The organism is Nocardioides sp. 616 (assembly GCF_002930065.1).
Taxonomy (GTDB): Bacteria; Actinomycetota; Actinomycetes; order Propionibacteriales; family Nocardioidaceae; genus Nocardioides; species Nocardioides houyundeii.
The window spans coordinates 278288-334687 of the sequence record NZ_POAG01000010.1; the positions used below are offsets into that span (position 1 = coordinate 278288).

56 protein-coding genes and 1 pseudogene (1 of these 57 running past the window's edge) are annotated in these 56400 nt (G+C 72.1%); 16 read left to right on the forward strand and 41 right to left on the reverse strand.

What is annotated here, in order from left to right; genetic code table 11:
- Window positions 1-54: 54 nt before the first annotated feature.
- Window positions 55-1632: a M28 family metallopeptidase gene (locus C5H89_RS19460; protein WP_205304833.1), complete on the reverse strand. Its 1578-nt coding sequence runs from the start codon at window positions 1630-1632 to the stop codon at window positions 55-57.
- A 205-nt stretch (window positions 1633-1837) separates the two neighbouring features.
- Between C5H89_RS19460 and C5H89_RS03325 the strand changes: the two genes are divergently transcribed.
- Both C5H89_RS03325 and C5H89_RS03330 read left to right on the forward strand, forming a co-directional pair.
- Complete coding sequence (locus tag C5H89_RS03325) at window positions 1838-3259, forward strand: HNH endonuclease signature motif containing protein (protein ID WP_104105645.1); 1422 nt, start codon at window positions 1838-1840, stop codon at window positions 3257-3259.
- Window positions 3260-3408: 149 nt separating this feature from the next.
- Window positions 3409-4524, forward strand: a pseudogene (locus C5H89_RS03330) (MFS transporter); the annotation flags it as partial.
- A 231-nt stretch (window positions 4525-4755) separates the two neighbouring features.
- Here C5H89_RS03330 and C5H89_RS03335 read toward each other — a convergent pair.
- Window positions 4756-5469, reverse strand: coding sequence for an AAA family ATPase (locus C5H89_RS03335; RefSeq protein WP_240181669.1), 714 nt, complete (start codon window positions 5467-5469; stop codon window positions 4756-4758).
- Window positions 5470-5524: 55 nt separating this feature from the next.
- On the opposite strand from C5H89_RS03335, the gene C5H89_RS03340 reads away from it, so the two are divergent.
- Together C5H89_RS03340 and C5H89_RS03345 are read left to right on the forward strand one after the other, a co-directional pair.
- Window positions 5525-6355, forward strand: a complete 831-nt coding sequence (locus C5H89_RS03340; protein ID WP_104105647.1) for an acyl-CoA thioesterase domain-containing protein — start codon at window positions 5525-5527, stop codon at window positions 6353-6355.
- The gene (locus C5H89_RS03345) at window positions 6352-7236 is read left to right on the forward strand and encodes a 1,4-dihydroxy-2-naphthoate polyprenyltransferase (RefSeq protein WP_104105648.1); all 885 of its coding nucleotides are present in this window, start codon (window positions 6352-6354) and stop codon (window positions 7234-7236) included. Before C5H89_RS03340 ends, C5H89_RS03345 begins: the two co-directional genes overlap by 4 nt.
- A gap of 15 nt (window positions 7237-7251) precedes the next feature.
- Here the strand turns inward: C5H89_RS03345 and C5H89_RS03350 are convergent, their stop codons facing one another.
- Genes C5H89_RS03350 through C5H89_RS03360 form a run of 3 tightly spaced genes read right to left on the reverse strand, consistent with a single transcriptional unit; the run spans window position 7252 to window position 9160 of the window.
- On the reverse strand, window positions 7252-7551 hold the full coding sequence (locus C5H89_RS03350) for an antibiotic biosynthesis monooxygenase (RefSeq protein WP_104105649.1): 300 nt from the start codon (window positions 7549-7551) through the stop codon (window positions 7252-7254).
- Between the two features lie 31 nt (window positions 7552-7582).
- Entirely contained in the window at window positions 7583-8845 is a 1263-nt protein-coding gene (locus C5H89_RS03355; protein ID WP_104105650.1) for a GNAT family N-acetyltransferase, read from the reverse strand.
- Window positions 8846-8899: 54 nt separating this feature from the next.
- Window positions 8900-9160, reverse strand: a complete 261-nt coding sequence (locus C5H89_RS03360) for a DUF4229 domain-containing protein (RefSeq protein WP_104105651.1) — start codon at window positions 9158-9160, stop codon at window positions 8900-8902.
- Window positions 9161-9221: 61 nt separating this feature from the next.
- Between C5H89_RS03360 and C5H89_RS03365 the strand changes: the two genes are divergently transcribed.
- Entirely contained in the window at window positions 9222-9425 is a 204-nt protein-coding gene (locus C5H89_RS03365; protein WP_104105652.1) for a hypothetical protein, read from the forward strand.
- Here C5H89_RS03365 and ccsB read toward each other — a convergent pair.
- The 6 genes from ccsB to hemL are packed head-to-tail and all read right to left on the reverse strand — an operon-like array spanning window position 9398 to window position 15307.
- Window positions 9398-10378: a c-type cytochrome biogenesis protein CcsB gene (gene ccsB, locus C5H89_RS03370; protein ID WP_104105653.1), complete on the reverse strand. Its 981-nt coding sequence runs from the start codon at window positions 10376-10378 to the stop codon at window positions 9398-9400. The genes C5H89_RS03365 and ccsB overlap by 28 nt on opposite strands.
- The gene (locus tag C5H89_RS03375) at window positions 10375-11958 is read right to left on the reverse strand and encodes a cytochrome c biogenesis protein ResB (protein WP_104105654.1); all 1584 of its coding nucleotides are present in this window, start codon (window positions 11956-11958) and stop codon (window positions 10375-10377) included. Before C5H89_RS03375 ends, ccsB begins: the two co-directional genes overlap by 4 nt.
- Window positions 11958-12719 (reverse strand): cytochrome c biogenesis protein CcdA, encoded by a 762-nt coding sequence (locus C5H89_RS03380; RefSeq protein ID WP_104105655.1) that lies wholly within the window; start codon window positions 12717-12719, stop codon window positions 11958-11960. Before C5H89_RS03380 ends, C5H89_RS03375 begins: the two co-directional genes overlap by 1 nt.
- Window positions 12712-13299, reverse strand: a complete 588-nt coding sequence (locus C5H89_RS03385) for a TlpA disulfide reductase family protein (protein ID WP_240181670.1) — start codon at window positions 13297-13299, stop codon at window positions 12712-12714. Before C5H89_RS03385 ends, C5H89_RS03380 begins: the two co-directional genes overlap by 8 nt.
- 2 nt (window positions 13300-13301) lie before the next feature.
- Complete coding sequence (locus C5H89_RS03390; RefSeq protein ID WP_104105656.1) at window positions 13302-13988, reverse strand: histidine phosphatase family protein; 687 nt, start codon at window positions 13986-13988, stop codon at window positions 13302-13304.
- Window positions 13988-15307 carry a glutamate-1-semialdehyde 2,1-aminomutase gene (gene hemL, locus C5H89_RS03395; RefSeq protein WP_104105657.1) on the reverse strand — a complete coding sequence of 440 codons (1320 nt, stop codon included), beginning with the start codon at window positions 15305-15307 and terminating at the stop codon, window positions 13988-13990. Before hemL ends, C5H89_RS03390 begins: the two co-directional genes overlap by 1 nt.
- A gap of 106 nt (window positions 15308-15413) precedes the next feature.
- Between hemL and C5H89_RS03400 the strand changes: the two genes are divergently transcribed.
- Window positions 15414-16946, forward strand: coding sequence for a lytic transglycosylase domain-containing protein (locus C5H89_RS03400; RefSeq protein WP_104105658.1), 1533 nt, complete (start codon window positions 15414-15416; stop codon window positions 16944-16946).
- A 5-nt stretch (window positions 16947-16951) separates the two neighbouring features.
- Here C5H89_RS03400 and hemB read toward each other — a convergent pair whose 3' ends face one another.
- The 7 genes from hemB to C5H89_RS03435 all read right to left on the reverse strand — a co-directional run bounded on the left by hemB (window position 16952) and on the right by C5H89_RS03435 (window position 24694).
- Entirely contained in the window at window positions 16952-17929 is a 978-nt protein-coding gene (hemB, locus tag C5H89_RS03405) for a porphobilinogen synthase (protein WP_104105758.1), read from the reverse strand.
- Window positions 17930-17973: 44 nt separating this feature from the next.
- Window positions 17974-19638: a uroporphyrinogen-III synthase gene (locus C5H89_RS03410; RefSeq protein ID WP_104105659.1), complete on the reverse strand. Its 1665-nt coding sequence runs from the start codon at window positions 19636-19638 to the stop codon at window positions 17974-17976.
- The gene (gene hemC, locus C5H89_RS03415) at window positions 19635-20594 is read right to left on the reverse strand and encodes a hydroxymethylbilane synthase (protein ID WP_104105660.1); all 960 of its coding nucleotides are present in this window, start codon (window positions 20592-20594) and stop codon (window positions 19635-19637) included. Before hemC ends, C5H89_RS03410 begins: the two co-directional genes overlap by 4 nt.
- Window positions 20591-21925 (reverse strand): glutamyl-tRNA reductase, encoded by a 1335-nt coding sequence (locus tag C5H89_RS03420; protein WP_104105661.1) that lies wholly within the window; start codon window positions 21923-21925, stop codon window positions 20591-20593. The genes hemC and C5H89_RS03420 overlap by 4 nt, the downstream gene beginning before the upstream one ends.
- Entirely contained in the window at window positions 21922-22665 is a 744-nt protein-coding gene (locus tag C5H89_RS03425) for a redox-sensing transcriptional repressor Rex (protein ID WP_104105662.1), read from the reverse strand. The genes C5H89_RS03420 and C5H89_RS03425 overlap by 4 nt, the downstream gene beginning before the upstream one ends.
- A 161-nt stretch (window positions 22666-22826) precedes the next feature.
- Complete coding sequence (locus C5H89_RS03430) at window positions 22827-23078, reverse strand: glutaredoxin family protein (RefSeq protein ID WP_205304834.1); 252 nt, start codon at window positions 23076-23078, stop codon at window positions 22827-22829.
- A gap of 2 nt (window positions 23079-23080) precedes the next feature.
- Window positions 23081-24694 (reverse strand): class I adenylate-forming enzyme family protein, encoded by a 1614-nt coding sequence (locus C5H89_RS03435; RefSeq protein WP_104105664.1) that lies wholly within the window; start codon window positions 24692-24694, stop codon window positions 23081-23083.
- Between the two features lie 53 nt (window positions 24695-24747).
- On the opposite strand from C5H89_RS03435, the gene C5H89_RS03440 reads away from it, so the two are divergent.
- The 3 genes from C5H89_RS03440 (at window position 24748) to C5H89_RS03450 (ending at window position 28082) form a co-directional block, all read left to right on the forward strand.
- Window positions 24748-25644, forward strand: a complete 897-nt coding sequence (locus tag C5H89_RS03440) for an HAD-IB family hydrolase (RefSeq protein ID WP_104105665.1) — start codon at window positions 24748-24750, stop codon at window positions 25642-25644.
- A gap of 85 nt (window positions 25645-25729) precedes the next feature.
- On the forward strand, window positions 25730-26551 hold the full coding sequence (locus tag C5H89_RS03445; RefSeq protein ID WP_104105666.1) for a sigma-70 family RNA polymerase sigma factor: 822 nt from the start codon (window positions 25730-25732) through the stop codon (window positions 26549-26551).
- Window positions 26552-26654: 103 nt separating this feature from the next.
- The gene (locus C5H89_RS03450; RefSeq protein ID WP_104105667.1) at window positions 26655-28082 is read left to right on the forward strand and encodes a DUF5667 domain-containing protein; all 1428 of its coding nucleotides are present in this window, start codon (window positions 26655-26657) and stop codon (window positions 28080-28082) included.
- 51 nt (window positions 28083-28133) lie between these two features.
- Here C5H89_RS03450 and C5H89_RS03455 read toward each other — a convergent pair whose 3' ends face one another.
- The 5 genes from C5H89_RS03455 to C5H89_RS03475 form a co-directional block, all read right to left on the reverse strand.
- Window positions 28134-29267: a lysophospholipid acyltransferase family protein gene (locus C5H89_RS03455; protein ID WP_240181671.1), complete on the reverse strand. Its 1134-nt coding sequence runs from the start codon at window positions 29265-29267 to the stop codon at window positions 28134-28136.
- Window positions 29264-30253 (reverse strand): NAD-dependent epimerase/dehydratase family protein, encoded by a 990-nt coding sequence (locus tag C5H89_RS03460; protein ID WP_104105668.1) that lies wholly within the window; start codon window positions 30251-30253, stop codon window positions 29264-29266. The genes C5H89_RS03455 and C5H89_RS03460 overlap by 4 nt, the downstream gene beginning before the upstream one ends.
- An 11-nt stretch (window positions 30254-30264) precedes the next feature.
- On the reverse strand, window positions 30265-30366 hold the full coding sequence (locus tag C5H89_RS03465; protein WP_008356322.1) for an AURKAIP1/COX24 domain-containing protein: 102 nt from the start codon (window positions 30364-30366) through the stop codon (window positions 30265-30267).
- 132 nt (window positions 30367-30498) lie between these two features.
- A complete protein-coding gene (locus C5H89_RS03470) occupies window positions 30499-30699 on the reverse strand; it encodes a helix-turn-helix domain-containing protein (RefSeq protein WP_101525508.1) in 201 nt (66 codons plus the stop codon).
- 182 nt (window positions 30700-30881) lie between these two features.
- Entirely contained in the window at window positions 30882-32069 is a 1188-nt protein-coding gene (locus C5H89_RS03475; RefSeq protein ID WP_104105669.1) for an acetoin utilization protein AcuC, read from the reverse strand.
- Between the two features lie 67 nt (window positions 32070-32136).
- On the opposite strand from C5H89_RS03475, the gene C5H89_RS03480 reads away from it, so the two are divergent.
- On the forward strand, window positions 32137-32652 hold the full coding sequence (locus tag C5H89_RS03480; RefSeq protein WP_104105670.1) for a general stress protein: 516 nt from the start codon (window positions 32137-32139) through the stop codon (window positions 32650-32652).
- Window positions 32653-32673: 21 nt separating this feature from the next.
- On the opposite strand, the gene proC is transcribed toward C5H89_RS03480, so the two are convergent.
- The 6 genes from proC to C5H89_RS03510 are packed head-to-tail and all read right to left on the reverse strand — an operon-like array spanning window position 32674 to window position 37696.
- Window positions 32674-33492, reverse strand: coding sequence for a pyrroline-5-carboxylate reductase (proC, locus tag C5H89_RS03485; protein WP_101526305.1), 819 nt, complete (start codon window positions 33490-33492; stop codon window positions 32674-32676).
- Between the two features lie 28 nt (window positions 33493-33520).
- The gene (locus C5H89_RS03490; RefSeq protein ID WP_240181672.1) at window positions 33521-34456 is read right to left on the reverse strand and encodes a proline dehydrogenase family protein; all 936 of its coding nucleotides are present in this window, start codon (window positions 34454-34456) and stop codon (window positions 33521-33523) included.
- A gap of 10 nt (window positions 34457-34466) precedes the next feature.
- Window positions 34467-35204 (reverse strand): ABC transporter permease, encoded by a 738-nt coding sequence (locus C5H89_RS03495; protein WP_104105671.1) that lies wholly within the window; start codon window positions 35202-35204, stop codon window positions 34467-34469.
- Complete coding sequence (locus C5H89_RS03500) at window positions 35201-35908, reverse strand: ABC transporter ATP-binding protein (protein ID WP_104105672.1); 708 nt, start codon at window positions 35906-35908, stop codon at window positions 35201-35203. Before C5H89_RS03500 ends, C5H89_RS03495 begins: the two co-directional genes overlap by 4 nt.
- A 15-nt stretch (window positions 35909-35923) precedes the next feature.
- Window positions 35924-36733 carry a sugar phosphate isomerase/epimerase gene (locus C5H89_RS03505; RefSeq protein WP_104105761.1) on the reverse strand — a complete coding sequence of 270 codons (810 nt, stop codon included), beginning with the start codon at window positions 36731-36733 and terminating at the stop codon, window positions 35924-35926.
- A 27-nt stretch (window positions 36734-36760) separates the two neighbouring features.
- Window positions 36761-37696 carry a Ppx/GppA phosphatase family protein gene (locus C5H89_RS03510; RefSeq protein ID WP_104105673.1) on the reverse strand — a complete coding sequence of 312 codons (936 nt, stop codon included), beginning with the start codon at window positions 37694-37696 and terminating at the stop codon, window positions 36761-36763.
- A gap of 57 nt (window positions 37697-37753) precedes the next feature.
- Between C5H89_RS03510 and C5H89_RS03515 the strand changes: the two genes are divergently transcribed.
- The 3 genes from C5H89_RS03515 (at window position 37754) to C5H89_RS03525 (ending at window position 39975) form a co-directional block, all read left to right on the forward strand.
- Window positions 37754-38539 carry a hypothetical protein gene (locus C5H89_RS03515; RefSeq protein WP_104105674.1) on the forward strand — a complete coding sequence of 262 codons (786 nt, stop codon included), beginning with the start codon at window positions 37754-37756 and terminating at the stop codon, window positions 38537-38539.
- Between the two features lie 93 nt (window positions 38540-38632).
- Window positions 38633-39268: a VOC family protein gene (locus C5H89_RS03520; RefSeq protein ID WP_104105675.1), complete on the forward strand. Its 636-nt coding sequence runs from the start codon at window positions 38633-38635 to the stop codon at window positions 39266-39268.
- 20 nt (window positions 39269-39288) lie between these two features.
- Window positions 39289-39975, forward strand: a complete 687-nt coding sequence (locus tag C5H89_RS03525) for a class I SAM-dependent methyltransferase (protein ID WP_205304849.1) — start codon at window positions 39289-39291, stop codon at window positions 39973-39975.
- An 11-nt stretch (window positions 39976-39986) separates the two neighbouring features.
- Here C5H89_RS03525 and C5H89_RS03530 read toward each other — a convergent pair whose 3' ends face one another.
- Complete coding sequence (locus C5H89_RS03530) at window positions 39987-41048, reverse strand: LacI family DNA-binding transcriptional regulator (protein ID WP_240181673.1); 1062 nt, start codon at window positions 41046-41048, stop codon at window positions 39987-39989.
- 93 nt (window positions 41049-41141) lie between these two features.
- On the opposite strand from C5H89_RS03530, the gene radA reads away from it, so the two are divergent.
- Both radA and disA read left to right on the forward strand, forming a co-directional pair.
- Entirely contained in the window at window positions 41142-42560 is a 1419-nt protein-coding gene (gene radA, locus C5H89_RS03535) for a DNA repair protein RadA (protein WP_104105677.1), read from the forward strand.
- Window positions 42561-42618: 58 nt separating this feature from the next.
- Window positions 42619-43704, forward strand: a complete 1086-nt coding sequence (gene disA, locus C5H89_RS03540) for a DNA integrity scanning diadenylate cyclase DisA (protein ID WP_104105678.1) — start codon at window positions 42619-42621, stop codon at window positions 43702-43704.
- Between the two features lie 17 nt (window positions 43705-43721).
- Here disA and C5H89_RS03545 read toward each other — a convergent pair whose 3' ends face one another.
- Complete coding sequence (locus C5H89_RS03545; protein ID WP_104105679.1) at window positions 43722-44564, reverse strand: hypothetical protein; 843 nt, start codon at window positions 44562-44564, stop codon at window positions 43722-43724.
- Between the two features lie 70 nt (window positions 44565-44634).
- On the opposite strand from C5H89_RS03545, the gene C5H89_RS03550 reads away from it, so the two are divergent.
- On the forward strand, window positions 44635-45501 hold the full coding sequence (locus C5H89_RS03550) for an A/G-specific adenine glycosylase (RefSeq protein ID WP_104105680.1): 867 nt from the start codon (window positions 44635-44637) through the stop codon (window positions 45499-45501).
- An 89-nt stretch (window positions 45502-45590) separates the two neighbouring features.
- Here the strand turns inward: C5H89_RS03550 and C5H89_RS03555 are convergent, their stop codons facing one another.
- From C5H89_RS03555 to C5H89_RS03600, 10 genes are all read right to left on the reverse strand, one after another.
- The gene (locus C5H89_RS03555) at window positions 45591-48164 is read right to left on the reverse strand and encodes an ATP-dependent Clp protease ATP-binding subunit (protein WP_104105681.1); all 2574 of its coding nucleotides are present in this window, start codon (window positions 48162-48164) and stop codon (window positions 45591-45593) included.
- Between the two features lie 191 nt (window positions 48165-48355).
- A complete protein-coding gene (locus tag C5H89_RS03560) occupies window positions 48356-49204 on the reverse strand; it encodes a hypothetical protein (protein WP_104105682.1) in 849 nt (282 codons plus the stop codon).
- A 134-nt stretch (window positions 49205-49338) separates the two neighbouring features.
- The gene (locus C5H89_RS03565) at window positions 49339-49671 is read right to left on the reverse strand and encodes an Lsr2 family protein (RefSeq protein WP_101525520.1); all 333 of its coding nucleotides are present in this window, start codon (window positions 49669-49671) and stop codon (window positions 49339-49341) included.
- 133 nt (window positions 49672-49804) lie between these two features.
- On the reverse strand, window positions 49805-50584 hold the full coding sequence (locus C5H89_RS03570) for a type III pantothenate kinase (protein ID WP_104105683.1): 780 nt from the start codon (window positions 50582-50584) through the stop codon (window positions 49805-49807).
- Window positions 50581-51498 carry a carboxylating nicotinate-nucleotide diphosphorylase gene (gene nadC / locus C5H89_RS03575; RefSeq protein ID WP_104105684.1) on the reverse strand — a complete coding sequence of 306 codons (918 nt, stop codon included), beginning with the start codon at window positions 51496-51498 and terminating at the stop codon, window positions 50581-50583. Before nadC ends, C5H89_RS03570 begins: the two co-directional genes overlap by 4 nt.
- Window positions 51495-53246: an L-aspartate oxidase gene (locus C5H89_RS03580; protein WP_104105685.1), complete on the reverse strand. Its 1752-nt coding sequence runs from the start codon at window positions 53244-53246 to the stop codon at window positions 51495-51497. The genes nadC and C5H89_RS03580 overlap by 4 nt, the downstream gene beginning before the upstream one ends.
- A 2-nt stretch (window positions 53247-53248) precedes the next feature.
- On the reverse strand, window positions 53249-53665 hold the full coding sequence (gene panD, locus C5H89_RS03585) for an aspartate 1-decarboxylase (protein WP_104105686.1): 417 nt from the start codon (window positions 53663-53665) through the stop codon (window positions 53249-53251).
- Window positions 53665-54588: a pantoate--beta-alanine ligase gene (gene panC, locus C5H89_RS03590; RefSeq protein ID WP_104105687.1), complete on the reverse strand. Its 924-nt coding sequence runs from the start codon at window positions 54586-54588 to the stop codon at window positions 53665-53667. The genes panD and panC overlap by 1 nt, the downstream gene beginning before the upstream one ends.
- Window positions 54585-55511, reverse strand: coding sequence for a DUF2520 domain-containing protein (locus C5H89_RS03595; protein ID WP_104105688.1), 927 nt, complete (start codon window positions 55509-55511; stop codon window positions 54585-54587). Before C5H89_RS03595 ends, panC begins: the two co-directional genes overlap by 4 nt.
- 246 nt (window positions 55512-55757) lie before the next feature.
- On the reverse strand, window positions 55758-56400 hold the 3' portion of the coding sequence (locus tag C5H89_RS03600) for a glycosyltransferase (protein WP_104105689.1). Its footprint extends 293 nt past the window's final position; only the last 643 of its 936 coding nucleotides appear in the window; the start codon falls outside the window, past its right edge; it ends in the stop codon at window positions 55758-55760.

The window sequence follows — 56400 nt, forward strand, 5'->3', positions numbered from 1 at the left end:
GTGGGGTCGGACGACGGGCGGAGGAGGCTCACCCCCGCACGTTACCGCCCGCCCTCAGCGCTGCCCGTTCACCTGGTAGGTGCTCCGGGCGTAGGTGATGACGGCGTGGGCGATGGCGTCGGAGTTGGCGTCCAGCGCCGCCCGGCTCACGTTGTCCAGGTCGTCGCACGCCTGGTGGTAGCACTCGTCGTACGCCACCCCGGCGGTCCCGCCGAACAATGCGGCCTCCGCCGCGGTCTTGACCCCCTCCGCCCCGGTGAACAGCCCACCGGCAGGGATGTCCTGGGCGATGAACGGGCCGTAGTCGCTGCGGCCGCTGAACTCCGAGGGCACGGACGGGAGCCCGACGCTGGCGAAGTAGTCGGTGAAGACCTCCTCGATCTGCGCCGACCCCTCCGGCGGATCCGCCTCGAAGTCGGAGGCGTCACCGTCGTAGACGCCCAGCACGTAGTTGGGCGAGGCGATCATGTCGAAGTTGAGGTAGAGCGCGATCTCGGCCAGCCGGTCCGGGTCGTTGGCGACCAGGTCGGCGACGTAGTGCTCGGAGCCGAGCAGGCTGAACTCCTCCGCCCCCCACCAGGCGAAGCGGACGGTGTTGCGCGTCTTGGCCTTCGCCATCTTGAGCGCGACCTCCAGCAGGGCTGCGCTGCCGCTGCCGTTGTCGTTGATGCCGGGGCCGTCCACGACGCTGTCCAGGTGCGCGCCGGCCATCACCACGTTGTCGTCGCGACCGTGCCTGGTCTCCGCGGTCACGTTCCAGGTCTGCCGGATCTCCGAGGCGGTGTCCGCCGCGAGCCGCACCGTGACCGCCCCGGCCTGGGCCAGCGCCTGGCCCAGGGCGAACGAGGCGCCGACGGCGGGGATGCCGGCCGGCTCGCCCAAGGTGCCGGCGAAGGGGTCGGTGGCGCCGGGCAGCCCGGTGTTCATCACGATCGCGCCCACCGCGCCTGCGGCCTCGGCATTGGCGACCTTGACCCCGAAGGTGCAGCTCCCCCGGCGCACGAGCGCGATGTTGCCGGCGGTGAAGCCCGCGAAGTCGCTGGCCTCGCAGCCGCTGGTGGAGCCCGCGAGGTCGCCGAGGTTGAGGTCGACGGCCTGGACCGGGGCCGTGACGTCGCCGTTCCCGGAGTAGGTCATCAGCGAGTAGTCGGTGTCCTCGACGTACGTCGTCGGGGTGGGCGTGACCTGCTGCAGCACCGAGGGGCCGAGCTGCTCGAAGTAGGGGAAGTCGAACTGCTGGACCTCGGGGCGGTAGCCGGCGCTGCGCAGCTTGCCGACCACGTAGCGCACCGAGGCCCGGTAGCCCGGCGTGCCGGAGGACCGGGTGCCGTCGTTCTCATCGGCGATCGCCTGGAAGGCCCTCAGGTGGTTCATCACGCCGCGCACGGTGACGGCGCGCCGCAGGCTCTCGGAGGTGACCTTGGGTCCGTGTTGATGGCCCTTGGGGTGGCCCTTGTGGTGGCCCTTGTGGTGGCCCTTGTGGTGTCCGTGCGGGTGCTCCTTCGCACCTGGTCCACGCGCCGGGTCTTCGGCCCAGGCGGGTGCAGTGAGGGCGGTGCTCGCCAGGAGCAGGGCACCGACAGCGATGGCTGGCGTGCGCATCGAGTGCGCGGCAGGGATGGGACGGTTCACTTCGATGACCCTTTCCGAGAGGGCGGCCGCAGGCCTTCCGGCCGTACCGCATCCTGACGTTGCGGTCGCGGAGGTGACAAGAGCGGAGCGTCCGCAATCCGCACCTCAGCGTCCGTTTACCCGAAACGAGGGGCGCGCCTCTCGTCGTCCACAGGACCCACGCAGACCCTTGCGCATCGAACACATGTTCGAAGATGATGGAAGCATGACGGCACTGCAGGAGACCGAGACGAGCACCGAGACGAGCGCCGAGATGATCGATCGCGTGCGTCGGCTGCGCGAGGTCTCGTGCCGCGCCGAGATGGAGACCTTCGTGCTGGCCGCAGAGTGGGCCGACGCCCATCCGGATCAAGGCACGGGCACCCCGGGCCCGTGCGCCGCGGGGTGCGAGAGCGACGACCCGTCTCGGGGCGACTACGGCGGCGGGTGCGCCGGTCCCTGCCCCGAGGACCCGCACGGCCTCGGGAGTGGACTCATTCCCGGTTGGTCGTGGTCGGCGGCCGCACCCCTGGGCGCGGCCCTGGGGCGTACGACGCTCGCAGCCGACCTGCTGATCCGCGACGCACTCATCGTCCGCCACCGGATGCCGATGCTGTGGCAGCGCGTGCTGAGCTGCCAGGTCGAGGCCTGGCGCGCCCGTCGGATCGCCAAGGCCTTGGTCGGTCGCCCCCGCGACGTCTCCGACTGGCTGGACGCCAACCTCGCGCCGGTCGCCCACCGCATCGGGGTCACCGTGCTCGACCGGCTCATCGACGAGGCGATGCTGCGCCTGCACCCCGAGGAGCGGGAGCAGGAGCAGCTCGACGCACTGGACGCCCGCTACGCCCGCCTGCACGAGGGGTCGATCAACGACTCCGCGATCGCCGAGATGTCCCTGCGCGCCGACTGGAAGGACCTGCACGACTTCGACCGCACACTCTCCGACGTCGCCGCAGCGCTGGCGACCCTGGACGCCGCGGCGGGCCGTCCCGCCGACTCGCTGGACGTCCGCCGAGCACGGGCGGTGGGGGTGGTGGCGGACCCCGCCCAGGCCCTGGCGCTGCTCCACGGCGCCCGTGCGCCCAAGCCGCGCAAGCAGGTCCGGCTGGTCCTGCACCTCACGCCCGACCACGTGGCCGGGCGCGACCCGGTGGGCCGCAACGGCACCCTCGGGCGGGCCGAGCTGGAGCAGACGATCCGCGAGTGGTGCGGCCGGAGCGACAGCCACCTGCGGGTGCTGCCGGTGATCGACCTGGCCGACCACACCGAGACCGACCGCTACGAGATCCCGCTGCGCACCAAGGACCGGGTGGACCTACTCACCGGGACGTGCGTCTTTCCCTGGTGCACCCGCCCCTCCCGTCACTGCGACCACGACCACGTGGTGCCGCACGGTGCCGGTGGTCCCACATGTGACTGCAACCTGGCCCCGTTGTGCCGACGGCACCACCGGCTCAAGACTCACGCCGGGTGGCGATACACCACTCTGGACACCGGCACCTGGCTGTGGTCCGACCCCTACGGGCAGCAGTTCCTCCGAGACCACGCCGGAACCCTCGACGTGACGCCCAGACCCAGCTCAGCCGGACCCGAACCAGCCAGATCCGGTCGGTCAGCCCTCGCTCAGTCGACCAGGTGCCGCAGGTAGGCATGCGGCGACCCGAGGAACCGCCTGCGTCTGCATCGTTACGAGGTGGCCCAGGGGTTCCAGCCGCCGGCCCTCGCCACCCAGCCTGCGGGTGCGTGGCCAGGGTCACGTCCGAAAATGGCGCGACACCGACAACCACCCAGGACAAGATGTTGCCGGTGTCGTCACCCCCCTCCCCCGCCCGGCGGCTCGTCCGCTCCGTCCGGCCGCCCTCCCGCCTCGCCGGCCGGCTAGCGGTGCAGAACCTGCTCTACGCCCTCGGCGACGGCATCTTCATGACCGGGTCCCTGGTCTTCTTCACCGAGGTCGTCGGCCTCAGCTTCACCCAGGTGGGCCTGGGGCTCACCCTGGCCGGGATCGCCAGCTTCCTGGCCGCCCTGCCGATGGGCAAGCTGGTCGACCGGTTCGGCCCGAAGCGGATGTGGGCACTGAGCGCCGCCGGTCAGGCAGCGACCTTCGCGGTCTGGCCGTTCATCGAGAACTTCGCGGGCTACCTGGCGATGGCGATCACCATGGAGGTGATCGGGGCGCTCGGCGGCGCCGCGCACGGCGCCTACACGATCGACGTCCTGCCGTCGGAGGAGCGGGTGCTGTCCCGCGCCTACATGTACTCCGCGCTCAACCTCGGCTTCACCCTGGGCGCGCTGGTGGGCGGCGTCGCGCTGGCCGCGGAGTCCAACCAGCTGATCCGGATCATCCCCTGGTTCACCGCCGTCGTCTTCGCGGTCAACTGCGCGTTCGTGCTGCGACTGCCCAACGCCTCCCACGACGACCGCACGCCCGAGGAGCGGAAGACCAAGGTCCCCGGGCCCGGTCCGCTGCGGAACCCGGGCTGGCTGGGCGTCACCTTCTTCGGAGGCGTGCTGTGGACCAATCAGGTCCTGCTCCACCTGGTCATCCCGGCCTGGCTGCTCGCCCAGACCGACGCGCCCCGGGTCCTGGTGGCACTGCTGCTGGGCACCAACACGGTGATGTGCATCTTCTTGCCGATGGCGGCGGCGCGGGGCATCCGGGACGCCACCACCGGACTGCGCGGCATCCGGGTCTCCACCGCCTTCTTCATCCTCTCCTGCGCCATCACGGTGGCCACCCACGAGACCGTGGGCTGGCTCACCGTGGTGCTGCTGCTGCTGGGACACATGGCGCTGACCGGAGCCGAGCTCTTCCTGTCCGCCGCGAGCTGGTCCTTCGAGGCGGACCTGATGGACCCGCGTCGGCGCGGCGAGTACCAGGGAGTCTCGGAGCTCACCGGCACCTTGGGCCGGGTCTGGGCGCCGGCGCTCTACATGTTCCTGGCCATGCACTGGGGCGTCGCCGGGTGGCTGCTGATCGCGCTGATCATCGTCGCGGCGTCGATGGGCATCCACCCCAGCGTCCGGATGGCCGAGCGGTTCCTCGTGCAGCACGGGCCGCCTCCGGAGGCAGCCGTCGACGCCCCCGAGCTCGAGGACGTGCTCCCCGACGCCTCCACCGGCCCCCTTGGGGCAGCGCGAGCGTTACAGGTGGCGCAGGTAGCGCTCGGGAGCGGCCAGGAACGCGCGCCAGTGGCGGACCAGGTCGAGGTCGGCCCACTCGGCCTCGCGCAGACCCCAGTGACCGACCTCCAGGATCCGCGCACCGGGCATCGCGGCGAGGACGGGTGAGTGGGTGGCGCAGAGCACCTGGCCGCCCGCGGCGACGACCCGCTGCAGCACCGCGACCAGCCCCAGGGTGGAGGTGAAGGAGAGGGCAGCCTCGGGCTCGTCGAGGCAGAAGAAGCCCTTGCCGTTGAACCGGGTCTCCAGCACGGCGAGGAACGACTCGCCGTGGCTCATCTCGTGGAACCGCACGTCGTCGTCACCGAGGCTCTCCAGGTACGAGTACCAGCCGTGCATCGTCTCGGCGCGCAGGAAGAAGCCCCACCGGCTGGCAGCCAGCCCCCGGCGTACCACGAGGGCGTCGCCGAGCGCCGACTCGGTACGCCGGGTGGCGTGCTGGCTGCCCGTGGAGCCGCCCTCGGGCGCGAGGCCGTAGGCCGCGGCGACCGCCTCGACGATCGTGGACTTGCCCGACCCGTTCTCGCCCACCAGGAAGGTCACGCCCTTGCCCAGCGTCAGGCCGTCCTCGACAACCTGCGCCACGCCCGGGATGTCCACCGGCCAACCCCGCGCCGGGAGCACCGAGCGGTCGGCCGCCTCCACCCGCAGCACCGGAGGCTGGTCGAAGTCCACGCGCCGCACGCTACGCGACGCGGGAACCCGATCGGCGGCCTGATTGAATCGGCGAGTGGATCTGGCCTTCTTCCGCCTCGACGGCGACCGACTCGTCCCCCTGGACCTAGCCCGCAGCATGTGGCGCGACGACCAGATGCACGGCCTGGCGGTGAGCGGCGCGCTCGCTCGCGCCATCGAGCAGCAGGCCGCTGCCCTGGGTCGCGAGGACCTGGTGCCCTCGCGCTACACCGTGGACCTGTTCCGGTCGGCCTCCATGGACCCGTGCGAGCTCACCACCACCGTGGTGCGCCAAGGACCGCGGCTGTGCCTGATTGACGCGACGCTGCTGCAGGACGGCCAGCCCGTGGCCCGAGCCAGCGCGGTGCTGCTCCGGCGCTCGCAGGACCCCAGCGGCACCGTGTGGTCCCCCGACGACGTCCCCGAGCCGCCCTCGACCGAGATCGCGCCGGACACCGACGACCCGCACATCCCGTTCTTCCACAGCGAGGCCGGCTGGTCCCAGGACTTCAGCAAGCACCAGAACGCCTCCCGCAAGCAGACCTGGCAGACCGCCATCCCCATCGTGCTCGGCGAGAAGCCCACCGGCTTCGTGGCCGCCGCGAGCATCGCCGACGCCACCAGCCTGGTGACCAACTGGGGCACCGAGGGCGTGCAGTACATCAACAGCGACATCACCCTCTCCATGTCCCGTCCCCCCGCGGGCATCAAGGTCGGGCTGGTGGCCACCGACCACCACGCCTGTGACGGCATCGCCGTGGGCTCGGCCACCGTCTACGACCGCGAGGGCGCGTTCGGGGTCGCCACCGTCACCGCGCTGGCCAACAGCCGCCGCACCGTGGACCTCTCCGAGGGCATGACCTACCAGCGGGAGCCGCGCGGATGAGCACCCCCGCAGCCACCCGGTCGGACTGGGTCGCCGGCGCCCGGCCGCGTACCCTCCCGGCCGCGATCGCACCGGTGCTGGCCGGCACCGGCGTCGCGACGTACGTCGACTCGCTGGTGTGGTGGAAGGCCCTGCTGGCCCTGCTGGTCAGCCTGGCCCTCCAGGTGGGCGTCAACTACGCCAACGACTACTCCGACGGCATCCGCGGCACCGACGAGGACCGGGTCGGTCCGATGCGCCTGGTCGGTTCGGGTCGCGCCACGCCGGCCGCGGTGAAGCGCGCCGCCTTCGCGGCTTTCGGCGTCGCCGGCCTGGCCGGGCTGGTGCTGGCGGCGACCACGGCATGGTGGCTGGTCGCCGTCGGTGCGGTCTGCATCCTGGCCGCCTGGTTCTACACCGGAGGGAAGTCTCCCTACGGCTACCTCGGGCTGGGCGAGGTGATGGTCTTCGTCTTCTTCGGGCTGGTCGCGGTGGTGGGCACCACGTACGTGCAGACCGAGACCTTCGAGTGGGCGGCGCTCTACGCCGGTGTCGGCATCGGCGCGCTGGCCTGCGCCATCCTGGTGACCAACAACCTGCGCGACATCCCCAGTGACACCGTCGCGGGCAAGAACACCCTGGCGGTGCGGCTCGGGGAGGAGCGCACCCGCTACTTCTACGTGCTGCTGGTCGCGGTGGCCGCCGCCGCGGTGGTCGCGGTCGCCGCCGCCACCCACTGGTGGGTGCTGCCGGCGCTGGCGTTCCTGGTGCCGATGATGCCCGCGGTGCGCACCGTGCTCAGCGGCGCCCGCGGCCCGGCGCTGATCCCGGTGCTGGCCCAGACCGGCACCGGGCAGCTGTGGTGGGCCGGGCTCGTGGTGGTCTTCCTGCTGGTCCCCTGAGGGGGCCCGACCGCATCAGCCCACCTCGAGCACGGGGACGAAGTGCTCCACCACCGGGAACGGGTCGTAGAAGTGGTGCAGCAGCCGGCGCCACTCGTCGTAGGCCGGCGACCCGCGGAACCCCTCGGTGTGGTCCTCCAGGGCCTCCCACTCCACCAGCAGCAGGTAGCCGCTGGGGCGCTCCACGCAGCGCGTCAGGCTCAGCCGCCGGAATCCGGGGACGGCACTGATGATGGTGCGGGCTTGGTCGAACGCCCACTCGAACTCGTCCTCGCGGCCCGGCAGCACGGGCAGCAACGCCTGCTCGATGATCATGCCCGCCACCCTAGGGCGCGCCGCGGCGACTCTAGAACGAGGTCCGCGAGTACGGCGCCGGACCACCGTCGGCCATCGCCCCCCAGACCGCGAGGGCCCCAGGCGCGCCGGTGATGCGTCCCGCGGCTGCCAGGGTGCTCACCCGGGTGCCACCGAGGTAGAGCGCACCCAAGGTGCCGGCGTCGAGGCGGACGGCGCCCGCGCCGGCCTCCGGCACCACGGTCGCGGCACCGTCGCGAGCGGTGACCCGCCAGGTGCCTTCGGCGTGACCGAGGGGGTCGGAGACCTCCACCAGCACGGACCCGTCGCCGAACCAGGGCCGGCCCTCCAGCGCGGTCACCACGTCTAGCACCCGCAGCCAGATGTGGTCCCGCAGGCCCGTCACGGAGCGGCACTGCGGGTCCGCCAGGGCCCAGGCGACGGGGTCGTCCACCTGGGTCGTCACCTTGATCCGCTCGCACAGGTCGAGGTTCCCCAAGAACTTCCACAGCGCCAGCTCGGCGTGGGGGGTCAGCCCCACCAGGTCCTCGACCGTCGCCGTGTAGGGCCGGTCCCAGCCTGAGTGCCGGTACAGCACGTAGCCGTCCGGCTGCTCGTCGGTGTCGAGGTGGACCGCGGCGCGCAGCTTCTCGTCAGGCGCCTGCTCCTCGGCGTTCCACTCCCCCCTCAGCTGGTCGCCGTAGCCGGCATGACGGGTCACCGAGCCGCGCTGCCGGGCGTGCCAGCCGGCGAAGACGTCGCGCTGGGTGGGCCACAGGTCGGCGGGCTCCACCAGCTCGAAGCGACCCGAGTGCTGGTAGCCGGTCACCGCGAATCGCGCCGCGACATCCATCTCCACCTCGGCGCGCCAGGTCGCGGCACCGAAGCCGAACCGCCCGTAGATCGAGCCCTCCGAGACCGTCAGCGCGGCCAGCGGCCGCCCCGCCGCCACCGCGTCGTCCAGGTCGGCGGTCATCATCCGGCGCAGCAGACCCTGCCGCCGGTGCGCCGCGCTCACGGTGACCTCCGAGATCTGGTGCAGCGGGAGCAGTGCGGCTCCGGTGTTGATCTCACCGGCCCAGTGCGCAAAGGTCGCGACCGGCAGGGGACCCGCGCCGTACGCCGTGTCCGGGAGCCAGGCCCCACGCAGGACCGTCCCGTCCGCCCGGACGTTGCGCAACCAGCGTTCGCGCGTCTCGTCCTTGGGTCGCGGCTGGTGGAACCCGCGGCTCACCGCGCTGAACCAGCCGGCCAGCCGGGCCTGGTTGTCTGCCGAGTCGTCAGCGGGATCGAGGACGGCGAAGTCGAGGTTCACGAGCCCACGCTACGTCGTGCGGCGCCGCGGCGTCGTGCCGGTTTCTGCGGTGGCTCAGTCCTCGTCCTGGCGCGCCTTGTGCGCCTCGAACGCCGCGGAGGCGCGGTCGGCCCGCTCCTGGATCTTCAGGGCCAGCGCCGCCCGCGGCCCGCGGAGGGCGAACCACGACACCACGCCGGAGAGCAGCAGGGCCACCACGAGCACGCCGAGCACCGGGATGGTGTCGGCGAACAGCGCCCAGACGGCACCCACCAGCGCCACGGAGGCAACCAGGAGCAGCAGGCGCAGGACGTTGTAGACGAGGAACTCCTTCACGCCTCAACTCTAGGCTCACCTGGGTCGAGCGCCGCTCCCACCCCCGGCCTACTCTGGAGGGGTGCTGAAGATCCTGATCATCGTGCTCCTGGTCGCTGTCGCGATCTACCTGGTGGCACGCTTCATCCAGGGGCGCGGCGGGTCCGCGCCGCGCCGCCGCCCGGAGCCGCCGCGGCCGGTGGGCCCCGACGATGACCCGAACTTCCTCCGGGACCTGGAGCGCAAGCGCCGCAAGCCTCAGAAGGACGAGCCCGACCCCAGCTGAGGATCGGCCGCGCGCTCCAGCGGGCTCACCACCGCCGAGGCCCCCTCGGCGTAGGAGTGCTGCGAGGTGGTGGAGAAGAAGTTGATCCCCACGAAGTTGAACCACAAGGTGGCCAGCCCGACCAGCGCCAGGATCGAGGCGTTGCGCCCGCGCCAGCCGGCCGTCGTACGGGCGTGCAGGTAGGCGGCGTAGACCACCCAGGTGATGAACGCCCACACCTCCTTGGGGTCCCAGTTCCAGTACGACGACCACGCCTGGTGGGCCCAGATCGGGCCGGTGATGAGCACCGCGAAGGTCCACACCGGGAAGGCGAAGGCGTGCATCCGGTAGGAGACGCGCTCCAGGGTGGTGCTGGAGGGGAGGCGGGCGACGTACCCGGTGGCCAGGTCGTCGTCGCCGGACGTGGCGGCCTCGCGGCGCGCCTTGACCAGGTAGAGGATCGACCCGATCCCCCCGAGCGTGAACGCTCCGGTGGCGATCACCGCCGAGACCACGTGGATCACCAGCCACGGCGACTCCAGGGCCTCGGTCAGCGGGGCCACGGGGCTGTAGAGCCACACCACGGCCATCATCAGCACGGTCAGCACGAAGCCGACCACCAGCGGCGCCATCCAGTGCAGCGCGAAGCGCCGGTAGGCCACGAGGTAGAGGAAGGCGACGAAGAACGACCCGGCCATCGTGAACTCGTACATGTTGCCCCAGGGCACCCGGTTGGGGTCCGCGGCCATGCCGCGCCCCAGCAGGGCCACGAAGTGCACCGCGGTGGCCAGGATCGTGAGCAGCAGGCCGAGCCGCCCGAACATCGGGATCAACCCGGTCCGCGGCTGCTGCCGCACCGGCACCTTGCGCAGCGCCGTCCACTCCACCAGGTGGGCCAGCAGCGCCAGGAAGTAGACCACTCCCGCCGCGGCCACGGCCTGGTTGCTGAGGGTTTCCCACTGTGCGTCGCTCACGCGTGCTCCTTCGTTGCGGCACTCGTCGTCGAGTCCCGGTCGTGCCGTTGCGCGGTCATCGCTGCCTGGATGTCGGCCAGCTCCTTGGCCACGTCGCCGCCGCTGGAGCGGTCGAGACCACCGATCTCCACGACCGTACGCCCGTCCTCCCCGCGCCTGGTGCGCACCCACACCCGCCGGGGGCGGATGTAGAGCGACCCGATCAGGCCCAGCAGAGCCAGGCTCACACCGCCCAGGGCGATGAGCTTGCCGGGGGTGCGGCTGATCTGGATCTTGTTCCAGCGCTCCAGTCGCTCGAAGGTGACCGAGCCGCGACCCTCGGGCAGGTCCATCGTCTGGCCCGGCCGCAGGTCGAGGCGGAACATCGAGCCGTCGGCCTTGGTGACCTGCTCGGCCTTGCTCTTGTCCAGCACGTAGACCGACTGCGAGCGCCCGTCGTCGACCCCCAGGTCGCCGGCGTAGACGACCATCGAGATCAGCGGGTCGGCGGCGTCACCGAAGGCCGAGTAGGGCCCGTCGTCGAAGGCGAAGGTCGGGTAGAGCTCCCCCTCCAGCGCCAGGGACTCGGGCTTGGCGTCGGCAGCCTTGACCACCCCGAAGGAGCGGAACGAGCCGTCGGTCGGCAGGAAGATGGTGGGCCCGGAGTAGGCGATGTCGCCGTTGCCGTCGCGCACGGTAATGACCGGGGCGTAGCCGTGGCCGATCAGGAAGACGTCGGTGCCGCCGATGGTGAGCGGGTGGTTGACCCGCAGGTCGTACTCCTTCGGCTCCTCCCCCGGCGACTCGGTGTAGGACAGGTGCGAGACGAACTTGCGGGCCTGCCCGGCCGCCGGGCCCTTGGTCAGCCAGGTGACGTCGAAGTCCTCGATGTCGAAGGCGAAGGGCTCCATCCACTCGGGCTGGAAGAGGCTGCCCGGCACGAAGTCGTCGTACTGGGTGAGGTTGTTGGAGAAGCCGTTGCCGACGACCACGATGGCGCCGCCCTTGTAGCCCAGCAGGCTGCCCATGGCGAAGCCCACCAGGACCACCAGGATCGAGACGTGGAAGACCAAGTTGCCGGCCTCGCGCAGGTAGCCCCGCTCGGAGGCGACCGAGTCCTCGCCCGGCTCCACGCGGTAGCGGCGGCCCTTGAGCACGCTCGTGGCGCGCTCCAGCACCGTGCGCTCGTCCTCGTCGGTGGTGTACGTCGTGTGGTCCGGGAGCCGGAGCAGGTTGCGCGGGGCGCCCGGGGGCCGCGCCCGCAGCGCGCGCCAGTAGACGAAGGTGCGCGGGATGATGCAGCCGACCAGGGAGACCATCAGCAGCAGGTAGATCGCGGCGAACCAGGGAGAGTCGTAGACCGAGAACAGCCCGAGCTTCTCGTAGATCGGGGTCAGCGTCGGGTGGGCGTCCTGCCAGCGGGAGGTCTTGAGCGAGTCGACGTCCTCCTGCGGGATCACCGACCCCGGCACCGCGACCAGGGCGAGCAGAAGCAGTAGGACCAGCGCGGTGCGCATCGAGGTCAGCTGCCGCCAGCTCCAGCGCAGCAGCTCGCGCAGGCCCAGCTCGTTGCTGGTACGGCGCTCGCGGTCGCGGGCCATCACACACTCACCTCGTAGTCGCTGATCAGGTGGATCTGGAGCCAGGTCACCATGTCGTTCCACCAGCCGGTGACCAGCAGCACGCCCACGATCACCAGCATCAGGCCGCCGATCCGCATCACCCAGGCCTGGTGCCGACGGACCACGCCGAACGCCCGCAGCATCCGCCCGTAGGCCAGCCCGGCCACGATGAAGGGCAGGCCCAGGCCGAGGGAGTAGACGGCTGAGAGCAGCGCGCCGCGCCCGGCCGTGCCCTCGGCGTAGGCGAGGTTGAGGATCACGCCCAGGGTGGGTCCGATGCAGGGGGTCCACCCGAGGCCGAACAGCAGACCGAGGAACGGGGCCGCGGCGAGGCCGACGGCCGGCACCTTGTGCACCCGCAGGTCGCGCTGCAGCCAGGGGACGAGGCCGGCGAACGCCAGCCCGAGCACGATCGTCAGGGCGCCCAGGACGACCGTGATCTCGCGCTCCCAGGTGACCAGCCAGTCCCCCAGCGCGCCCGACAACGTGCCGAGGGCCACGAAGACCACCGAGAAGCCGAGCACGAAGAGGACCGAGCCGAGCAGCATCCGGCCGCGCTGCCGGTCGCCCTCGCCGTCGGCCAGGTCGGCGCCGGAGAGCCCGGTGGCGTAGGAGAGGTAGCCCGGGAGCAGCGGGATCACGCACGGGGAGAAGAACGAGACCAGGCCCGCGACCAGCGCGACCGGGACCGCCAGGGCCAGGGAGCCCGACGCGGCGGTCTCACCGAACCAGTCACCCATCGCTGCCGCCGCCCTCCGCGACCACGTCCTCGACCACGTCCGTGAGCGTCAGCTTGGAGGGCAGCACCCCGATGATCGAGGCGGCCACCCGGCCCTCGGCGTCCAGCACCACCGTCGAGGGGGTCGCCCTCGGTGGGATGGTCTTGTTGAACGGCAGCAGCGCCCTGCCGTCGGGCGAGTAGAACGACGGGTAGGTGATGCCCCAGGTGCGGACGAAGCCCTTGGCCTGGGCGGTGGAGGAGTCGCGGATGTTGATCCCGACGAAGTGGGCGGTCTCCTCGGTCTCGGCGGCGGCCGCGACCAGGTCCGGCATCTCGGTGCGGCACTGGTTGCACCAGGAGCCCCAGACGTTGAGCACGGTGACCCGGCCCCGGAAGTCGGCCAGGTCGAGCGGTCGGCCGTCGAGGTCCTCGCCGGTGAGCTCGACCGGCTCACCGCGCTCCTCGGGCGGGATCGTGGTGACCTGGCCGTCGGCGGTGATGTAGCCCTTGTCGCCGGTCCCGGACAGGCTCGAGCAGCCCGCCAGGAGCAGCAGGCAGGCCAGCAGGGGGACGAGGACGACTCGCGAGGTGCGCAACACGGTCAGGGGCGCTTCTCCGCGGGTGCGCCACCGGCCGAGAACGGCGCGTTCTTGTCCTTGACCGGGATCAGGTCACCGGCGGGCTCGGAGAAGCTGACCCGGGTCAGCTCGTCGCCGTCGAAGTGCAGCGTGGTGAGCGAGCAGAGCGTGCACTGGCGCTTGCGCGGGTCGTGCACGAACGACTTGTTCTCCAGGTGCAGCCGGGTGGTCCAGATCGGCAGCTGGTGGGAGACGATCACCGCCTCGTGACCGCGGGAAGCGTCGCGGGCGTCGTACACCGCGGCCATCATCCGGGCCGCCATGTGCTCGTACGGCTCGCCCCACGAGGGCTTGAACGGGTTGTACAGGTGCCGCCACAGCCCGGGCCGCTTGAGCAGCGTCTTGGCGCCCTCGCCGAAGCTGATGCCCTCGAACATGTTCGTGGACTCGATGACCCGCTCGTCGACGACCATCTCCAGGCCGCGGGCCTGTGCCAGGGGGGCGCCGGTCTCCCGGGCCCGCTCCAGCGGGGAGGTGCGGATGTGGACGATGTCGCGGTCGCCCACCACGTCCGCGACGCGCTGCGCCATCTGCTGTCCCAGCTCGGAGAGGTGGAACCCGTCGCGGCGGCCGTAGAGGATGCCCTCGGGGTTGTACACCTCGCCGTGGCGGAGCAGGTGGACCAGGGTGCGCTGCGTGTCGGGAGCCATCAGCTTCCTTCCGAGACGGCCGCCGCGGCGCGAGCCGCGGCAGGCAGGGCTTCCAGCACCGTGGTCACGGCGCGGTCGTCGTGGGCCGCGGAGACGAACCAGCACTCGTAGGCCGACGGCGGCAGGTAGACGCCCGCCTCCAGCATGGAGTGGAAGAACGCCGCGTAGGCCGCGGTGTCCTGCGCGCAGGCGCCGACGAAGTCGCGGACCTCACCAGCGGCGAAGAAGACCGAGAACATCGTGCCGGCCGACTGCACCCGGTGCGGCACCCCGGCCGCGGCGAGCGCGTCGCTCGTCGCGGTCTTGATCGTCTCGCCGACCTTGGTCAGGTGGGCGTAGACGTCGTCGTCGGCCAGGCGCAGCGTGGCCAGCCCGGCGGTGGTGGCGATCGGGTTCCCCGAGAGCGTGCCGGCCTGGTAGACCGGGCCCTCGGGAGCGAGGCGGGACATCACGTCGGCACGGCCACCGAAGGCGGCAGCGGGGAAGCCGCCTCCCATCACCTTGCCGAAGGTCATCAGGTCGGGCGTCCAACCCTCCACGGCGCCGTCCAGCCCCCAGCCGCCCTGACGGGTGGCCCGGAACCCGGTCATCACCTCGTCGGAGATGAACAGCGACCCGGCCTCGCGACAGGTGCGCGCCAGGAACTCGTTGAAGCCCGGCTCCGGGGGCACGATGCCCATGTTGCCCGGTGTGGCCTCGGTGATCACCGCGGCGATCGCCGGCCCGTGCTCGGCGAAGGCGGCGGTCACCGCGGCACGGTCGTTGTAGGGCAGCACCAGGGTCAGGTCGGTGGAGGAGCGCGGCACCCCGGGGGTGCCGGGCAGGGCGAAGGTGGCGACCCCGGAGCCGGCCTCGGCCAGCAGCGAGTCGACGTGGCCGTGGTAGCAGCCGGCGAACTTCACGATCACCTCACGGCCGGTGAAGCCGCGGGCCAGCCGGATCGCCGACATGGTCGCCTCGGTGCCGCTGGAGACCAGGCGCACCGCGTCCACCGGGGTGCGCGCCACGATCTCCTCGGCGAGCTCCACCTCGGGCTCGGTCGGGGTGCCGTACGACGTGCCGCGGGCGACCGCGGCCTGGACGGCGGCCTGCACCTCGGGGTGCGCGTGGCCGAGCAGCATCGGGCCCCAGGAGCCGACCAGGTCGACGTACTCGTCGCCGTCGACGTCTCTGAGCCAGGCGCCCGCGGCGGAGCGCATGAAGCGCGGCGTGCCGCCCACGGCGTTGAAGGCGCGGACCGGCGAGTTGACCCCGCCGGGGATCACCTTGCGCGCCCGCGCGAACAGGTCCGCCGAAGCGGTCGGGGATCGGTGAGTCACTGCCTCAGTGTCGCGCAAGGGACCAAAGTCCCCCGAATCCAGGCCCTTCACGGGCAGTGGTGCAGGAGCGCAGAATCACAGGAGGAGACCAACTTGGGAGGCACCCATGCCACCAGTCCGTCCGGTACCCACCCTGCAGAGCCCGACGCTGCTGCCCCTGGTGCTGCTCGTCCTCTTCAGCGTGCTGGGCGCGGGCTGGACGGCGTTCCTGGTCGGCGGCGCCCAGGGCCCCGGCCCGGCGGGGACGCCGGAGGCGCTCCTGGTCCCCCGGGAGCCGGTCAAGGGCCCGGGGAGCGTCTCCAAGGCCCAGAAGCCGGCAGCGCCCGGCCCCCGCGGGGTGGTCCGTTCCGCGATCGGCGTGACCGGCACCGGGATCCCCTCCGAGGCGCTGGCCGCCTATCAACGGGCCGCGGCGGTGCTCGACGTCGCCGACCCCGCGTGCCACCTGCCCTGGACCCTGCTCGCCGCGATCGGCCGCGTGGAGTCCGACCACGGGCGCTACGGCGGCGGCGCCCTGGACGCCGGCGGTCGGGCCGTGCCCGCGATCTACGGCGTCCGGTTGGACGGCAGCCGGCGCACGGCACGCATCACCGACACCGACGGCGGGTCGGTCGACACCGACGCCGCCTTCGACCGCGCCGTCGGCCCCATGCAGTTCATCCCCTCGACCTGGTCGATGGTGGGAGTGGACGGCGACGGCGACGGCCGCCGCGACCCCCAGGACCTCGACGACGCCGCCCTGGCTGCGGGGGTCCACCTCTGCGCCGGTGCGGAGTCGCTGGCCGACGACTCCGGCCGACGGGCCGTGCTGTACCGCTACAACCCCAGCGACGAGTACGTCGACGTGGTGCTCGGGGTGATGGCGGCCTACGTCGAGCAGCAGTTCCTGCCCCCGGCTCCGGGGGACGACCCGCGCGGCACGCTGCTGGCCGACGGTCCGCTGCGCACCGGGACCGGGCCGCGCCCCGGCCGCAGGCCGGACGCCCAGCTGCGGCTGGCGTCGGACGCCGACCGGCGATCCCGGCGCCAGGCCACCGCACAGCCGGTCCTCGAGCTGTCTCCCCAGTTCACCGGGCCCACCCCCAGACCGACGTGGACCCCGAGTGGTGAGCCCAGCCTGACGCCGACACCGACACCGACACCGACGCCCACGCCGAAACCAGCCGTGACGCCGACACCGACCGTGACCGCGACACCGACACCGACCGTGACACCGACACCGACCGTGACGCCGCCTGTGGCCGCCGCGGGCGAAACCACGCAGGCGACCGGCGCCCCCACGGGGACACCCTCCCCCACCGGCACCCCCACCGGCACCGTGGAGCCGACGCCCAGCGACAGCCCGACCACCAGCGCGCCGCCGACTGCGGAGACACCCACGCTGCCGCCGCTCCCCGCCACGCTGGCCGAGACGCTGGGCGGGACGCGGGCCGGGACGCTCCTCACCGACGCCGAGATCCGCACCCTGTGCGGCGCCGAGGACGCTGGAGCCGAGGAGGCTGAGCTGCTCCTGGCCTGCGCGCAGGCTCTCGACCTGTGCCTGGCCGAGGGCATCGGGGCCGAGGAGACCGAGCGGCTCGTCGCCTGCGTGCGGGACCGGCTGGGCCTTCCGGCCTCAGGGGCACCCGACGTCGGTTGACCGCCTCAGCGGCGCAGCAGCCGGGCGGCCTCGGCGGCCCAGTAGGTGAGGATGACGTCGGCGCCCGCTCGGCGGATCGAGGTGAGCGTCTCCAGGATGGCCGCCTCGCGGTCGATCCACCCGTTGGCGGCCGCAGCCTCCACCATCGCGTACTCACCGGAGATGTTGTACGCCGCCACCGGGACGTCGACCGCGTCGCGCACCCGACGCAGCACGTCGAGGTAGGCCAGCGCGGGCTTCACCATCACCAGGTCGGCCCCCTGGGCCACGTCGAGCAGCGCCTCGCGGACGCCCTCCAGCGCGTTGGCCGGGTCCTGCTGGTAGGTACGCCGGTCGCCGACGAGGCTGGAGTCCACGGCCTCGCGGAACGGACCGTAGAACGCCGAGGCGTACTTCGCGCTGTAGGCCAGGATCGAGACCTCGGTGTGCTGCACGGCGTCCAGCGCCGCGCGGATCACCCCGACCTGGCCGTCCATCATCCCGCTGGGTCCGACCATGTCGACGCCAGCGTCGGCCTGCGCCAGCGCCATCTCGGCGTAGGCGCCGAGCGTCTTGTCGTTGTCAATCCGGCCGTCCGGGGTCAGCAGCCCGCAGTGGCCGTGGTCGGTGAACTCGTCCAGGCACAGGTCGCTCATCACCGTCAGCCCGTCCCCCACCTCGGCGACGACGTCGTTGATCGCCAGGTTGAGGATCCCCGAGGGGTCGATCGCCCCGGAGCCGACGGCGTCCTTGACCTCGGGGATGCCGAAGAGCATGACCCCGCCGAGCCCGAGCTCCGCGGCCTCGGCGGCGGCCGCCACGAGCGAGGAGCGGGTGTGCTGGAAGACGCCCGGCATCGAGGAGATGGGTCGCGGCTCGCTGATGCCCTCCCGCACGAAGAGCGGCAGCACCAGCTGGCGCGGCTCCACCGCGACCTCGGCGACCATCCGGCGCAGCGCCGGGGTGGTGCGCAGTCGCCGGGGGCGCACCAACGGGCCGGTCAGCGGCTCGAACGTGCGGGGCGTGCCCTCGGGCGGCGTGTCGACCACTACTTCGAGCCCACCTTGCGGCGACCCGAGGCCTTGCGGTCCGACGGCTTGGTGACCGGCTGGCCGGCCTCCACCATCGCCAGCCGGCGCGCGGTCCCGAAGTCGGCCAGCGCGTCGACCAGCTCGTCGACGTCCGGGTTCGGAGAGATCACGTCGACCCGCAGGCCGTGCTCCTCGGCCGTCTTCGCCGTCGCCGGCCCGATGACCGCGATCACCGTCGAGGGGTGCGGCTTGCCGGCGATGCCGACCAGGTTGCGCACGGTCGAGGAGGAGGTGAACACCACGGCGTCGAACTTGCCGGTCTTGATGGCGTCCCGGGTCGGCGCCGGCGGCGGGGTGGCGCGCACCGTGCGGTACGCCGTCACGTCGTCGCACTCCCAGCCGAGGTCGACCAAGCCGGCGACCAGGGTCTCGGTGGCGATGTCGGCGCGCGGCAGGAAGACCCGGTTGATCGGGTCCAGCAGCTCGTCGTACGGCGGCCACTCGGCCAGCAGCCCGGCGGCCGACTGCTCGCCGGTGGGCACCAGGTCGGCACGCAGTCCCCAGGCCGCGATGGCGTCGGCGGTCTTGTCGCCGACCGCGGCGATCTTCAGGCCGGAGAAGGCGCGGGCGTCCAGGCCGTACTCCTCGAACTTCTCGCGCACCGCCTTGACCGCGTTGACCGAGGTGAAGGCGATCCACTCGTAGCGGCCCTCCACCAGGCCCCGGACGGCCTTGTCCATCTGCAACGGGTTGCGCGGCGGCTCGACCGAGATGGTCGGCACCTCCTCGGGCACCGCGCCGAAGGCACGCAGCCGGCGCGAGACCGAGCCGGCCTGCTCCTTGGTGCGCGGCACCAGCACCCGCCAGCCGAAGAGCGGCTTGGTCTCGAACCACGACAGCGTCTCGCGCAGGTTGACCACGTCGCCCACGACGATGATCGCCGGCGGCGCGACCCGCATGGTGCGCACGTCGACGGCGACGTGCTCGAGGGTGGAGATGGTGGTGGCCTGCTCGGTGGTGGTGCCGACGCGGGTGACCGCGACCGGGGTCTGGGCCGAGCGCCCGGCAGCCATCAGCGCCTTGGCGGTCTCACCGATGGAGCCCACGCCGGAGAGCAGCACCAGGGTGCGGTCGTCGGCGTAGTGGCTCCAGTCGACGGCGCCGCCGCAGGTCACCACGGCGACCTCGCGGTGCGTCTTGTCGGTCAGCGGGATCCCGGCGTACGCCGGCACCGCCTGCACCGCGGAGACGCCGGGCACGATGTCGAAGCCGATGCCTGCCTTGACGCACGCCTGGGCCTCCTCGGGGCCGGAGGCGTAGAGGAACGGGTCGCCGGTCATCAGTCGGACCACCCGCGCCTTCTTGCCGTGGCGCACCACGACACGGCCACGGGAGGCGTGGGTCAGCGGCTGGCCGTCCTCGCCGAACCCGCCGTCCACGAACTCCGGGCCGACGGCGATCGCGGGGGCCGCCTCGCCCTCCTTGGGCTCGACGGGGATCGGCAGGCCGAGCACCGTGCGGACCAGCGCCTCGTGCTCGGGGGCCTCGGTGATGACCACCTCCGCCTCCTTGAGCAGCTCCACGGCACGAAGCGTGAGCAGGCCGGGGTCGCCGGGCCCACTGCCGACGAAGGAGACCCAGCCGGTGGGGATCGTCTTGGTGGGGGTGTTGCCTCGAGTCATGAGTGCTGCTTCCTCACTGGTGCTTCGATCAGGATCGGTGCTTCCATCAGGTCTGCGGCGCCTTCGGCGAGCATCTCGCTCCCCAGGCGGACGCCCACGCCTCCTGCGTCTTCAGGGGGTCCGGTACTGCTCATCCGCACGGCCACCGCCCCGTCATGGGACAGGGCGACGGCGCGGATCCAGAGCTCGTCCGCGTCCTCACCCTCGACGACCTCGGCGAGCGCGCCGAGCGGCGCGCTGCAGCCGGCCTCGAGGGTCGCCAGCACGGCGCGCTCGGCGGTCACCGCGGCCCTGGTGCGGGGGTCGTCGAGCTGGCCGAGTGCGGCGAGCAGGTCGGTGTCGTCCGCGCGGCACTCGATGGCCAGGGCGCCCTGCCCGGGAGCGGGCAGCATCTGCAGCGGGTCGAGCACCTCGGTGGCCTCGTCCAGCCTGCCCAGTCGCGCCAGGCCGGCTCGGGCCAGCACCACGGCGTCGACCTCGCCGGAGGTCACCTTGGCGATCCGGGTGCCCACGTTGCCGCGGATACCCACGATCTCCACGCCCAGGCCCAGGGCGGCCAGCTGTGCGGCGCGCCGGGGCGATCCGGTGCCGATGACGCTGCCCGTGGGGAGCTCCCCCAGGGTCAGTCCGTCGCGAGCGACCACCACGTCACGCGGGTCCTCGCGCACCGGTACGGCGACCAGGGCGATGCCCTCGGCGGGCGTGGTGGGGAGGTCCTTGAGCGAGTGCACGGCCATGTCCACCCGGCCGTCCAGCAGGGCGTCGCGCAGCGCGCTGACGAAGACGCCGGTGCCGCCCATCTGGGCCAGCGGGGACCGGTTGACGTCGCCCTCGGTGGTGACCTCGACCAGCTCGACCTCGCGGCCCAGCCGGGACCGGACCATCTCGGCGACCATCCCGGACTGGGTGGTGGCCAGGGCGGAGGCGCGGGTCCCCAGACGCACGGTGCGGCTCACGACAGCTCACCCCCAGCCGGCTCGGTGGAGAGGTCGGAGGCGGGCACGCCGACCCGGGTGACGGCGTCGACGGACTCGGGATCGAGGGCGAAGAGCTCGGCCAGGGCGGTGGCGTAGGAGACCGCGCCGGTCTCGTTGGCCAGCTCCTTGACCCGCACGGTCGGCTGGTGCAGCAGCTTCTCCGCGACCCGGTGCACGGTGCGCTGCACCTCGGCACGGATCCCCGGGTCGAGGTCGGGCAGCCGGGAGCCGAGGCGCTCCATCTCCGACTCCACGACGCCGGTCGCCATGGTGCGCAGCGCGACCACGGTGGGGGTGACACTGGCCGCGTGACGGGCTGAGACGAACGCGCTGAGCTCCTGGGTGACGATCCGCCGGACGTCCGCGACGTCGCGGATCGCGTCGGAGTCGTCGAGCATCTCGGCCAGCTGGGCCAGCCCGGTGAGCTCGACGCCCGGGAGCGCGACGACGTCGGGGTCGACGTCGTGCGGCAGTGCCAGGTCGATGATGGTGAGCCGGTCGGTACGGGCCCCGCGGGCCGTCGCCAGCATCGGGGCGGTGACCAGGATGCCGGTGGCTCCGGTGCAGGTGATCAGCACGTCGGCGTCCGCCAGGGCGAGGTCCAGCGAGGCCAGCGGCACGGCCTCGGCGCCGTGCTCGGCGGCCAGCCGCTCGGCGTTCTCCAGGGATCGGTTGGCGACGACCACCCGTCCGGCCCCCATCCGGGTGACCGTGGCGGTGGCCAGGGCAGCCATGGAACCGGCTCCCACGATGACCACCGAGGCGCCCGCGACGCCCCCGTGGGGCTCGGTGGTGCGGTGCAGCGCCGCGGTGACCAGCGAGGGCGCGGCCGAGTCGATGCCGGTCTCGGCGTGCGAGCGCTTGCCGACCCGCAGGGCCTGCTGGAACAGCACGTTGAGAGCGGGGCCGACGGTGCCCATCTCCTGCCCCAGTCTCAGGGCCTCCCGGGCCTGACCGAGGATCTGGCCCTCGCCCACGACCATCGAGTCCAGACCCGCGGCCACGTGGAACAGGTGCGAGACCGCGCCGTCGTCGTAGTGCACGTACAGGTGCGGCACCAGGGCGTCGGTGGACGCTCCGGCACGGTCCACCAGCAGCCGCGAGACGTCCTCGATGCTGCCGTGGAACCGGTCCACGTCGGCGTAGACCTCCAGGCGGTTGCAGGTGGAGATGACCGTCGCCTCGACGACGTGGTCGCAGCCCGCCACGTCTGCGATGAGCTTGGAGACGCCTTCGGCGTCGAGCGCGAGGCGCTCGAGCAGGGCCACCGGGGCCGACTTGTGGGAGATCCCCACGACGAGGACGCTCATGAGGAGCTCCCTTCCGCCACCAGCTCGCCGGGCAGCTCGCCGGGTAGCCCGTCAGCCAGCCCTGCGGCCAGCTCCGCGCCGCCTGGCGGCTGCGACTTGCGCTGTTCATGGTAGGCGAGGATCTGCAGCTCGATCGAGAGGTCGACCTTGCGCACGTCCACCCCCTCGGGCACCGACAGCACGCTCGGTGCGAAGTTCAGGATGCTGGTGACGCCGGCTGCGACCATCCGGTCGGCGACGTCCTGGGCGGCGTGGGCCGGTGTCGCGATGACCCCGATCGCGACGCCGTTGTCGCGCACGATCCGCTCCAGGTCGTCGAAGGGCCGGACCACGACGCCGGCGACGGTCTCGGAGTGCCGCTGTGGGTCGGCGTCCAGCAGCGCCACGACTCGGAATCCGCGGCTGCGGAAGCCGGAGTAGTTGGCGAGGGCGTGGCCGAGGTTGCCGATGCCGACGATGACGACCGGCCAGTCCTGGGTCACGCCGATCTCGCGCGCGATCTGGTAACGCAGGTAGTCCACGTCGTAGCCCACGCCGCGGGTGCCGTAGCTGCCCAGGTGGGAGAGGTCCTTGCGCAGCTTGGCGCTGTTCACGCCCGCCGCGGCTGCTAGCTGCTCGCTGGAGCAGGTGGCCGTTCCGGACTCCGAGAGACTCGTGAGAGCTCGGAGGTAGATCGGAAGTCGGGCCACCGTGGCCTCGGGAATGTCCCGGGCGCTCTCGGCAGACGTCCGTGCGCTCACTGGCTCTTCTTTCCAGCCCACAGATCGGCCCCGGTTGATCGAGGCCTCCCAATCGGTCGGCAAATGCCACCTTAGGAGTTTGTGAACGCGAGAACAAAATCAGTCGCAGCGTCTTGCTACCACAGGTGAGATATGACACCCCGCCGGGGTGCCCCTTCGGCTCAGCGCGCCAGCGCCGCCCGGAGCCGCGCCTCGTCCACCCGCCAGAAGTCGTGCTGGCGACCGTCCACGAAGGTCACCGGGACCTCCTCGTCGAACCGGGCCGCCAGGGCGGGGTCCTCGTCGACGTCGACCTCCACCCAGGTGTCGCCGGTCTCGGCACAGACCCGCGCGATGACCTGCCGGGCCTCCTCGCACAGGTGGCAGTCGGCGCGGCCGTACAGCGTGACCCGGGCGGCTGCCTCGCTGGCCACCACTACTCCAGCAGCCCGAGGGCGCGGCGCCGCTCGATGCCGCGCAGCCGGCCCTTCTGGATCTTGCCGGTGGCCGTCTGCGGCAGGGTCTGCACCACCTCGATGCGGGCCGGCTGCTTGAACCGGGCCAGCTTGCGCGCCACCTGGGCGCGGACCGCGTCCTGCAGCTCGCCCGGGGCTGCGTCGCCGGCCGCCACGACGTAGGCGACGACCGCCTCGCCGGTCTCCTCGTCGGAGGCCCCGATGACGGCCACCTCGGCGACCTCGGCGACCTCGCGGATCACGTCCTCCACCTCGGAGGGATAGACGTTGAACCCCGAGACGATCACCAGCTCCCGGACCCGGTCAACCAGGAACAGGTCGCCGCGGGGGTCGAGGTAGCCGACGTCCCCGGTGGACCACCAGCCCTCCGCATCCGGACCGCCCGAGCCGTCGGGCCAGTAGCCGCTGAAGAGGTTGGCGCCGCGGATCTGGATCTCGCCCGGGTCGTCGCCCTCCAGGTGGCCGGTGTGCTCGTCGACCAGCCGCAGCTCGATGCCGGGCAGCGCCGCCCCCACCGACCCGCTCTGCGGGTGGGTGCTGCACAGGGTGCTGGTCACCACCGGCGACGCCTCGGTCAGGCCGTACCCCTGGTGCACCGGCACCCCGGAGACCTCGGAGAACTTGTCCATCACCTCGGCCGACAGCGGCGCGGATCCCGAGAGCACCAGGCGGACCGGTCCCAGCCGGTCGCGCAGGTGCTCCATGGGCAGCCAGTAGCCGAAGACCGGCGGCGCCACCGGCACCACCGAGATCGCCTCGTCGTCGATCAGGTCCAGCACCGGCTCGGGCTCGAAGCGGTCCACCAGCACCAGCTTGGCGCGGTGCCTCAGCACCCCGCCGAGCACCGCGTTGAGGCCGTAGACGTGGAAGAGCGGGAGCACGCCGAGGACCACGTCGTCGCCGTGCATCATCGACGGCTCGACCGCCGCGACCTGCTCGATGTTGGCCAGCAGCGCCCGGTGCGACAGCATCGCGGCGCGGGGCCGGCCGCTGGCGCCGCTGGTGTAGAGCAGCGTCGCCAGCTTCTCCGGGTCCTGCAGCGGCGGCACCGTCCGCGCGGGCCGGGAGACGAGGTCGGCGTACGTCGTCTCGCGCTCGCCGGCGTGCTCACCGATCACGACCACCTGTGGGTCGCGGGCCCGCTCGAGCAGCTGGTCCTCCAGCTCGCTGCCGGGCACGGGGGTGCCACCGAGGGCGGCCCGCAGCTGCTGCACCGCCTCCCGCACGGCGCCGCTGGTGGCGGCGTCGCAGACGATCAGCCGGGACCCGGAGTCGGCGATCATCCGGAGCAGCTCGTAGGCGGTGGACCCCGGGTTCACCGGCACCGCCACCACCTGGGCGCGGAGCACCCCCAGGTAGGTCGTCACGAACTCCAGCCGGTTGCCCAGCACGATCATCACCCGGTGCCCGGCCACCAGGCCCAGCTCCCCGAGACCGGCGGCCGCGCGCCCCACCTCGTCGTCGAGCTGGGACCAGGTCAGGCTGCGTCCGCCGACCTCGACCAGCGCGAGTCGGTCTGGGGACTCGGCGGCGGCGTCGGCCACGAGGGCGGCGACGTCTGTCTGGCGCGGCATGGGACCGATACTTCCACAACCGCCCGTCGCCGCGCCCTACTACTGTGAGACGCGTGACGCCTCCGGAGAAGCACCGCCGTCAGCCGGCCCGCCCCGCCGACCTGCGCCGCCGGTCCGCCCTGGCCGGGGAGGCCGCCGCCGCCTCCGCCGAGGTGGAGACGGCGCTGAGCACGCCGGTGGACCCCACCAGCGCCGCCTTCTTCGACGTCGACAACACCGTGATGCAGGGCGCCAGCATCTTCCACCTGGCGCGCGGGCTGTACCGCCGCGAGTTCTTCACCACCCGCGACATCGCCGGCGCGATGTACAAGCAGGCCTACTTCCGGATCCGGGGCGTGGAGGATCCCGAGCACATCGCTCAGACCCGCAGCTCCGCCCTGAGCTTCATCGCCGGGCACACCGTGGCCGAGCTCGAGGAGCTGGGCGAGGAGATCTTCGACGAGGCGATGGCGCACCGGATCTGGCCCGGCACCCGCGCCCTGGCCCAGATGCACCTGGATCGGGGCCAGCGGGTCTGGCTGGTGACCGCCGCCCCCATCGAGATCGCCTCGATCATCGCCCGGCGCCTGGGCCTGACCGGCGCGATGGGCACCGTCTCCGAGCACGTCGACGGCGTCTACACCGGCCAGCTGGTGGGCGACCTGCTGCACGGACCCGCCAAGGCCGAGGCGATCAAGGCCCTCGCGGCCCGGGAGGGACTCGACCTCTCGCACTGCTCGGCGTACTCCGACTCCTACAACGACCTGCCCATGCTCGGCCTGGTCGGCGACCCGGTCGCCATCAACCCGGACCCCCAGCTGCGCAACCACGCCCGACAGCACGGCTGGCGGGTCCGCGACTACCGCACCGGGCGCAAGGCGGCCCGCATCGGCGTGCTCTCGGGAGCCGTCGCCGGCGCCCTCGCCGGCGGGGTCGCGGCCGGGGTCTCGGTCCGCCGGCGTCACCACTGAGCCGCTCCCGCACCGACACCCTTCCCAAGGCGTCCCGCTCGCCGTAGCCTGAGGCGCGTTGCACCTCTGGGGAGGGGATGACCGGGTGTCCCGAGACAACAGCTACGACGTGGCGAGTGGCCTCCATGCGCTGCGCCTGGCCGTGCTCGCGTGCCAGCATCCGGTGCCCCGCGTGGCAACCGCTGGCGTGGGCGGTCCCTGGCCGCTGCTCTCCGAGGCGCTCGCCCCCAGCGGTGACAGCCGTCCCGGTGGTGGCCTCGGTGGCCCTGGTGGCCCTGGTGGCCCTGGTGGCCCTGGTGGCCTCAGGTACGGCGACTCCTCGCTCGCCACCTCCTCCGCGGAGTCCGAGGCGGAGCGGACCCGGCTGATCGCCCTGGTCGAGCTGGCCCGAGCCGGCGACAAGGAGGCGTTCGGCCTGCTCTTCGACCACTACCACCTACGCGTGTACCGCTTTCTGCACAGCCGCACCTCCTCGACCTCCCTGGCCGAGGACCTCACCTCGGAGACCTTCTTCCGCGCCCTGCGGTCGATGAACGACTTCCGGTGGCAGGGACGCGACTTCGGTGCCTGGCTGATGACCATCGCGCGCAACCTGACCACCGACCACTACCGCGCCGGCCGGACCCGTCTCGAGGTGGCGACCGAGGACATGGGGGTCCACGACGACGCGACCGAGGGGCCGGAGCGCGAGGTGCTCGACCGGCTCACCAACGTGGCGCTCCTCGGCGCCCTTCGCGACCTCCCCGACGAGCAGCGGGACTGCCTGGTGCTGCGCTTCCTCCAGGGGATGAGCATCGCCGAGACCGCGGACGTGCTCGAGCGCTCCGCCGGCGCCGTCAAGCAGCTGCAGCTGCGGGCGATCCGCAACCTGGCCAAGGCGCTCCCCCCGGAGGCGAGGCAATGTTGAGGCGGCGGACGTGCATAACCCCGGCCTCGGCCCAGCCGTTGTTCCCGGTGACGACCCTTCCCGACCCGGGTCTGGACGACCCTTCGGACCTAGGACTAGAGCGATGAGAGCGGTATTCAGGGCGGGCAGGGCCGCCGAGCGGTTCCAGTCGGTCGTGGAGTCCGGCCACGCTCAGGGCTCTGCCCAGACCCCTGCCCAGACCGAGTCCTCCGGCTCCCACGCCGACCAGGACCGGCTGCTGGCGGTCGTCGGACAGCTGCGCGCCGTCGAGCTCCCTGATCCTCGCGCCCACTTCGTCACCAGCCTCCGCGAGCGCCTGATGGCCGAGGCGGACACCGTCCTGCTGCCGGCACCGACCGCCCCGCAGCGTCCGACCCTGACCGTGGTGACGCGGCCCCGTACCACCCGGGACCGCCGGGTGGCGGCGATCCTCACGGTCGCCGCAGCACTCAGCGCCACCGGCAGCCTCGCCCTCTCCGCGCAGGCCGCCCTGCCGGGCGACTCGCTCTACCCGGTCAAGAGGGTCATGGAGTCCGCGCAGGCCGGGCTGGTCCTGGGCGAGCAGGACAAGGGCGAGCTGCTGCTTGCCAAGGCGGAGCTCCGGCTCAACGAGGTGGAGGACCTGCTGGTCCGCGACAGCTGGGAGAGCCGTCAGGCCACCGCCAGCGCGCTGCAGTCGTTCTCCGACCAGTCCGACGAAGCCGGCACCCTGCTGCTGGAGAACTACGCCGACACCCAGCGCGAGGGCTCCGTGGTGGCCCTGCTCGAGTTCACCGGTCGGAGCATGGCTCGCCTCGAGGCGCTCTCGGAGCTGGTGCCCGGCGAGGCCGCCGACGAGCTCGCGACCGCCGCCGACCAGCTGCTGCGCATCGATGCGCTTGCCCGGCAGGCCTGCCCCGGGTGCGCCGGCGGGGGGATCACCGAGTTCCCCGTCTTCCTCGCCGCCAGCGGACCCATGACCAGCAGCCTGTACGAGCCCGACGGGGTCACCTTCGCTGCCCCCGCACCCGCCCCGCTGGCCCGCGGCAACGGTGCAGTCGGCCGGTCCGAGGGGGACGTCCGCGTCGACGCCGCCAGGAGCGGGCCCGCCACCAGCGTCCCGAGCGCGACCGCCGAGCCCAGCAGCAGCGGTGCGCCCACCGACTCCGGCCAGCCGACCACCGGGCCCCACCCGACCTCCCAGCCCACGGCAACCACGTCACGGCCCGCCGCTCCCACCGAGAGCAGCAGCAGCGGGCCCAGCAGGACCCAGGCCCCTGGCCCGACGGTGCAGGCCACCCCGACACCCACGACCCTCGTCGACGACGTCACCACGATCGTGGTCGGTGACCCACCGACGAGCTCGGGCGCCCCGGAGTCGAGCGGCGGCCTGGTCGGCACCATCGGCGAGGTCCTGGAGACCGCCACCACCGGGCTGCTCGGCGAGAAGCTGGGCGGCAGTCTGGGCGCCGCGGTGGACCAGCTGGGAGGGGCGGTCGGGACGATCCTCGGCAGCCTGGGGTCCAGCCCGTCCGGCGGCCAGCGGCCGTGATCAGCCGTGACCAGGCCCTGACCGGGCCTTGAGCCGACCAGCGTCCGCCGGTCAGCCGAAGACGGAGTTGCGCTCGCGCAGCAGCTTGAACAGGGTCTGCTGGATGGTCTCGCGCACCTGGTCGGTCACCTCGAACACCAGCATCGGGTCCTCGGCCTCGAGCTCGCCGAAGGTGTCGGTGCGGATCGGCTCGCCGAACTCCATCAGCCACTTCGACGGCAGCGGAACCAGCCCGAGGGGGCCGAGCAGCGGGAAGAACGGCGTGATCGGCAGATAGGGCAGGTTGAGCAGCCGGGCCAGGGTCGACAGGTTGCCGACGATCGGATAGATCTCCTCGGCACCCACCACCGACAGCGGCACGATGGGCACGCCCGTGCGCAGTGCCGCGGAGACGAACCCCCCGCGGCCGAAGCGCTGCAGCTTGTAGCGCTCGGAGAAGGGCTTGCCGATCCCCTTGAACCCCTCGGGCCACACTCCGACCAGCTCGCCGCCGTTGAGCATCCGCTCCGCGTCGGCCTGACAGGCCAGGGTGGCCCCCATCCGACGAGCCAGACCGGCGACGACGGGCAGCCGGAAGACCAGGTCGGCGCCCAGCGGACGGAGGTTGCGGCCGGCGTGGTCGTGCACGGCGACCATGGTCATCAGGCTGTCCACCGGGATGGTGCCGGAGTGGTTGGACACCACCAGCGCCCCGCCCTCGGCGGGGATGTTCTCGATCCCACGGACCTCGATCCGGAACCACTTCTCGGCCAGCGGCCGGACCATCGCCAGGAAGAGCCGCTCGGTGAGCTCGCGGTCGAAGCCGAAGTCGTCGACCAGGTACTCACCCTCCAGGCGTCGGCGCAGGAAGGCCAGGAGCTCGGCGAGGCGACGCTCCCAGTCGGGCCCGAAGACCTCTCGGGCGCCGGACTCGATGGCCGCCAGCCAGTCCGCGACCGGGATGCCGTCCAGCGGCTCGCGGTCCTTGGTGGTGGCGCCGGCCCGGGGGGTCTCGGGAGCGGGCCCAGCGGCCGGCTCAGCGGCCGGCCCAACGGCCGGCTTCCCAGGGGGCTCGGCGGCAGCCCGCGGTGCCCTCGGCTTGGCGCCGTTGGCCAGGCTGCGCGCGGCCGCGGAGGGCTTGTCGCGCCCCATCCCCCGGCCGGGCCGTCCGCCCGTGCCGATGGGGATGATCTCCGCGTCGCTCACGCCGTCCCTCCTACGGGTGCCGGACCTGGGCTGGTCCCCAACCCGAGGCTGCGTCCGAAGTCGGCGAAGGCCTCGCCGGTCGTGTACGTCGGGTGGAACCCCAGCATGTCGCGCATCCGGGTGGTGTCAACACCACGTCCGTAGGTGAGCAGGGAGAGCTGCTCGGGGGAGAACTCGGCCCGCAGCCGGGACCGAAGCACCGAGCCGACCGGAGCCACGGCGAACCCCGGCACCGGGAGCGGCAGCTTGCCGAGGCGACGGATGGCCTGGGAGAGCATCAGCACACCGTCTCCGGCGATGTTGAAGGTGCCCTCGACGTCGTTGACGACCGAGTGGCGCAGGACGGCGTTCAGGTCCTGCTCGTGCAGGAACTGCAGCCGTGGGTCGTAGCCGAGCACCATCGGGATGGTGGGCAGCCGGAAGAACGCCGACATCGGCGACACCACGTGGGGGCCCATGACGTTGGCGCACCGCAGGGTGGTCACCCGGACGTCGGGCCGACGACGCGCGAAGCCGCGCACGTAGCCCTCGATCTCGTGCACGTCGCGGGAGTAGCCGGCCCGCGGGAGCTTCTTGGGGCCCATGTCCTCGGTGAACATCGCCGGGTCCCGGCTGCTCGCGCCGTAGACCGTGGTGGAGGACTTGACCACCAGGTGCTTCACGCTCGCCGCGCGCTGGCAGGCCGCCAGCAGCTGCATCGAGCCGATGACGTTGATCTCCTTCATCGCGTTGCGTCCACCGGACCCGCCGGGGGTCGCGATCACGCTCATGTGGACGACGGTGTCGACGTCCTCGCGAGCGATGACCTTGGCGATGACCGGGTTGCGGATGTCGGCACGCACGAAGGAGACGTTGCCGATGTCGCCGCGGGGCGGGACGACGTCAACGCCGATGATGCGATCGATGGAGGGGTCGGCGGCGGCAAACCGCGCGAAGCGGCGGCCGATGTCCCGGGAGATCCCGGTGACCAGCACGACCCGCCCCACGATCTAAGGCCCTACTTGCCGAGCTTGCGGCGCTGGACGCGCGTCTTCTTCAGAAGCTTGCGGTGCTTCTTCTTAGCCATGCGCTTGCGCCGCTTCTTGATGACAGAACCCACAGGGAAACCTTTCAACGGGCAACAGGTCGGTCGGACAGGCTGCCTGACCGACCGGGCAAGCCTACTGGCCCGAGCCAGGAGGAGGAGAATCGGGTGCCGCCACGTGGGCAGCACCGGCACTCCGGCTTGCGATCAGCCGGCGTTGAAGAAGCTCTTGCGCAGGTACTCGTCGACGTCGTCCTCGGTGACCCGGAAGGAACGACCCACGCGCACGGCGGGCAGCTCCCCACTGTGGACCAGGCGATAGACCGTCATCTTGGAGACCCGCATCATCGCGGCGACTTCTGCGATGGTCAGGAACTTGACGTCCGACCTGTCCGCGGAGTTGGCCATGGCTGCACCATCCTTGCTGGCCTCACGGGCACCGGCTTCCCCACCGGTGCGCACAGGACGTGCGGCGCATGTGGTGAGAATAGGGGTTCGAGTGACCGGTGGGGAAGGGAATGACTAGTGAAACTTGTTCCTTGCGGCGTGTCGCGTTGATTTCCGACTTTTTGTCACGGGATGCGTAGTGCTCAAGCGTACGGATCGAGGCCGTGCAGAGGGAAGACCTCCATCCTGGTCGCGTGGATTGCACGGTCCAGCCAGGTCTGCGGGTCGTAGCCCTCGCGCCAGTCACGATAGGCCGGCGTACGGCCATCGGTCATCCGGAACGGCGCCCCGTCCCCGAGCAGCTCGATGACGTGGTCGCGCCACTCCAGGGGCGTCTCGACGTGCGGGTCGATCGGGGAGCCACCGACGATGGCCAGCAGGTGGGTCCAGGCACGCGGCACCACCCCCGGCACCGCGTAGCCGCCCCCGCCGGTGACCACCCAGCGGCCCTGCGTCAGCTCGTGCGCCAGGTCGTGCAGCGCCAGGTACGCCGCCCGCTGGCCGTCGACGGTGAGCATCAGGTGGGTGAGCGGGTCCTCCATGTGGGAGTCGCACCCGTGCTGGGTGACCAGGAACTCCGGGTCGAACTCCCGCAGCAGCGGCGGCACCACGGCGTGGAAGGCCCGTAGCCAGCCCGCGTCCGCGGTACCCGGGGGCAGCGCCACGTTGACCGCCGAGCCCTCGGCCGCCTTGCCGCCGGAGTCTCCGGGGAACCCCGTGCCCGGGAAGAGCATCTGTCCCGTCTCGTGCAGCGAGATGGTGAGCACCCGCGGATCGTTGTAGAAGATCTTCTCCACGCCGTCGCCGTGGTGCGCGTCGACGTCGACGTAGGCGATGCGCTGCGCGCCCTGGTCGAGCATCCACTGGATGCCGACCGCCACGTCGTTGTAGATGCAGAAGCCGCTGGCCCGGTCCGGCATCGCGTGGTGCAGGCCGCCGACCACGCTGGCGCTGTGCAGCGACTCCCCGGTCCAGACCTGGCGGAACGCCTCGACGCTGGCGCCGACCACGTGGGCCGAGGCGTGGTGCATGTCGCGGAACACCGGGTTGTCGTCGGTCCCGAGGCCGTGCACGAGATCCACGCCTCCGGACATCCGCCCGGCCCGGGTGACCGCCTCGATCAGCGCCTCCGTGTGGACCGTGGCGATCAGGTCGAGGCTGGCGACCGGCGCGGGCACCACGCGGAGCCCGCGGTCCAGGACGCCGAGCTGCTCGGCCAACCTCATCGTCAGGTCGACCCGCAACGGCGACATCGGGTGGTCGACACCGAAGTCGTACTCCGTCAGGGTCTTGTCGAACACGACCGTGGCAGGTCCCTGGCACTCCCTCATGGGTCGCACGCTACTCCCGCCCGGCGCTGCTCTGTGCCGCAGCCGCGCCAGCGGGCAGACTGGGACCATGTCCGATCCCACGAACCCCCGTTCCATCCAGATCTCCGGCCTGGCGCTGGCGTTCCCCCAGTCGCTGGCCGTCTACGGCACCTACGAGGAGGCCCAGCGGGCCGTGGACCACCTCGCCGACGCCCAGTTCCCGGTCGAGAACTGCATGATCGTCGGCACCGACCTCAAGCAGGTGGAGCGGATCACCGGGCGTCTGACCTGGGGCCGGGTAGCGCTGGCGGGGGCCGCCTCGGGCTTGTGGCTGGGCCTGCTGGTCGGCCTGCTGCTCGGCCTGTTCGTCGAGGAGGGCGGTTGGTGGGCGCTGATGGCCTCGGCGGCGCTCTTCGGCGCGGCGTTCGGCATCGTGTGGGGCCTGGCCGGCTACGCCGCGACCCGGGGCCGACGCGACTTCTCCTCGGTCCGGACGGTGGTCGCCACCCGCCACGAGGTGCTCGTGGAGCACAAGCACCGGGCCGCGGCCCAGGAGATCCTGGCCCGCACCCCGGGCCTGCTGCCCGACCCGTTCGCCGGCTGAGCGCGGCTGAGCCGGACCGCCTCAGTCCTGCGCGGCCAGCTCGCGCGAGCGGTCGCGGGCGGCCTCCATCGCCGCCAGGAACGCGGCCCGCACCTTGTGGATCTCCAGCTCGCGCAGGGCGGCGGCGGTGGTGCCCGCCGGGGAGGTGACCTGCTCGCGGAGCACCGCGGGGTGGGTGCCGGTCTCGCGCAGCATCACCGCGGAGCCGAGCACGGTCTGCACCACCAGCTCGCTCGCGGTCGCGCGGGGCAGTCCCAGGTGCACTCCCGCCTCGATCATCGACTCCACCACGTAGAAGACGTACGCCGGACCGGAGCCGGAGATCGCGGTGACCGCGTCCATCTGCTTCTCCGGGACGCGCAGCACCTTGCCGCAGGAGCCCATCAGCGCCTCGGCCTCGGCCAGGTCCGCGTCGCCGCAGTGGGATCCCGGCGAGATCGCCGCCATCCCCTCGTCCACCAGCGCGGGGGTGTTGGGCATCACCCGGACCACCGCGACGTCGGCGGGCACCCGGGCCTCGATGTAGGCGGTGGTGATCCCGGCGGCCAGCGAGACCAGCAGCTGGCCCGGTCGCAGCACCGGCGCGATCTCGGCCAGCAGCTCGCCCATGTCCTGAGGCTTGACCACCAGGGCCAGGGTGTCCGCCGCCTTGGCGGCGGCCACGTTGCCCAGCACGGTCACGCCGTACCGCTCCTCGAGCTCCGCGGCCCGCTCGGCCCGCTTCTCGCCGACCAGCAGGGTGTCCACCCGGCGACCGGCGCGGACCAGTCCCGAGAGCAGGGTCTCCCCCATCACTCCGGCGCCGATGATCGCGGTCTGGTGCGTGCTGGGGAGGCTCATGACCGCCATTGTGCCCCCAACCGCTCGGCTACTTCCCGGAGATCAGCGACCTGAGGAACAGCGAGACGTTGCCGGGCCGCTCCGCGAGGCGGCGCATCAGGTAGCCGTACCACTGGGCGCCGTAGGGCACGTAGACGCGCACCGTCTCGCCCGCCTCCGCCAGCCGTCGCTGCTCGCCGGTGCGGACGCCGTAGAGCATCTGGAACTCGTAGGTCCCCTGGGTCCGGCCGTACCGGCTGGCCAGCGAGCCGCCGATCTGCACCATCCGCGGGTCGTGCGTGGCGATCATCGGGTAGCCCTGCCCCGCGAGCAGGATCTTCAGGCAGCGCACGTAGGCCTTGTCGATCTCGTGCCGGCTCTGGTGGGCGACCTGCTCGGGCTCCAGGTAGGCGCCCTTGCACAGCCGCACCCGGGAGCCCTCGTGCGCGAGCGCCCGGCAGTCCGACTCGGTGCGGTGCAGCGCCGCCTGGAGCACCGCGCCGGTCTCGGGGAAGTCCTTGCGCAGCTCCTGCAGGATCTCCAGGGTGGCGTCGGTGGTGGTGTGGTCCTCCATGTCGAGGGTCACCGTGGTGCCGGCGTTGCGGGCCGCGCGGCAGATCGTGCGCGCGTGCTCGAGCGCCACCTGCTGGCCATCGCGCGGCAACGCCTGTCCCACGGCGCTCAGCTTGACGCTCACCTCGGCCTGGCGCGCCAGGCCGAGCACGGAGAGCTGGCCCAGCAGGTCGACGTACGCCGCCACGCACGCGTCGGCCTGGGCCACGTCGCGGGTGTCCTCGCCGAGGAAGTCCAGGGTCACCGACAGCCCGCTCCCGACCAGGGCGGCCGCGGCCTGGACCGCGTCCTCGGTGGTCTCGCCGGGCACGTAGCCCGCCACCACCGACGCGGTCGCCGGCCAAGCGGTGACGGCCTTCTTGATCTGCTCGGAGCGGGAGAGCACCAGGATGGGCTGACGCAGCAAGGACATGGGCGCCACGTTACGGGGTACGTCGACGCAGCGTGGCGGCTCCGAGTCCCAACACGCCCAGGGCGAACGCGACGACCACCGCCACGTTGCGCCAGACCTCGCCGGTCTCCTCGGTGGCCACGAGCTGCTGCATCGCGTCCACGGCGTAGGACAGGGGAAGCACGTTGCTGATGGCCTCCAGCACCGCGGGCATCTGCTCGCGCGGCACCAGCAGGCCGCAGAGCAGGATCTGGGGCACCACCACCGCGGGCATGAACTGGACCGCCTGGAACTCCGTCTGGGCGAACGCGCTCACGCACAGGCCCAGCGCGGTGCCGAGGATCGCGTCGACGACGGCCACCAGCGCCAGCAGCCAGACCGGGCCCTGCACCTCCAGCCCCAGCACGCCCACGCTCAGACCCACCGCAAGCACCGACTGCAGCGCGGCCAGCAGCCCGAACGCCAACGCATAGCCGAGCAGGAAGTCCAGCCGCCCCATCGGCATCGCCAGCAGTCGCTCCAGGGTGCCGCTCGAGCGCTCCCGCAGCGTCGTCACGCTGGTCACCAGGAACATCACGAAGAAGGGGAAGATCGCGAGCAGAGCCGGCCCGATCTGGTCGAAGACGTCGCCCCGCACGTCGTCGTAGACCCACCACAGCACGGTCATCAACAAGCCCGGCAGGAGCAGCAGCATCGCTGCGGTCCGGCGGTCGCGACGCACCTGGACGAGCACCCGGGAGGCCACCGCGAGGGTGATCCGGGGGCTCATCGCGACTGCTCCACCAGGTGCAGGAAGGCCCGCTCCATGTCCGGGGCGCCGGTGCGGCGCAGGATCTCGGCCGGCGAGGCGTCAGCGATGATGCGCCCCTCGCGCATCAGCAGCAGCCGGTCGCAGCGCGTCGCCTCGTCCATCACGTGGCTGGAGACCATGAGCGTCGCACCGTCCGAGGCGATGGAGTGGAACAGGTCCCAGAGCCGCTCGCGGAGCACCGGGTCCAGGCCGACGGTCGGCTCGTCGAGCACCAGCAGGTCCGGCCGGCCCAGCAGCGCCGTCGCCAGGCTCACCCGCGAGCGCTGGCCCCCGCTGAGCCGGCCGACCACCTGCTCGAGCTGTTCGGAGAGGTCCACCTGGGCGACCACCCGTGCCACGTCCTCCTCGCCTCGCCCCAGGACCGCGGCGAAGAAGCGCAGGTTCTCGCGCACGTTGAGGTCGTCGTAGACGCTGGCGGCCTGGGTGACGTAGCCGGTCCGGCTGCGCAGCCCCGGCGTCCCCACCTCCTCCCCCAGCACCCGGACGCTGCCGGCGGCCATGCGCTGCACCCCGACCAGGGAGCGCATCAGGGTCGTCTTGCCCGATCCGGAGGGGCCCAGCAGGCCGGTGATGCCAGTGCCGATCGACAGGTCGAGCCCGTCCAGGACCGTCCGGCCGCCGCGCACCACGGTCAGGCCGGAGACCTCCACGGTGGGTTCCACGGGTGCGCCTCTCGTCTAACGGGCCTTGACGCCCAGGTGCTCGCGGGCGAACTCCAACGACTCCACGAGGTCCGCGAGCCGCTCCTCCCGGGTGTCGCAGCGCCGGGTGTTGATCTCCAGCACCACGTGGCCGCGGAACGCCGAACCGGCCAGGTGCTCCAGGAAGGCCCCGGCGCCCATCGCGCCCCGGCCGGGCACCAGGTGCTCGTCCTTGGCGCTGCCGCTGCCGTCGGTCAGGTGCACGTGCCGCAGCCGGTCCCCCATCCGGTCCGCCATCTCGATCACGTCGGAGCGCGCGATCGCGGCGTGCGAGAGGTCGATGGTGGTGTTGGCGTAGCTGCCCAGGGAGGGGTCCCAGTGGGGCAGGTACATCTCCATCCCCTTCGGGGCGCGCCGCCGGGACGAGGCCCGCCAGGGATACATGTTCTCCACCGCGAAGGCGATGCCGGTGGAGGCCTCCAGCGCCGCGATGCCGTCCTCGAACCCCGCGGCGTACTCCCGCTGCCAGCGGAACGGCGGGTGCACCACCACGACGTCGGCGCCGAGCGCCTGGGCCATCGTGGCAGAGCGCTCCAGCTTGCCCCAGGGCTCGGTGCCCCAGACCCGCTGGGTCCACAGCAAGCAGGGCGCGTGCACCGAGCAGACCGGCATCTGGTGGTGCTCGGAGAGCTGACGCAGCGCGGCGGTCTGCTGGGACAGGGCGTCCATCCCCACCATCACCTCGACGGCGTCGTACCCCACGCTCGCGGCATAGGCGAACCCGTGTGCGGTGGACTCAGGAAAGACCGAGGCCGTGGACAGGCCGATCTGGGTGTGTGAGGTCATCTCGTCCTCCATGGTCCCTCGCCGTGCCTAGCCCAGTACCGACATCTGGTCGAACCGCTCCAAGATGACGCCCTCGCGCAGCGCCCAGGGACAGATCTCGAGCTCGGCGAGACCGAAGATGTCCATCACCGCCTCGGCGACCAGGGCTCCCGGCACGATCTGGTGGCTGCGGCTGGGTGAGACCCCCGGCAGCGCGGTGAGCTCCTCGGGCGACATGGCGGTGAGCTTGGGCAACCAGCCCGTCAGGTCGTCCCCGCGCAGCACCCGAGGCACCAGGTGCCCCTCGGCCGAGGGCGCCGCGCCGCAGATCCGGGCCAGGGATCGGAACGTCTTGGACGTGGCGGCCGCCCGGTGCGGTACGCCGCCGCGGCGCAGGGTGCCGGCGTCGCGGGCGATCTCGGTGCGGATCCGGCGCCGCAGCGCGCGGAGCTCGTCGTCATCCGGCGCCTGGGCCGGGAACCAGTCCCGGGCCAGCCGGGCCGCCCCCAGCGGGAGCGACCAGGCCACGTCGGGTGCCTCGTCGGCGCCGGCCGCGATCTCCAGGGAGCCGCCGCCGATGTCGAACACGGCCAGCCTGCCGGCGGACCACCCGAACCAGCGGCGTACGGCCAGGAACGTCAGCCGTGCCTCGTCCACCCCCGACAGGACCTCGATGGTGGTGCCGGTGCGCGCCGCGACGTGGTGCAGCACGTCCTCGGAGTTCGTGGCGTCGCGGACCGCGGAGGTGGCGAAGGCCAGCATCTCCTCGCAGCCCTTCTCCTCGGCCACCACCATGGCCTGCGCGGTGAACTCGGTCAGCGCGTCCACCCCGGCCTGCCCGACGGCGCCCGCGGCGTCGAGGTGCTCGGCCAGCCGCAGCGGCTCCTTGTAGGAGAACGCCGGGAGCGGTGCCGCGCCTGCGTGGGCGTCCACCACGAGGAGATGACCCGTGTTGGAGCCGATGTCGAGGACTCCGAGGCGCATGGCTCCCAACGTACCGGGCACGGAGCGCCCTGCCGGGCACTCACTAGAATTGTCCACGTGCCCGAAGTCGACCTGGTCTTTCCCCGAGCGTTCGTCGAGTTCGCCGACCCGGGTGATGAGGACCAGGTCTTCCGCTGCGACCTGACGTGGCTCACCTCCTCCTACATGTGCATCTTCGGACAAGGCTGCGCGGGCATCTACGCCGACTCCCCCGACACCGGCTGCTGCACCTTGGGCGCCCACTTCTCCGACGCCGACGACGAGCAGCGGGTGGCCGGCTTCGTCGCCCAGCTCACCCCCGAGCAGTGGCAGTTCCACCCCGGCCGCGAGGTCGGCGCCGAGGACTGGGTCGAGCTCGACGCCGACGGGGAGCGCAAGACCCTGACCATCGAGGTTGACGGCCAGTCCGCGTGCGTGTTCCACAACCGGGTCGACTTCCGGCCGCCGGGCGCGGCTCCCGGACAGGGCGGCGCGGGCTGCGCGCTGCACGGGCTGGCCCTGCAGACCGGACGCAACCCCCTGGAGACCAAGCCCGACGTCTGCTGGCAGCTGCCGATCCGGCGCACCTACCGCACCGTCGAGCAGCAGGACGGCACCTCCTACACCGAGGTCTCCATCGGGGAGTACGACCGTCGCGGCTGGGGGCCGGGTGGCCACGACCTGGACTGGTACTGCTCGGGCAACACCGAGGCCCACGTGGCCCCGGAGCCGCTCTTCGTCACCAACGCCCCCGAGCTCACCGAGCTGATGGGCGAGGCCGGGTACGCCGAGCTGGTCCGGCACTGCGAGGCCCACCTGCGCTCGCGCTCGCAGCTCGCGATCCACCCCGCCGACCCGCACTGAGCTCGCATATCACAGGCCCCGCGAGAACCTCGACGTCAAGAGACCCGACCCCCGCTGCGAGCCCCCGGACCGGGGGTGGCAAGAATGCTTGACATGCGCTTGGACCACATCTCCTACGCCGCCGGTCCCGATGGACTGGCTAGCACGGCCGCGCGCATCGGGGGACTGCTCGGACGCGAGTTCACCGATGGCGGCGTGCATCCGCGGTTCGGCACCCGCAACATGATCCTGCCTCTGGCAGACGACACCTACGTCGAGGTGGTCGAGGTGCTCGACCACCCGGCGTCGGACAAGGCCCCGTTCGGCCAGGCCGTACGTGCCCGCTCGGCACTCGGCGGCGGCTGGCTCGGGTGGTGCGTCGCGGTCGACGACCTGGCGAGCATCGAGCATCGGCTCGGTCGCGCGGCGGCCCTCGGCAACCGGCACCGCCCCGACGGCACCGAGCTGCGCTGGCGGCAGATCGGCATCAACGGGCTGATCACCGACCCGCAGCTGCCGTTCTTCATCAAGTGGGAGTCGCCCGCGGAGCTGCACCCCAGCCGCGGCGGCGACGGCAAGATCTCGATGGCCAAGGTCGAGCTCGCCGGCGACCCGCAGCGGGTGAGCGAATGGCTGGGGGCCTCGCTGGAGACGCCCGACAAGCTGTACGTCGAGTGGGTGGCGCCGCACGGCACGCCCGGCCTGCAAGCGGTGCAGTTCCAGACCCCCAACGGGCTGGTCCGGATCTGATCCCGGCGCCGCCCGGGGCGGTGCCGAGCCCCAACATCTGGCAGCACCCGGAGACCTACGAGCTGGAGAACCGCGCTCTGGACCCCGACGGGCTCCTGGAGGCGGCGATGGCGGCCGTCGCGCCCTGGCTCGGCCGGACGTTCCTCGACGTGGGCTGCGGGACGGGCTTCCACCTGCCGCGCTGGGCCGAGCAGGCCGAGCGGGTGATCGGGGTGGAGCCGATGCCGGCCCTGGCCGCCCTGGCCCGTCGGCGTACCCGACGGCTGACAGGCGTGGAGGTGCGCCAGGGCACCGCCCAGGCGCTGCCGCTGCCCGAGGCCAGCGTCGACGTGGCCCAGGCCCGACTGGCCTACTTCTTCGGTCCCGGGTGCGAGCCCGGGCTCGACGAGCTGTCCCGCGTGGTACGCCGCGGGGGCACGGCGTTCGTGATCGACAACGACCCCACCCGATCCACCTTCGGGCGCTGGTTCCGCCGGGGCTATCCCCGCGTCGACCCGGTCGCGGTGGAGCGCTTCTGGTCCACCCGCGGCTGGCAGCGGGTGCCGGTCGAGACCCGGCTGGCGTTCGACTCCGCAGCCGACCTCGAGGCCGTGGTGCGCATCGAGCTGGACCGGCCGACCGCCGAGGCCGTGCTGGCCGAGCACTGGGCCGGCGACGGTGGCACCGAGGTCGACTACGCGCTCAACCTGTGGTGGCGCCGCTTCTAGCGCCTCGCGGATCAGGGTCCGGTGCTCGAACCGCGGACGCTCAGGGTGGGGGTCAGCAGCACTCCGGGCATCGCCAGCGGCGGCGTGGCCAGCAGCTGCTGCAGGGCCCGGACCACCTCCACCGCCACCTGCTCCAGCGGCTGCCGCACCGAGGTCAGTCCCGGCGGCACCACCTGGGCCACCTGGGAGTCGTCGAAGCCGACCACGGCCAGGTCGCGCCCGGCCACCATGCCCCGGTCGAACAACGTCTGGAGCACACCCAGGGCGAGGGTGTCTGAGGCGCAGACGAAGGCGGTGGGGTGCGCTTCGTCGATCAGCACCGCGGCGGCCTCCCGCCCACTGGCCACCGTGTCCTCGACCCGGGAGGCGAGCCCGGAGGTGGGCAGCCCGCGAGCGTGCATCGCCCGGGTCCAGCCCGAGCGCCGGTCCTCGCCGATGAAGGAGTCCTTGCGCCAGCCGATCCACGCGACCCGGGTGTGCCCCTGGTCGAGCAGGTGTTCGCAGGCCAGCGCCGCGCCGGCGGCACCGTCGACGTCGACCCACGCGTGGCTGGCGTGCGGGTCCTCCCAGGGCCGGCCGAAGGCGACGAACGGGGCGCGTTGCTGGGTGAGCCACGCGGCCTGCGGGGCTCCGAGGTAGGTGTCGGTGACGATGAAGGCGTCCACCGCGGTGGAGCGCAGCAGGTGGTCGTAGGCCGACAGCGGCTCGGTGTCGTCGTCTGCGAAGAGCAGCACGTGGTACCCCGCCTGGGCGGTCGCGGCGACCAGGGAGTGCACGAACCGGTCCATCAGCGCGTTGGCCGTGCCCTCCTGGGCGGGGGTGAACCGCAGCCCCACCAGGTGCGAGGCCCTGGTGCGCAGGCTGCGCGCCGCCCGGTTGGGCGAGTAGCCCAGCTCCGCGATGGCCTGCTGCACCCGGACCAGGGTGTCGGTGCGCAGCAGCGCGGGGTTGTTGACCGCGTTGGAGACCGTCTGCCGCGAGACGCCGGCTCGCTCGGCGACGTCGGCCAGCGTCGGCGGATTCACCGGCAGGCTGGGGAAGGCCAGCGGCCCCTGGGCACCACGGTCCGACACGTCACTCCTCTGGATCGTTCCAAGCCACGTCAGCATAGGCGCTCCGAGGCACCGTAGCCAGCACTGTCGGTGGGGTGGCCTACGTTTGCGGCCATGAGCAAACAGGCCCGTTCCCGTCCCGCCTACCGCTGCTCCGAGTGCGGGTGGGAGACGGCCAAGTGGGTCGGCCGGTGCGGGGAGTGCCAGGCCTGGGGCTCGGTGGCCGAGGCCGCCGCCCCCACCATGCGCACCGCCTCGGCCCCGGTGACCACGCCGGCGGTGCCGATCGGCCAGGTCTCGGTGGCGGAGTCGGCGTTCCGCTCCAGCGGGGTCCCCGAGCTGGACCGGGTGCTGGGCGGTGGTCTGGTGCCCGGGGCGGCGATCCTGCTGGCCGGCGAGCCCGGGGTCGGCAAGAGCACCCTGCTGCTCGAGGTGGCCGCCCAGACCGCGCGCTACAAGCACCGCACGCTCTACATCACCGGTGAGGAGTCCGCCTCCCAGGTGCGCCTGCGGGCCGACCGGACCAGCGCGGTGCACGACGAGCTCTACCTGGCCGCGGAGACCGACCTCGGCGCGGTGCTGACCCACATCGAGCAGGTGCGCCCGACCCTGGTGGTGGTCGACTCCATCCAGACCATCGGGGCCTCCGGCATCGAGGGCGTCCCCGGCGGGGTCACCCAGGTCAAGGAGGTCGCGGCCGCGCTGATCCGGGTGGCCAAGACGCGGAACATCACGATGGTGCTGATCGGCCACGTCACCAAGGACGGCTCGATCGCCGGTCCTCGGGTGCTCGAGCACGTGGTGGACGTCGTCCTGCACTTCGAGGGTGACCGCAACTCCCGCTTCCGGATGGTGCGGGCGATGAAGAACCGGTTCGGCCCGGTCGACGAGGTCGGCTGCTTCGACCTGTCCGCCGAGGGCATCAAGGCGGTCTCGGACCCCACCGGCCTGTTCGTGGAGCACCACAGCAAGCAGGTGCCCGGCACCTGCGTCGCCGTGACCATGGAGGGCAGGCGCCCGCTGCTGGCAGAGGTCCAGGCGCTGGTCACCCCCACGGCGGCGGAACGGCCCAGGCGCACCGTCTCGGGCGTGGACTCCTCCCGGGTCTCGATGGTGCTGGCCGTGCTCCAGCAGCACTGCGGCATCCGGCTGCACAACCATGACGTCTTCGTCTCCACCGTGGGCGGCGCCCGGCTCACCGAGCCCGCCAGCGACCTGGCCATCGCCGTCGCGGTGGCGGGCGCCACCTTCGGCATCCCGGCCCCGCTCGGTGTCGTGGCGATGGGCGAGATCGGCCTGGCCGGCGAGCTGCGGCGGGTCCGCGACCTGCCTCAGCGGCTCGCGGAGGCGGCCCGTCTGGGGTTCAAGGTCGCGGTGGTGCCGAGCGAGCGGACCAAGCCCTCGGGCCCCCGGTCGCCGGAGTCCTGGACCATCGACGGCATGCAGGTCCTCGACGTGGGCGACGTCGCCTCAGCACTGGCGCTGCTGCGCCTCACGAACGGCAGGCACGGCGCACTGCGTCCCCTAGACTGACGCACGACACCCCCTGTGACGGGGGTGTTGTCATGGGAATCGCTGATGGAGGAACGTCATGGTGGGCATCGAGCGCAGTGACGAGAGCCTGCGTCTGCGCGCAGCCCTGGCCTCCATCGCCCCGGGGACCATCCTGCGCGACGGCCTGGAGCGCATCCTGCGGGGTCGCACCGGGGCCCTGATCGTGGTCGGTCACGACAAGCTGGTCGACTCCATCTCCAGCGGTGGTTTCACCCTGGACGTCCCGTTCACCGCCACCGGGCTCCGCGAGCTGGCGAAGATGGACGGCGCCATCATCATCGACAACCACATCTCGCGCATCCACCGCGCCGCGGTGCACCTGATGCCCGACGCCACCATCCACTCCGACGAGACCGGCACCCGGCACCGCACCGCCGACCGGGTGGCACGCCAGACCCGCTTCCCGGTGATCTCGGTCTCGCAGTCGATGCAGATCATCGCCGTGTACGTCGGCGAGACCCGCTACGTGCTGGAGGACTCGGGCCAGATCCTCTCCCGCGCCAACCAGGCGCTGGCGACGCTGGAGCGCTACAAGCTGCGCCTGGACGAGGTCTCCTCCACGCTCTCCGCGCTGGAGATCGAGGACCTCGTCACCGTCCGGGACGTCGCGGTGGTGGCGCAGCGGCTGGAGATGGTCACCCGCATCGCCCGCGAGATCGAGGACTACGTCCTGGAGCTCGGGACCGACGGCCGACTGCTCTCGCTGCAGCTGGAGGAGCTGGTCACCGGGGTCGACGCCGACCGCGAGCTGGTCATCCGCGACTACCTGCCGCCGGGCAAGAACGCCAAGACCCCGGGCGAGCTGCTCACCGAGCTCGAGCTGCTCTCCCCCACCGAGCTGGTGGACCCCGCCGCGGTCGCCAAGGCGCTCGGGATGACCGCCGGCGACCACCTCGACGGGGCGGTCGCTCCTCGTGGCTACCGGCTGCTCGCCAAGGTGCCGCGCCTGCCCAGCCCGGTGGTCGACCGGCTGGTGGAGCACTTCGGCGGGCTCCAGCAGCTGCTCTCCGCGGGGATCGACGACCTGCAGGCCGTCGACGGTGTCGGCGAGCTACGGGCCCGCAGCGTCCGCGAGGGCCTCTCCCGGCTCGCGGAGTCCAGCATCCTGGAGCGCTACGTCTGACCCCGGTCGCCGGCGCCTCAGCTGGGGTCGTTCGGCTCCACGGCGCCTGAGGGCTGGACCGACGGCGTGCTCTGCGTCTTGTTCTTGTTCTTCTTCTTGTTCTTGTTCTTCTTGACCTGCTCGGGCTCGGGCGCCACGGTGCGGGTCTCCACCACCGGGAGCGGCACCCGCAGCTCGAACTGCACGTCCGTCGGCTCACCCGCGTACGCGGCTGCCACCACGTGGTAGAACCCCACGCGCGCCCAGTCGTTCTGCGCCGAGCAGTCCTCGCTGGAGCGGCGACCGTTCCACCTCATCGGCACCACGGTGTCGCTGGCCTGGTAGATGACCACGTCCTGCACCGGCAGCACCTGGGGGCAGTGCCTGCTCTGCCAGATGTCGTCGCTGCCGGAGGTGATCTTGACCGTGACGGTGTCGCCGGAGACCTGCCAGGTGCACGCAGGGGTCGTCTTGGTTCGCAGGTTCAGCCCGATCTCGACCTGACCGCCGCCGCGCACCTCACCCAGCACCGGGGTCACCACCACGTCCTCGTTGGCGCAGGGACCGGTGGGCGCGGGCAGCGGGGGCGGCGTCGGGCTCGGCGCCGGCGTCTCCACCACGGGCTGCTGGTCCTGCCCGCCGGTCGTCGCGGGGGCCGGCGACTCGGCGGGGTCGGCTCCGGCCTCCGCCCCTGACTGGTCCTTGGACTCGCCGGAGACGGTCGTGGCGCTCACCCCGCCGTCGGACTTCTGATCGCTGCTGCCGCCCAGGAGCCGCGCGGCCCCGAAGATCAGCACAAAGACCACCGCCAACAGCGCCAGGCGGCGGAACCAGTAGACCCTTGCGGGCAAGGGGCCCTTGGGAGCGGTCAGCGCGGTCATGGCCGTCACCGTAGCCAGCGCGAGGCCAGGAGTGCGGGTGCCACTCCGGGGGTGGCTAGCATCGGCTGCGATGAGTGCCCTGCACGGACCGATCCTCGACTGGTACGACGACCATGCCCGGGACCTGCCGTGGCGCACCGGCGAGGCGTCGCCGTGGTCGGTGATGGTCTCGGAGTTCATGCTGCAGCAGACCCCGGTGGCGCGGGTGCTGCCGGTGCACCAGGCCTGGCTGGAGCGCTGGCCGACCCCGGCGCTGCTGGCCCGGGAGCCGGTCGGGGAGGCGCTGCGCATGTGGGGCCGTCTGGGCTATCCCCGACGGGCGCTGCGGCTGCACGCCAGCGCGGTCGCCATCTGCGAGCGCCACGGCGGGGAGGTTCCCACCGACCGCGCCCAGCTGCTGGCGCTGCCGGGCGTCGGGGACTACACGTCCGCGGCGATCGCCGCGTTCGCCTTCGGCCAGCGCCACGAGGTGCTGGACACCAACGTGCGTCGGGTCTTCGCGCGCGCGCTCCTCGGCGAGGAGCTCGCAGGCGCGTCGGTGACCCGGGGCGAGCGAGTCGCAGCCCAGGAGCTGCTGCCCCAGGACCCCGCCACGGCGGCCACCTGGTCGGTGGCGGTGATGGAGCTCGGAGCGCTGGTCTGTCGAGCTACCAAGCCGGACTGTGGCTCCTGCCCGGTCGCCGACCTCTGTGCGTGGCGGGCGGCCGGCCACCCGGCGTACGACGGGCCGCCGCGGCGCGGACAGGCCTGGGCCGGTACCGACCGGCAGTGCCGGGGCCGGATCATGGCGGTGCTACGCGACAGCCCCGGGCCGGTGGCCGCGCTCGGCATCGAGGCGGCCTGGCACGACCCGGAGCAGCGGGAGCGCTGCCTGGCGGCCCTGGTCGTCGACGGCCTGGTGGTGCCGGCGGGAGACCTGGGATACCGCCTGCCCTGACGACGGGGACACATGACGACGGGGACACATGACGACGGCGCCCCGACCTGGAGAGGTCGGAGCGCCGTCGTGGTGAGGTCGGTGAGCCTCTAGTCCTCGGACTTGGTGATGTCCACCGGGCCCGCGGAGTCGTCCGGTCCCTCCGAGGGAGGTCCGGCCACGTCGACCGTCTCGAGCGGCGGCATGTCGGGCAGCTTGCTGACCTTCTGCCCCTCGAAGGTGAAGGTCGCGGTCGGACCCTCGCCCTCGACGTCGACCAGGATGATCTGGCCGGGGCCGATCTCCCCGAAGAGCATCTTCTCGGCCAGGGTGTCCTCGATCTCGCGCTGCACGGTGCGGCGCAGCGGCCGGGCACCGAGCACCGGGTCGAAGCCCCGGGTCGCGAGCAGCTGCTTGGCGGCCGGGGTCAGCTCGAGCTGCATGTCCCGGTCCTTGAGCCGCTTCTCCACCGCGTCGATCATGTTGTCGACCATGGAGACGATCTGCTCCTGCGACAGCGGCGGGAAGACGATGATCTCGTCCACGCGGTTGAGGAACTCGGGGCGGAAGTGCTGCTTGAGCTCCTCCGACACCTTGCTCTTCATCCGGTCGTAGGAGCCCGCCGCGTCACCGGTCTGGGCGAAGCCCAGGTTGACGGACTTGGCGATGTCCCTGGTGCCGAGGTTGGTGGTCATGATGATGACGGTGTTCTTGAAGTCGACCACCCGGCCCTGGGAGTCGGTCAGGCGACCTTCCTCCAGGATCTGCAGCAGGCTGTTGAAGATGTCCGGGTGGGCCTTCTCGACCTCGTCGAACAGCACCACCGAGAACGGCTTGCGCCGCACCTTCTCGGTGAGCTGGCCACCCTCTTCGTAGCCGACGTAGCCGGGAGGCGATCCGAAGAGCCGCGAGACGGTGTGCTTCTCGCTGAACTCGCTCATGTCGAGCTGGATGAGCGAGTCCTCGTCGCCGAACAGGAAGTCGGCCAGCGTCTTGGACAGCCAGGTCTTGCCGACGCCGGAGGGGCCGGCGAAGATGAACGACCCACCGGGACGCTTGGGGTCCTTGAGCCCGGCACGGGTACGTCGGATCGCGCGGGAGAGAGCCTTGACGGCCTCCTCCTGTCCGATGACCCGCTTGTGGAGCTCCTCCTCCATGTTGAGCAGGCGGGTGGACTCCGCCTCGGAGAGCTTGACGATCGGGATTCCGGTCGCGACCGCCAGCACCTCGGCGATCAGCTCCTCGTCGACCTCGGCGATCTCGTCCATGTCACCGGCGCGCCACTGCTTCTCGCGCTCGGCCTTCTTGGCGATGAGCTGCTTCTCCTCGTCGCGCAGGCTGGCCGCGGCCTCGAAGTCCTGGCCGTCGATGGCGCCCTCCTTGCGCTGACGCACCTCGGCGATCTGCTCGTCAAAGGCACGCAGGTCCGGCGGCGCGGTCATCCGGCGGATCCGGAGCCTGGAGCCGGCCTCGTCGATCAGGTCGATGGCCTTGTCCGGGAGGAACCGGTCGGAGATGTAGCGGTCGGCCAGGGTGGCCGCGGAGACCAGCGCCTCGTCGGTGATGGTCACCCGGTGGTGCGCCTCGTAGCGGTCGCGCAGGCCCTTGAGCATCTCGATCGTGTGGGCGATCGACGGCTCGGCCACCTGGATCGGCTGGAAGCGGCGCTCCAGGGCGGCGTCCTTCTCGAGGTACTTGCGGTACTCGTCGAGAGTGGTGGCGCCGATGGTCTGCAGCTCGCCCCGGGCCAGCATCGGCTTGAGGATGCTGGCGGCGTCGATGGCACCCTCGGCGGCACCCGCACCCACCAGGGTGTGGATCTCGTCGATGAACAGCACGATGTCGCCGCGCGTGCGGATCTCCTTGAGCACCTTCTTCAGGCGCTCCTCGAAGTCACCGCGGTAGCGGCTGCCGGCCACCAGGGCACCCAGGTCGAGGGTGTAGATCTGCTTGTCCTTGAGCGTCTCGGGCACGTTGCCGCGGACGATGTCCTGGGCCAGGCCCTCCACGATCGTGGTCTTGCCCACGCCGGGCTCCCCGATCAGCACGGGGTTGTTCTTCGTGCGGCGCGACAGGATCTGCATCACGCGCTCGATCTCCTGCCCACGGCCGATGACCGGGTCGAGCTTGCCCTCGCGGGCGGCCTGGGTCAGGTTGCGGCCGAACTGGTCCAGGACCAGCGAGGACGACGGGGCCTCGCCGCCGGCCGTGCCGGCACCGGTGGCGGCACCGGCCGACTCCTTGCCCTGGAAGCCGGAGAGGAGCTGGATGACCTGCTGGCGGACCCGGTTGAGGTCGGCGCCCAGCTTCTGCAGCACCTGGGCCGCGACGCCCTCGCCCTCGCGGATCAGGCCGAGCAGGATGTGCTCGGTGCCGATGTAGGAGTGACCGAGCTGCAGCGCCTCGCGCAGGGAGAGCTCGAGCACCTTCTTGGCGCGCGGGGTGAACGGGATGTGGCCCGAGGGTGCCTGCTGGCCCTGGCCGATGATCTCCTCGACCTGGGCGCGCACGGCCTCCAGCGAGATGTCGAGGGACTCCAGAGCCTTGGCGGCCACGCCCTCGCCCTCGTGGATGAGGCCGAGCAGGATGTGCTCGGTACCGATGTAGTTGTGGGAGAGCATGCGGGCCTCTTCTTGGGCCAGCACGACAACTCGTCGGGCTCGGTCGGTGAACCGCTCGAACATGTGCGCCTCGATTCTTAGCTGTGCACAGGTGTTTCGTCGTTGCCGAACACGAGACGCCCGGCCGCCGTGAGGCGCCGCGGACGCAAAGGTGCGGACGTGTGTTCCAACTCTGTCCACAGCCTACGTGTTCCCACCGACCACACCAGAGCGGTCCGCTCACAGCGAACAGGGGCGGAAGGGCCGTCCCCCACTCAGCGCCACGCTTCGGGGCTGCGCTCAGCCGAGGGCGCGAGCCCGGCGTCCAGCGTCGCCCAGACCTGCTCCGGGGCGTCCGGGTCCCACTTGCGACCGAAGAACGCGCCGCTGGCGCGCGCCCGGCGTACGTCGTCGAGGGTGGCCAGGGTGCGAGGGCTGCCGTGCCGGGTGCCGGAGAAGTCGTAGTAGCGCCCGGCGGTGTCGACCAGGGCGAACGAGCCGTCGTTGACCAGCACCGTCTGCAGGAACGCCTCGTCCACCACCAGGCTGCGCCGGGCCCAGGCCATCACCGACTCGTCCTCGGCCGCGGCGAGCACCCGCTCCACGGCCCGCCAGGAGAGGTTGGTGAAGAAGCTGCCGCCCCACGGCTCCCAGCCCGCCGGCAGCCCGCTGCCGGTACGCCGACCCACCCGCAGCCGGTCGTAGGAGACGTTGACGCGCCACCACGGCTGCAGCCGGTTGACCAGCTGCAGCGGGCGCAGCCGGGCCTTGGCCCGCGGGCCCAGCGGCCGCAGGGAGCGCCAGGAGTAGAGGTAGCGCGAGCGACCCTCGCGCAGCGGCCAGTGGCTGCCGGCGCGCAGCACCGGGAAGTGCTCGGCGAACCCGTCACCGGACTCGGCCAGCGCCCGGTGCAGCTCGGGCAGCGGCCGCAGCGGGTAGTCCTGGCCCGAGATGGTCACCACGTGGGTCACCCCGCGCCCCCCGAGCCAGCGCGCCGCGTCGAGCCACCGCAGCACCAGGCCCGCGTCGCCCCGGCCCCCCGGCCCGAGCACCACACCCACCCGCTCGTGAGCGTGCAACCAGTCGGCGAGCTCGCAGCCGTCGCGGTCGTGGTTGAGCACCACGACCCCCGCGGGGTCCTCACGCAGCAGCGTGGCGACGAGCCGGGAGAGCTGGTGCGGGTGGGCGTGGCTCTGGACCAGGTAGCCGACGCGCAGCGGCTGCGTGGTCAGTGGCTCCGGGTTCAGTGGCTCCGAGGTCAGTGCGCAGCCTCGTAGGCCTCGCGGATCTCCGCGGGCACCCGACCGCGCTCGGAGAGCTCGTGACCCTGCTCCCGGGCCCAGGCCCGGATGTCCTTGGCGCTGACGCCCCCGGAGGCGGCGGCCGAACCGCGTCGTGCGTTCTTGCGCCCCCCGCCACCGCTCTTGCGGGCGTGGCCGACATATCCACTCAGCGCCTCGCGCAGAGCGGCGGCATTCTCGTCGTTCAGGTCGATCTCGTAATTGGTGCCGTCCAGCGCGAACGAGACGGTCTCGGTCGCCTCGCTGCCGTCGATGTCGTCCACGAGGACGATGTTGACCTTTTGCGCCATTTTGAATTCCTTTTCGAAGCAGAACACTTGATCAGATGTCTCGATAGTGCCACATCCACCAGTGACGACGAAAGTCGGTGATTGCGCAAATCGATGCCTCGCGGATAAACATCGACAAATCCCGATGCGCAAATCAGCAATTGCGTTCGAAGACCATTCGCAAGCCCTGCAGCGTGAGCCACGGCGCGTGGTCGGTGAAGCAGGAGCACTCGTCGAGCACGAGCGCAGCCAGGTGCCCGGTGGCCAGCACGCACACGTCGGAGGCGTCCTCGCCCAGCTCTTGGATCATCCGCGCCACGAGTCCTTCGACCTGCGCGGCGACACCGAAGAGCATTCCCGACTGCAATGCCTCGACCGTGTTCTTGGCGATCACCGAGCGCGGCTTCTTGAGCTCCACCTCCCGCAGCTGGGCGCCGCGCCGCCCCAGCGCCTGGAGCGATATCTCGATTCCCGGCGCGATCGCACCTCCGACGTACGCCCCGGCCGCCGAGACCACGTCGAACGTGGTGGCGGTCCCGAAATCGACCACAATGGCCGGGCCGCCGAAGATCCGGGATGCGGCCAGCGAATTGAGGATGCGGTCGGCACCCACCTCGCGGGGATTGTCCATCAGCACCGGCATTCCCGTGCGCACCCCTGGCTCGACCACCACCGAGGCGAGATCGCCGAAATGCCGCACCAGCATTTCTCGCCATTCCGCGAGCACCGACGGCACCGTCGCGCAGACCGCCACCCCGTCGAGGCTGTGCCCGTCCTCGGCCTCGGCGAGCAGCCCACGCACCAGCACCGCCCACTCGTCGGCGGTGCGCCGGTCGTCGGTGGAGACGCGCCAGTGCGCCACCACGTCCTCGCCGCGCAGCAGCCCGAGCACGGTGTAGCTGTTGCCGATGTCGGCAGCGAGGAGGGTGCTCACAGCAGGTCCATCCCGAGGTCGAAGACCTTGACCGAGTGCGTCAGCGCCCCGACGGAGATGAAGTCGACCCCGGTCAGGGCCACCTCACGCGCGCGCTCGATCGTCAGCCCGCCGGAGGCCTCCAGTGCGGCGCGGCCGTCGGCGATGCGCACGGCCTCGGCCATCGTCTCCGAGTCCATGTTGTCCAGCAGGATCCGGTCGCACCCGGCGTCGAGCAGCTCCCGCAGCTGGTCCAGGTCGGTGACCTCGACCTCCACCGGCAGTCCGGGGAACCTGGCGCGCACCGCCGCCAGGGCGGGAAGCACGCCGCCGGCGGCCACGACGTGGTTGTCCTTGACCATCGCCAGGTCGCTCAGGCTGAACCGGTGGTTGACCCCGCCACCGCAGCGCACGGCGTACTTCTGCAGGGCGCGCCAGCCGGGCAGGGTCTTGCGGGTGTCCAGCACCCGGGCGCGGGTGCCCTCGAGCGCCGCGACCCACTGCGACGTCGCGGTGGCGACGCCGGAGAGGTGACTGGCGAAGTTGAGGGCGGTCCGCTCGGCGGTGAGCAGTCCTCGGGTGGGCCCGGAGACCGAGAGCACCCGGTCGCCGGCGACCACGGCCGCGCCGTCGGGAACCCGGTCGGAGACGGTCACCGAGTCGCCCATGACGACCTCGAAGACGGCCGCTGCGATGCCCAGGCCCGCCACGACGCCGGGCTCCCGGGCGTTGAAGTGCGCCACGCCCTGCTGCTCAGCGGCGATGGTGGCCTCGCTGGTGGGGTCACCGGCGGGCAGGTCCTCGGCCAGGGCCGCCAGGATGGCCCGGGTCACGGCGTCCGGGTCCAGGCCCGCCGCCCGCAGCTCGGCGGTGACCGCCTCGGAGACCGGGTGGTACGACGCGGGGGCGGGACGGACGGTCGGGTCGAGGCTCATGCGGTGGCTCCAGTCTGCGCGGTGGCGTCGGAGGCGGCGTCGGAGGGTTCTGAGGGGTCCGTGGAGCGCGAGGGCCGGTGCGTCACGCTCACCACGCCGTCCGCGAGCCGGGCGTCGATGTGGCCCGCGACGCGGGGGTCCCGCTGGGCGAAGTCCTCGCGCCAGTGCGAGCCGCGGGTCTCGGTGCGCAGCAGGGCCGCCTGGGCCAGCGCCACCGAGAGGGTGAGCAGGTTGGTGGTCTCCCAGGAGTCCACACCCGGGGTCACCGACCTGAGGTCCGACCCCTCGTCGGGACCGGGTGCCAGCCCGTGCAGCTGGGTCAGCGCCTCGGTGAGGCCGTCGTGGTGGCGCAGCACCCCGACGTGCCGGGTCATCAGCTCCTGGAGCGCGCGGCGCTGGGCGCCGGAGACCAGCCAGGCGCCCTGCCGGTCCGGCTGGTCGTGCTGCTGGCGTCGTACGGCGGAGTCGCGCCAGCTGCGCAGCTCACCAGGCAGCACCTCGGCGATGCGCCGCGAGAAGACCAGGCCCTCCAGCAGCGAGTTCGACGCCAGCCGGTTGGCGCCGTGCACCCCCGAGCAGGCCACCTCGCCGGTGGCGTAGAGGCCGGGCACGCTGGACCGGCCGTGCAGGTCGGTGGCGACTCCGCCGGAGGCGTAGTGCTGGGCCGGGGCGACGGGGATGAGCTCGGTCACCGGGTCGACCCCGTGGGAGCGGCAGACCCCGAGGATGGTGGGGAAGCGCCGTTCCCAGAACTCCTCCCCCAGGTGCCGGGCGTCGAGCCACATGTGCGGGCGTCCGGTGGCCAGCATCCGCCGGGTGATGGCCTTGGCCACCACGTCGCGGGGGGCCAGGTCGCCGAGCGGGTGCAGGCCCGTCATCAGCCGGTTGCCCTCGAAGTCCACCAGGAAGGCTCCCTCTCCGCGCACCGCCTCGGAGATGAGCGGCTGCTGACCCGAGGAGTCCGGGCCGAGGTACATCACGGTGGGGTGGAACTGGACGAACTCGGTGTCGCGCAGCACCGCGCCGGCGCGCAGGGCCAGGGCCATGCCGTCCCCGGTCGCCACCGCGGGGTTGGTGGAGGAGGAGAAGACCTGGCCGAGCCCGCCACTGGCCAGCACCACCGCGCGGGCGTGCACGGCTCCGACGCCGTCGCGCTGGCCCTCGCCTAGCACGTGCAGGGTCAGCCCCGCGACGCCGCCGTCCTCGGCGAGCAGCAGGTCGACCGCGAGAGCGTGCTGGATGACCTCGATCTGCGGTGCCCGCTCGACCGCGGCGATCAGCGCCCGCTGGATCTCGGCGCCGGTGGCGTCGCCGCCGGCGTGCGCGATCCGGTCGCGGTGGTGCCCGCCCTCACGGGTCAGGCTCAGCTCCCCGTCGGGGTGGTGGTCGAACTCGGTGCCCAGCCCGATCAGCTCGCGCACGGCCTCGGGCCCCTCGTTGACCAGCACCCGTACGGCGTCCACGTCGCACGCCCCGGCACCGGCGACCAGGGTGTCGAGCTCGTGCTGGTCGGGGGTGTCGCCGGGCCCGAGCGCGGCCGCGATGCCGCCCTGGGCCCACTGGGTGGACCCGGCGCTGAGCACGTCCTTGGTGACCACCAGCACCTTGAGCAGCGGGTCGGCCGCGTCGATGCGCAGCGCGGCGGTCAGCCCGGCGATCCCGGAGCCGACCACCACCACGTCGGCGCGGGTGGTCCAGCCGGGCCGGGGCGCGGCTAGCCGCGACGGGACCCGGCCCGGCGTCGTCACGATCAGCGGCCGATGAGGTCGCCGCGCTTGAGCGTCGGGTCCCCGAACGTCTCGGCGGGGTCGAACCCGGTGCCCATGATCTTGTTGTCGAGGTCGACGAAGACCACGCTCGGCTCGTAGGTCTTGGCCTCGGCGGTCTCCATCTGGCCGTAGCCGATCAGGATCACCGTGTCTCCGGGGTGCACCAGGCGGGCGGCGGCACCGTTGATGCCGATCACGCCCGAGCCACGCTCGCCGGCGATGGTGTAGGTCTCCAGGCGGGCGCCGTTGGTGACGTCCACGATGTGCACCAGCTCACCGGCCAGCAGGTCGGCGGCGTCGAGCAGGTCCTCGTCGACGGTCACAGAACCGACGTAGTGCAGGTCTGCCTGGGTCACAGTGGCCCGATGGATCTTGCTCTTCATCATCGTGCGCAACATCAACGGACTCCTTCTTGTGCTTCAGGGGCGCGAGAGGCCCCCAGGGTGATGGGCAGGTTGTCGATCAGCCGCGTGCTGCCCAGACGCGCGGCGATGAGGATGCGGGCCTCGGTGCCCTCGGGCACCTCGGCGGGCAGGGGCGAGAGGTCGGCCGCCCGGATCTCCAGGTAGTCCAGGTCGATGCCCTTGGTCCGGCGCAGCTCGGCGCGGGCCGACTCCAGGGCCACGTCCTGGCCCCACTGCGCCGACTCCTGCGCGGCCCGGAGCACCAGGTTCAGGGAGGCGGCCTCGAAGCGCTGCTCGCTGTCCAGGTAGCGGTTGCGGCTGCTCAGGGCCAGGCCGTCGGGCTCGCGCACCGTCTCGGCGCCGATCACGTCCACGCCCATGCACAGGTCGGTCGCCATGGCCCGGACCAGCACCAGCTGCTGGTAGTCCTTCTGGCCGAACACCGCCACGTCGGGCCGGACCAGGCCGAAGAACTTCGCCACCACCGTGAGCACGCCGCGGAAGTGGGTCGGCCGGACCCGTCCCTCGAGCTGGGTGGCCAGCGGACCGGGGTCGACCGTGGTGGTCTCGGACGTCTCGCCAGCAGCGACCCCGCCGGGGTAGACCTCCTCCGGGCTCGGGGCGAAGACGACGTCGACCCCCTCGGCGGCGCACAGGTCGAGGTCGGCCTCCAGGGTGCGCGGATAGCGGTCCAGGTCCTCGCCCGGGGCGAACTGCAACGGGTTGACGAAGATGCTGACCACGACCCGGCCGGACTCACCCACCTGCGCCCGCGCCTCGCGGACCAGGCTGGCGTGCCCCTCGTGCAGGGCACCCATGGTGGGCACGTAGCCCACCCGGCTGCCCTGGGCGCGCGCCGGGGCGAGCAGGGCGACGAGCTCCTCGCGGCTGCGGGCCAGGCTGGGCCGATCGCTCATCGAGCGGTCCTGCTCGCAGAGCTGCGGGAGCTGCGGGGGCTGCGCACCGGGTGCGGCACCCCGTCGAGCAGCCGGCGGATCCGCTCCGCACGGATGGGCAGCAGCCGGGAGTCGGTGACCACGCGGTCCAGGGTGGAGCGGGCCATCGCGACGTAGGAGGACAGCGTCTGCGGAGCCGCAGCCTCGATCTCGGCCAGGTGGGCGGCCACCGTCTGCACGTCGCCACGCACGATGGGGCCGGTCAGCGCCGCGTCGCCGTCGGCCAGCGCGTTGTCCAGGGCCGCGGTCATCAGCGGGCGCAGCGTGCCCGCCGGGTCGTCCGCACCGGCCGCCCGCAGCATCTCCATCGCCTCGGCGACCAGGGTCACCAGGTGGTTGGCTCCGTGTGCCAGACCGGCGTGGTAGAGCGTGCGGCGGTCCTCGGGCACCCACATCGGGCGGCCGCCGAGGTCGGCGACCAGGGACTCGGTGAGCTCGCGCTCCGCCTCGCCGGAGGTGACCCCGAAGACGCAGCCCGAGAGCCTCGGCAGGTCAACCGCGGTGCCGGTGAAGGTCATCGCGGGGTGCAGGGCGATCGGCCGGGCACCGACGGCGACCGCCTGGTCGAGCACGGCGAGCCCGTGCCGGCCCGAGGTGTGCGCGACGTACTGACCCTCGTGGAGCGCGCCCGAGGCGGCCAGCATCGAGACCACGTTGCCGAGCATGTCGTCCGGCACGGTCAGCAGCAGCAGGTCGCAGTCGCGGGCGACCACGCTCGGCTTCTCCACCGGTACGCCGGGCAGCAGTGCCGCGATCCGGCTGCGAGAGGCGTCGGATTCACCGGCGGCGGAGACGATGTCGTGGCCGGCCGCGCGCAGGGCAGCAGAGAGGACGGCACCGACGCGACCCGCGCCGACCACGCCCACCCGGAGGGTGGTGTTCATTTTCAGGAGCCTCTCGTTTCGGTCCCTCCGCCCACCCTCAGCGACGAGCGCTGCGGGCCGGTGTGGGTACCAGACGATGTGCCATGAAGTTGCTGTTCGAAGTTGCTCTTCGATGTTGCTCTTCGATGTTGCTCTTTGATGTGTCAAGGCAGAGGCTACGTCGCGGCCCCGGATCGCGAAACCTCCCCGGGCGTGACCTGGGCCACAGACTCACCGGCGAGGGCCGACCATGGGCCGGGCCCCGCGTCAGCCGCGGGCGTGGGCGGGGTCGTCGACCACGAAGGGCCGCGGCACGCGGGGCAGCCACTCCTTGGTGACGTAGTCCACGACGTGCATGCCCGCCGGCGCCTCCAGCGTGACCACGCCCTCGGGGACGGTGCCCTCGTTGAGGGCGTTGAAGACGGTCCACTCCCGGCGCTTGCGCCGGTTGCGCAGGCTGGTGGCGAAGGACTGCGGGTCGGTCCAGTGGGCGAACTCGTCCCCGTCGAGGTACTTCAGCTCCACGCAGAGGCCCTGCGGCAGGGCGAACATCTCGAACCGCTCCGGCGTGGTGCGGATCTCCCACTCGGGTGCCTTGGCGTAGACGAAGTCCGGCCCCATCGGGAAGCCCCACTCCTCGATGTTGCGCAGCCCGAGGTCCAGGTGCGCGCGCGAGTCGGACTCCAGGTAGAGGCCGTGCCGGGGGACGCGGACCACCGCGTCGGTGTTGCCCACCTGCCAGGAGAGGTCGGCCAGCGAGACCTCGCCCTCGGTGGTCAGCACCATGTCGCCGTCCCACTTCCAGCTGTAGCGGGTCTCGACGTGGGAGAAGCACCAGTTGTAGAAGTACGCCAGGGAGTGCACCGACCGCTCGTGCTGGGCCAGGTGCTCCGCGCCGGCCCGCGCCACG

Bases quoted from the DNA above. Each gene is read 5' to 3' on its own strand.
- C5H89_RS03325 (WP_104105645.1), top strand. From the start codon at position 1,838: ATGACGGCACTGCAGGAGACCGAGACGAGCACCGAGACGAGCGCCGAG.
- C5H89_RS03345 (WP_104105648.1), top strand. From the start codon at position 6,352: ATGAGCACCCCCGCAGCCACCCGGTCGGACTGGGTCGCCGGCGCCCGG.
- C5H89_RS03350 (WP_104105649.1), bottom strand. From the start codon at position 7,551: ATGATCATCGAGCAGGCGTTGCTGCCCGTGCTGCCGGGCCGCGAGGAC.
- C5H89_RS03375 (WP_104105654.1), bottom strand. From the start codon at position 11,958: ATGGCCCGCGACCGCGAGCGCCGTACCAGCAACGAGCTGGGCCTGCGC.
- C5H89_RS03380 (WP_104105655.1), bottom strand. From the start codon at position 12,719: ATGGGTGACTGGTTCGGTGAGACCGCCGCGTCGGGCTCCCTGGCCCTG.
- C5H89_RS03390 (WP_104105656.1), bottom strand. From the start codon at position 13,988: ATGGCTCCCGACACGCAGCGCACCCTGGTCCACCTGCTCCGCCACGGC.
- C5H89_RS03400 (WP_104105658.1), top strand. From the start codon at position 15,414: ATGCCACCAGTCCGTCCGGTACCCACCCTGCAGAGCCCGACGCTGCTG.
- C5H89_RS03410 (WP_104105659.1), bottom strand. From the start codon at position 19,638: ATGACTCGAGGCAACACCCCCACCAAGACGATCCCCACCGGCTGGGTC.
- C5H89_RS03420 (WP_104105661.1), bottom strand. From the start codon at position 21,925: ATGAGCGTCCTCGTCGTGGGGATCTCCCACAAGTCGGCCCCGGTGGCC.
- C5H89_RS03435 (WP_104105664.1), bottom strand. From the start codon at position 24,694: ATGCCGCGCCAGACAGACGTCGCCGCCCTCGTGGCCGACGCCGCCGCC.
- C5H89_RS03450 (WP_104105667.1), top strand. From the start codon at position 26,655: ATGAGAGCGGTATTCAGGGCGGGCAGGGCCGCCGAGCGGTTCCAGTCG.
- C5H89_RS03470 (WP_101525508.1), bottom strand. From the start codon at position 30,699: ATGGCCAACTCCGCGGACAGGTCGGACGTCAAGTTCCTGACCATCGCA.
- C5H89_RS03475 (WP_104105669.1), bottom strand. From the start codon at position 32,069: ATGAGGGAGTGCCAGGGACCTGCCACGGTCGTGTTCGACAAGACCCTG.
- C5H89_RS03480 (WP_104105670.1), top strand. From the start codon at position 32,137: ATGTCCGATCCCACGAACCCCCGTTCCATCCAGATCTCCGGCCTGGCG.
- proC (WP_101526305.1), bottom strand. From the start codon at position 33,492: ATGAGCCTCCCCAGCACGCACCAGACCGCGATCATCGGCGCCGGAGTG.
- C5H89_RS03490 (WP_240181672.1), bottom strand. From the start codon at position 34,456: ATGTCCTTGCTGCGTCAGCCCATCCTGGTGCTCTCCCGCTCCGAGCAG.
- C5H89_RS03495 (WP_104105671.1), bottom strand. From the start codon at position 35,204: ATGAGCCCCCGGATCACCCTCGCGGTGGCCTCCCGGGTGCTCGTCCAG.
- C5H89_RS03505 (WP_104105761.1), bottom strand. From the start codon at position 36,733: ATGACCTCACACACCCAGATCGGCCTGTCCACGGCCTCGGTCTTTCCT.
- C5H89_RS03510 (WP_104105673.1), bottom strand. From the start codon at position 37,696: ATGCGCCTCGGAGTCCTCGACATCGGCTCCAACACGGGTCATCTCCTC.
- C5H89_RS03520 (WP_104105675.1), top strand. From the start codon at position 38,633: ATGCGCTTGGACCACATCTCCTACGCCGCCGGTCCCGATGGACTGGCT.
- radA (WP_104105677.1), top strand. From the start codon at position 41,142: ATGAGCAAACAGGCCCGTTCCCGTCCCGCCTACCGCTGCTCCGAGTGC.
- disA (WP_104105678.1), top strand. From the start codon at position 42,619: ATGGTGGGCATCGAGCGCAGTGACGAGAGCCTGCGTCTGCGCGCAGCC.
- C5H89_RS03545 (WP_104105679.1), bottom strand. From the start codon at position 44,564: ATGACCGCGCTGACCGCTCCCAAGGGCCCCTTGCCCGCAAGGGTCTAC.
- C5H89_RS03550 (WP_104105680.1), top strand. From the start codon at position 44,635: ATGAGTGCCCTGCACGGACCGATCCTCGACTGGTACGACGACCATGCC.
- C5H89_RS03555 (WP_104105681.1), bottom strand. From the start codon at position 48,164: ATGTTCGAGCGGTTCACCGACCGAGCCCGACGAGTTGTCGTGCTGGCC.
- C5H89_RS03565 (WP_101525520.1), bottom strand. From the start codon at position 49,671: ATGGCGCAAAAGGTCAACATCGTCCTCGTGGACGACATCGACGGCAGC.
- nadC (WP_104105684.1), bottom strand. From the start codon at position 51,498: ATGAGCCTCGACCCGACCGTCCGTCCCGCCCCCGCGTCGTACCACCCG.
- panD (WP_104105686.1), bottom strand. From the start codon at position 53,665: ATGTTGCGCACGATGATGAAGAGCAAGATCCATCGGGCCACTGTGACC.
- panC (WP_104105687.1), bottom strand. From the start codon at position 54,588: ATGAGCGATCGGCCCAGCCTGGCCCGCAGCCGCGAGGAGCTCGTCGCC.
- C5H89_RS03595 (WP_104105688.1), bottom strand. From the start codon at position 55,511: ATGAACACCACCCTCCGGGTGGGCGTGGTCGGCGCGGGTCGCGTCGGT.